63 protein-coding genes (1 of these 63 cut by a window edge) are annotated in these 53,023 nt (G+C 64.1%); 30 read left to right on the top strand and 33 right to left on the bottom strand.

Annotated elements, in window-relative coordinates; genetic code table 11:
* Both EN955_RS10515 and EN955_RS10510 read left to right on the top strand, forming a co-directional pair.
* On the top strand, window positions 1-866 hold the 3' portion of the coding sequence (locus tag EN955_RS10515) for an ABC transporter ATP-binding protein (protein ID WP_024502216.1). The gene continues 61 nt to the left of window position 1, outside the view; only the last 866 of its 927 coding nucleotides appear in the window; its start codon lies beyond the left edge, outside the window; its stop codon occupies window positions 864-866.
* Window positions 863-1,624 carry an ABC transporter permease gene (locus EN955_RS10510; protein WP_013528680.1) on the top strand — a complete coding sequence of 254 codons (762 nt, stop codon included), beginning with the start codon at window positions 863-865 and terminating at the stop codon, window positions 1,622-1,624. Before EN955_RS10515 ends, EN955_RS10510 begins: the two co-directional genes overlap by 4 nt.
* A 65-nt stretch (window positions 1,625-1,689) precedes the next feature.
* Here EN955_RS10510 and EN955_RS10505 read toward each other — a convergent pair whose 3' ends face one another.
* Window positions 1,690-2,727, bottom strand: a complete 1,038-nt coding sequence (locus EN955_RS10505; protein ID WP_013528679.1) for a phosphatidylglycerol lysyltransferase domain-containing protein — start codon at window positions 2,725-2,727, stop codon at window positions 1,690-1,692.
* 343 nt (window positions 2,728-3,070) lie between these two features.
* On the opposite strand from EN955_RS10505, the gene EN955_RS10500 reads away from it, so the two are divergent.
* Entirely contained in the window at window positions 3,071-4,261 is a 1,191-nt protein-coding gene (locus EN955_RS10500; protein WP_024502215.1) for an NAD(P)/FAD-dependent oxidoreductase, read from the top strand.
* Here the strand turns inward: EN955_RS10500 and EN955_RS10495 are convergent.
* Complete coding sequence (locus EN955_RS10495) at window positions 4,253-4,477, bottom strand: hypothetical protein (RefSeq protein WP_024502214.1); 225 nt, start codon at window positions 4,475-4,477, stop codon at window positions 4,253-4,255. The genes EN955_RS10500 and EN955_RS10495 overlap by 9 nt on opposite strands.
* A gap of 145 nt (window positions 4,478-4,622) precedes the next feature.
* Window positions 4,623-6,626 carry a PhoX family phosphatase gene (locus EN955_RS10490; RefSeq protein WP_024502213.1) on the bottom strand — a complete coding sequence of 668 codons (2,004 nt, stop codon included), beginning with the start codon at window positions 6,624-6,626 and terminating at the stop codon, window positions 4,623-4,625.
* Window positions 6,627-7,187: 561 nt separating this feature from the next.
* Between EN955_RS10490 and EN955_RS10485 the strand changes: the two genes are divergently transcribed.
* The gene (locus EN955_RS10485) at window positions 7,188-7,691 is read left to right on the top strand and encodes a hypothetical protein (RefSeq protein WP_024502212.1); all 504 of its coding nucleotides are present in this window, start codon (window positions 7,188-7,190) and stop codon (window positions 7,689-7,691) included.
* A gap of 305 nt (window positions 7,692-7,996) precedes the next feature.
* Here EN955_RS10485 and EN955_RS10480 read toward each other — a convergent pair whose 3' ends face one another.
* Both EN955_RS10480 and EN955_RS10475 read right to left on the bottom strand, forming a co-directional pair.
* Complete coding sequence (locus EN955_RS10480) at window positions 7,997-8,656, bottom strand: response regulator transcription factor (RefSeq protein ID WP_013528674.1); 660 nt, start codon at window positions 8,654-8,656, stop codon at window positions 7,997-7,999.
* Window positions 8,653-10,047, bottom strand: coding sequence for a sensor histidine kinase (locus EN955_RS10475; RefSeq protein WP_024502211.1), 1,395 nt, complete (start codon window positions 10,045-10,047; stop codon window positions 8,653-8,655). The genes EN955_RS10480 and EN955_RS10475 overlap by 4 nt, the downstream gene beginning before the upstream one ends.
* Window positions 10,048-10,216: 169 nt before the next feature.
* Between EN955_RS10475 and EN955_RS10470 the strand changes: the two genes are divergently transcribed.
* From EN955_RS10470 to EN955_RS10450, 5 genes are all read left to right on the top strand, one after another.
* Entirely contained in the window at window positions 10,217-10,558 is a 342-nt protein-coding gene (locus tag EN955_RS10470) for a hypothetical protein (protein ID WP_013528672.1), read from the top strand.
* A gap of 14 nt (window positions 10,559-10,572) precedes the next feature.
* A complete protein-coding gene (locus EN955_RS10465; RefSeq protein WP_024502210.1) occupies window positions 10,573-11,286 on the top strand; it encodes a phosphatase PAP2 family protein in 714 nt (237 codons plus the stop codon).
* Between the two features lie 266 nt (window positions 11,287-11,552).
* Window positions 11,553-11,831, top strand: a complete 279-nt coding sequence (locus EN955_RS10460) for a helix-turn-helix transcriptional regulator (RefSeq protein WP_013528670.1) — start codon at window positions 11,553-11,555, stop codon at window positions 11,829-11,831.
* A 69-nt stretch (window positions 11,832-11,900) separates the two neighbouring features.
* Complete coding sequence (locus EN955_RS10455) at window positions 11,901-13,646, top strand: SulP family inorganic anion transporter (RefSeq protein ID WP_024502209.1); 1,746 nt, start codon at window positions 11,901-11,903, stop codon at window positions 13,644-13,646.
* 129 nt (window positions 13,647-13,775) lie between these two features.
* Window positions 13,776-14,174 carry a hypothetical protein gene (locus EN955_RS10450; protein WP_024502208.1) on the top strand — a complete coding sequence of 133 codons (399 nt, stop codon included), beginning with the start codon at window positions 13,776-13,778 and terminating at the stop codon, window positions 14,172-14,174.
* Window positions 14,175-14,346: 172 nt separating this feature from the next.
* Here EN955_RS10450 and EN955_RS10445 read toward each other — a convergent pair whose 3' ends face one another.
* On the bottom strand, window positions 14,347-15,207 hold the full coding sequence (locus tag EN955_RS10445) for an ATP/GTP-binding protein (protein ID WP_024502207.1): 861 nt from the start codon (window positions 15,205-15,207) through the stop codon (window positions 14,347-14,349).
* 113 nt (window positions 15,208-15,320) lie between these two features.
* Between EN955_RS10445 and EN955_RS10440 the strand changes: the two genes are divergently transcribed.
* Window positions 15,321-16,121 (top strand): helix-turn-helix transcriptional regulator, encoded by an 801-nt coding sequence (locus tag EN955_RS10440; RefSeq protein WP_024502206.1) that lies wholly within the window; start codon window positions 15,321-15,323, stop codon window positions 16,119-16,121.
* Window positions 16,122-16,142: 21 nt separating this feature from the next.
* Here EN955_RS10440 and EN955_RS10435 read toward each other — a convergent pair whose 3' ends face one another.
* The 4 genes from EN955_RS10435 to EN955_RS10420 are packed head-to-tail and all read right to left on the bottom strand — an operon-like array spanning window position 16,143 to window position 17,616.
* Window positions 16,143-16,604, bottom strand: a complete 462-nt coding sequence (locus EN955_RS10435; protein WP_081714218.1) for a hypothetical protein — start codon at window positions 16,602-16,604, stop codon at window positions 16,143-16,145.
* 1 nt (window position 16,605) lies between these two features.
* Window positions 16,606-17,124 (bottom strand): hypothetical protein, encoded by a 519-nt coding sequence (locus tag EN955_RS10430; protein ID WP_024502204.1) that lies wholly within the window; start codon window positions 17,122-17,124, stop codon window positions 16,606-16,608.
* Complete coding sequence (locus tag EN955_RS10425) at window positions 17,117-17,461, bottom strand: hypothetical protein (RefSeq protein WP_032898771.1); 345 nt, start codon at window positions 17,459-17,461, stop codon at window positions 17,117-17,119. The genes EN955_RS10430 and EN955_RS10425 overlap by 8 nt, the downstream gene beginning before the upstream one ends.
* Window positions 17,462-17,472: 11 nt before the next feature.
* A complete protein-coding gene (locus EN955_RS10420; RefSeq protein WP_023813481.1) occupies window positions 17,473-17,616 on the bottom strand; it encodes a hypothetical protein in 144 nt (47 codons plus the stop codon).
* A gap of 179 nt (window positions 17,617-17,795) precedes the next feature.
* Here EN955_RS10420 and EN955_RS10415 point away from each other — a divergent pair, with 179 nt between their 5' ends.
* On the top strand, window positions 17,796-18,767 hold the full coding sequence (locus tag EN955_RS10415; protein ID WP_013528662.1) for an AraC family transcriptional regulator: 972 nt from the start codon (window positions 17,796-17,798) through the stop codon (window positions 18,765-18,767).
* A gap of 65 nt (window positions 18,768-18,832) precedes the next feature.
* On the opposite strand, the gene EN955_RS10410 is transcribed toward EN955_RS10415, so the two are convergent.
* The 3 genes from EN955_RS10410 to EN955_RS10400 all read right to left on the bottom strand — a co-directional run bounded on the left by EN955_RS10410 (window position 18,833) and on the right by EN955_RS10400 (window position 21,133).
* Window positions 18,833-19,639 carry a hypothetical protein gene (locus tag EN955_RS10410; RefSeq protein ID WP_024502202.1) on the bottom strand — a complete coding sequence of 269 codons (807 nt, stop codon included), beginning with the start codon at window positions 19,637-19,639 and terminating at the stop codon, window positions 18,833-18,835.
* A 91-nt stretch (window positions 19,640-19,730) separates the two neighbouring features.
* Complete coding sequence (locus EN955_RS10405) at window positions 19,731-20,663, bottom strand: CHAD domain-containing protein (RefSeq protein WP_024502201.1); 933 nt, start codon at window positions 20,661-20,663, stop codon at window positions 19,731-19,733.
* On the bottom strand, window positions 20,660-21,133 hold the full coding sequence (locus EN955_RS10400; protein ID WP_013528659.1) for a CYTH domain-containing protein: 474 nt from the start codon (window positions 21,131-21,133) through the stop codon (window positions 20,660-20,662). Before EN955_RS10400 ends, EN955_RS10405 begins: the two co-directional genes overlap by 4 nt.
* 90 nt (window positions 21,134-21,223) lie before the next feature.
* On the opposite strand from EN955_RS10400, the gene EN955_RS10395 reads away from it, so the two are divergent.
* From EN955_RS10395 to EN955_RS10380, 4 genes are read left to right on the top strand one after another with little or no spacing between them, the layout of a single operon-like run.
* Window positions 21,224-21,922 (top strand): CerR family C-terminal domain-containing protein, encoded by a 699-nt coding sequence (locus EN955_RS10395; protein WP_013528658.1) that lies wholly within the window; start codon window positions 21,224-21,226, stop codon window positions 21,920-21,922.
* Window positions 21,919-22,872 (top strand): HlyD family efflux transporter periplasmic adaptor subunit, encoded by a 954-nt coding sequence (locus EN955_RS10390; RefSeq protein ID WP_013528657.1) that lies wholly within the window; start codon window positions 21,919-21,921, stop codon window positions 22,870-22,872. The genes EN955_RS10395 and EN955_RS10390 overlap by 4 nt, the downstream gene beginning before the upstream one ends.
* Window positions 22,869-23,789 carry an ABC transporter ATP-binding protein gene (locus tag EN955_RS10385; protein ID WP_013528656.1) on the top strand — a complete coding sequence of 307 codons (921 nt, stop codon included), beginning with the start codon at window positions 22,869-22,871 and terminating at the stop codon, window positions 23,787-23,789. Before EN955_RS10390 ends, EN955_RS10385 begins: the two co-directional genes overlap by 4 nt.
* Window positions 23,786-24,922 carry an ABC transporter permease gene (locus EN955_RS10380; protein ID WP_024502200.1) on the top strand — a complete coding sequence of 379 codons (1,137 nt, stop codon included), beginning with the start codon at window positions 23,786-23,788 and terminating at the stop codon, window positions 24,920-24,922. The genes EN955_RS10385 and EN955_RS10380 overlap by 4 nt, the downstream gene beginning before the upstream one ends.
* Before the next feature lie 105 nt (window positions 24,923-25,027).
* On the opposite strand, the gene EN955_RS10375 is transcribed toward EN955_RS10380, so the two are convergent.
* The 3 genes from EN955_RS10375 to EN955_RS10365 form a co-directional block, all read right to left on the bottom strand.
* Entirely contained in the window at window positions 25,028-25,627 is a 600-nt protein-coding gene (locus tag EN955_RS10375) for a DNA-3-methyladenine glycosylase (RefSeq protein ID WP_024502199.1), read from the bottom strand.
* A gap of 91 nt (window positions 25,628-25,718) precedes the next feature.
* Complete coding sequence (locus tag EN955_RS10370) at window positions 25,719-26,702, bottom strand: threonine/serine dehydratase (protein ID WP_024502198.1); 984 nt, start codon at window positions 26,700-26,702, stop codon at window positions 25,719-25,721.
* Window positions 26,703-26,997: 295 nt separating this feature from the next.
* Entirely contained in the window at window positions 26,998-27,321 is a 324-nt protein-coding gene (locus tag EN955_RS10365) for a hypothetical protein (protein ID WP_024502197.1), read from the bottom strand.
* 175 nt (window positions 27,322-27,496) lie between these two features.
* On the opposite strand from EN955_RS10365, the gene mbfA reads away from it, so the two are divergent.
* Window positions 27,497-28,480 (top strand): iron exporter MbfA, encoded by a 984-nt coding sequence (gene mbfA, locus EN955_RS10360; protein ID WP_013528652.1) that lies wholly within the window; start codon window positions 27,497-27,499, stop codon window positions 28,478-28,480.
* A 10-nt stretch (window positions 28,481-28,490) separates the two neighbouring features.
* Here the strand turns inward: mbfA and EN955_RS10355 are convergent, their stop codons facing one another.
* The 3 genes from EN955_RS10355 to EN955_RS10345 form a co-directional block, all read right to left on the bottom strand.
* On the bottom strand, window positions 28,491-28,835 hold the full coding sequence (locus EN955_RS10355) for an antibiotic biosynthesis monooxygenase (RefSeq protein WP_013528651.1): 345 nt from the start codon (window positions 28,833-28,835) through the stop codon (window positions 28,491-28,493).
* Window positions 28,832-29,164, bottom strand: coding sequence for an NIPSNAP family protein (locus EN955_RS10350; protein ID WP_013528650.1), 333 nt, complete (start codon window positions 29,162-29,164; stop codon window positions 28,832-28,834). Before EN955_RS10350 ends, EN955_RS10355 begins: the two co-directional genes overlap by 4 nt.
* 64 nt (window positions 29,165-29,228) lie before the next feature.
* The gene (locus EN955_RS10345) at window positions 29,229-29,444 is read right to left on the bottom strand and encodes a DUF1127 domain-containing protein (RefSeq protein WP_024502196.1); all 216 of its coding nucleotides are present in this window, start codon (window positions 29,442-29,444) and stop codon (window positions 29,229-29,231) included.
* A 68-nt stretch (window positions 29,445-29,512) separates the two neighbouring features.
* On the opposite strand from EN955_RS10345, the gene EN955_RS10340 reads away from it, so the two are divergent.
* Window positions 29,513-30,187, top strand: a complete 675-nt coding sequence (locus EN955_RS10340) for a winged helix-turn-helix domain-containing protein (RefSeq protein WP_013528648.1) — start codon at window positions 29,513-29,515, stop codon at window positions 30,185-30,187.
* 76 nt (window positions 30,188-30,263) lie between these two features.
* Here the strand turns inward: EN955_RS10340 and ligD are convergent, their stop codons facing one another.
* The 3 genes from ligD to EN955_RS10325 are packed head-to-tail and all read right to left on the bottom strand — an operon-like array spanning window position 30,264 to window position 33,887.
* The gene (gene ligD, locus EN955_RS10335; protein ID WP_024502195.1) at window positions 30,264-32,777 is read right to left on the bottom strand and encodes a DNA ligase D; all 2,514 of its coding nucleotides are present in this window, start codon (window positions 32,775-32,777) and stop codon (window positions 30,264-30,266) included.
* A gap of 12 nt (window positions 32,778-32,789) precedes the next feature.
* On the bottom strand, window positions 32,790-33,659 hold the full coding sequence (locus EN955_RS10330; protein ID WP_024502194.1) for a Ku protein: 870 nt from the start codon (window positions 33,657-33,659) through the stop codon (window positions 32,790-32,792).
* Window positions 33,660-33,671: 12 nt separating this feature from the next.
* Entirely contained in the window at window positions 33,672-33,887 is a 216-nt protein-coding gene (locus EN955_RS10325; RefSeq protein WP_127218916.1) for a hypothetical protein, read from the bottom strand.
* 149 nt (window positions 33,888-34,036) lie between these two features.
* Between EN955_RS10325 and EN955_RS10320 the strand changes: the two genes are divergently transcribed.
* Window positions 34,037-34,177: a hypothetical protein gene (locus EN955_RS10320; RefSeq protein ID WP_013528645.1), complete on the top strand. Its 141-nt coding sequence runs from the start codon at window positions 34,037-34,039 to the stop codon at window positions 34,175-34,177.
* Window positions 34,178-34,431: 254 nt separating this feature from the next.
* On the top strand, window positions 34,432-34,818 hold the full coding sequence (locus tag EN955_RS10315) for a DCC1-like thiol-disulfide oxidoreductase family protein (protein WP_255337212.1): 387 nt from the start codon (window positions 34,432-34,434) through the stop codon (window positions 34,816-34,818).
* A 15-nt stretch (window positions 34,819-34,833) separates the two neighbouring features.
* Here EN955_RS10315 and EN955_RS10310 read toward each other — a convergent pair whose 3' ends face one another.
* The 3 genes from EN955_RS10310 to EN955_RS10300 are packed head-to-tail and all read right to left on the bottom strand — an operon-like array spanning window position 34,834 to window position 38,309.
* Window positions 34,834-35,217, bottom strand: coding sequence for a DUF1850 domain-containing protein (locus EN955_RS10310; protein WP_024502191.1), 384 nt, complete (start codon window positions 35,215-35,217; stop codon window positions 34,834-34,836).
* The gene (locus EN955_RS10305; RefSeq protein ID WP_024502190.1) at window positions 35,214-37,334 is read right to left on the bottom strand and encodes a TRAP transporter permease; all 2,121 of its coding nucleotides are present in this window, start codon (window positions 37,332-37,334) and stop codon (window positions 35,214-35,216) included. The genes EN955_RS10310 and EN955_RS10305 overlap by 4 nt, the downstream gene beginning before the upstream one ends.
* Before the next feature lie 15 nt (window positions 37,335-37,349).
* Window positions 37,350-38,309 (bottom strand): TAXI family TRAP transporter solute-binding subunit, encoded by a 960-nt coding sequence (locus tag EN955_RS10300; protein WP_024502189.1) that lies wholly within the window; start codon window positions 38,307-38,309, stop codon window positions 37,350-37,352.
* 257 nt (window positions 38,310-38,566) lie between these two features.
* Here EN955_RS10300 and EN955_RS10295 point away from each other — a divergent pair, with 257 nt between their 5' ends.
* Both EN955_RS10295 and EN955_RS10290 read left to right on the top strand, forming a co-directional pair.
* Window positions 38,567-38,920, top strand: a complete 354-nt coding sequence (locus EN955_RS10295) for a YciI family protein (RefSeq protein ID WP_013528640.1) — start codon at window positions 38,567-38,569, stop codon at window positions 38,918-38,920.
* Entirely contained in the window at window positions 38,920-40,164 is a 1,245-nt protein-coding gene (locus tag EN955_RS10290; RefSeq protein ID WP_024502188.1) for an RNA polymerase sigma factor, read from the top strand. Before EN955_RS10295 ends, EN955_RS10290 begins: the two co-directional genes overlap by 1 nt.
* Before the next feature lie 3 nt (window positions 40,165-40,167).
* On the opposite strand, the gene EN955_RS10285 is transcribed toward EN955_RS10290, so the two are convergent.
* The 6 genes from EN955_RS10285 to hrcA form a co-directional block, all read right to left on the bottom strand.
* Window positions 40,168-40,794, bottom strand: coding sequence for a glutathione S-transferase family protein (locus EN955_RS10285; protein ID WP_024502187.1), 627 nt, complete (start codon window positions 40,792-40,794; stop codon window positions 40,168-40,170).
* A gap of 129 nt (window positions 40,795-40,923) precedes the next feature.
* Complete coding sequence (cysK, locus tag EN955_RS10280; protein ID WP_013528637.1) at window positions 40,924-41,904, bottom strand: cysteine synthase A; 981 nt, start codon at window positions 41,902-41,904, stop codon at window positions 40,924-40,926.
* Between the two features lie 196 nt (window positions 41,905-42,100).
* A complete protein-coding gene (locus EN955_RS10275; protein ID WP_013528636.1) occupies window positions 42,101-42,718 on the bottom strand; it encodes a LysE family translocator in 618 nt (205 codons plus the stop codon).
* Between the two features lie 271 nt (window positions 42,719-42,989).
* Window positions 42,990-44,342, bottom strand: a complete 1,353-nt coding sequence (locus EN955_RS10270; RefSeq protein ID WP_024502186.1) for a sorbosone dehydrogenase family protein — start codon at window positions 44,340-44,342, stop codon at window positions 42,990-42,992.
* Window positions 44,343-44,440: 98 nt separating this feature from the next.
* Complete coding sequence (locus tag EN955_RS10265; protein WP_013528634.1) at window positions 44,441-44,638, bottom strand: hypothetical protein; 198 nt, start codon at window positions 44,636-44,638, stop codon at window positions 44,441-44,443.
* 24 nt (window positions 44,639-44,662) lie between these two features.
* Entirely contained in the window at window positions 44,663-45,760 is a 1,098-nt protein-coding gene (gene hrcA / locus EN955_RS10260) for a heat-inducible transcriptional repressor HrcA (protein WP_013528633.1), read from the bottom strand.
* A gap of 157 nt (window positions 45,761-45,917) precedes the next feature.
* On the opposite strand from hrcA, the gene rph reads away from it, so the two are divergent.
* From rph to EN955_RS10225, 6 genes are all read left to right on the top strand, one after another.
* On the top strand, window positions 45,918-46,634 hold the full coding sequence (gene rph, locus EN955_RS10255) for a ribonuclease PH (protein ID WP_013528632.1): 717 nt from the start codon (window positions 45,918-45,920) through the stop codon (window positions 46,632-46,634).
* A gap of 183 nt (window positions 46,635-46,817) precedes the next feature.
* Window positions 46,818-47,228, top strand: coding sequence for a VOC family protein (locus EN955_RS10245; RefSeq protein ID WP_024502185.1), 411 nt, complete (start codon window positions 46,818-46,820; stop codon window positions 47,226-47,228).
* The gene (gene rdgB, locus EN955_RS10240; RefSeq protein ID WP_024502184.1) at window positions 47,228-47,875 is read left to right on the top strand and encodes an RdgB/HAM1 family non-canonical purine NTP pyrophosphatase; all 648 of its coding nucleotides are present in this window, start codon (window positions 47,228-47,230) and stop codon (window positions 47,873-47,875) included. The genes EN955_RS10245 and rdgB overlap by 1 nt, the downstream gene beginning before the upstream one ends.
* Complete coding sequence (gene hemW, locus EN955_RS10235; RefSeq protein WP_024502183.1) at window positions 47,872-49,035, top strand: radical SAM family heme chaperone HemW; 1,164 nt, start codon at window positions 47,872-47,874, stop codon at window positions 49,033-49,035. Before rdgB ends, hemW begins: the two co-directional genes overlap by 4 nt.
* A gap of 3 nt (window positions 49,036-49,038) precedes the next feature.
* Window positions 49,039-49,362, top strand: a complete 324-nt coding sequence (locus EN955_RS10230; protein ID WP_024502182.1) for a low molecular weight protein tyrosine phosphatase family protein — start codon at window positions 49,039-49,041, stop codon at window positions 49,360-49,362.
* Window positions 49,363-49,387: 25 nt separating this feature from the next.
* Entirely contained in the window at window positions 49,388-49,825 is a 438-nt protein-coding gene (locus tag EN955_RS10225; protein ID WP_013528627.1) for an EamA family transporter, read from the top strand.
* Between the two features lie 73 nt (window positions 49,826-49,898).
* On the opposite strand, the gene EN955_RS10220 is transcribed toward EN955_RS10225, so the two are convergent.
* A complete protein-coding gene (locus EN955_RS10220) occupies window positions 49,899-50,087 on the bottom strand; it encodes a hypothetical protein (protein ID WP_013528626.1) in 189 nt (62 codons plus the stop codon).
* Window positions 50,088-50,221: 134 nt separating this feature from the next.
* Here EN955_RS10220 and rsmI point away from each other — a divergent pair, with 134 nt between their 5' ends.
* Complete coding sequence (gene rsmI / locus EN955_RS10215; RefSeq protein WP_050580416.1) at window positions 50,222-51,151, top strand: 16S rRNA (cytidine(1402)-2'-O)-methyltransferase; 930 nt, start codon at window positions 50,222-50,224, stop codon at window positions 51,149-51,151.
* Entirely contained in the window at window positions 51,144-51,521 is a 378-nt protein-coding gene (locus tag EN955_RS10210) for a YraN family protein (RefSeq protein ID WP_024502180.1), read from the top strand. The genes rsmI and EN955_RS10210 overlap by 8 nt, the downstream gene beginning before the upstream one ends.
* Before the next feature lie 80 nt (window positions 51,522-51,601).
* Here the strand turns inward: EN955_RS10210 and EN955_RS10205 are convergent, their stop codons facing one another.
* Window positions 51,602-52,408: an undecaprenyl-diphosphate phosphatase gene (locus tag EN955_RS10205; RefSeq protein WP_013528623.1), complete on the bottom strand. Its 807-nt coding sequence runs from the start codon at window positions 52,406-52,408 to the stop codon at window positions 51,602-51,604.
* Between the two features lie 160 nt (window positions 52,409-52,568).
* On the opposite strand from EN955_RS10205, the gene EN955_RS10200 reads away from it, so the two are divergent.
* On the top strand, window positions 52,569-53,023 hold a 455-nt coding region (locus EN955_RS10200; protein ID WP_164769875.1), incomplete at its 3' end, for a glutathione S-transferase family protein.

Genomic DNA, 53,023 nt, shown 5'->3' with positions numbered 1-53,023 from the left:
TCAAGGAAGTCAATCTCGACATTCAGCGCGGCGAAATCTTCGCGCTGCTTGGGCCCAATGGCGCCGGCAAGACGACGCTGATCTCGATCGTCTGCGGCATCGTCAACCGCTCGTCGGGCACCGTCACCGTCGACGGCCACGACATCAACAAGGATTATCGCGCCGCGCGCGGTCTGATCGGGCTTGTGCCGCAGGAACTGACCATCGATGCCTTCGAGAGCGTCTGGGCGACGGTCAATTACAGCCGTGGCCTGTTCGGCAAGCCGGCCAACCACGGCTTTGTCGAGAAGGTGCTGCGCGATCTCTCACTGTGGGACAAGAAGGACGCCAAGGCGATCACCCTGTCGGGCGGCATGAAGCGCCGGCTGATGATCGCCAAGGCGCTGTCGCATGAGCCGCGCATCCTGTTCCTCGACGAGCCGACCGCCGGCGTCGACGTCGAGCTGCGCCAGGACATGTGGGCGATGGTGCGCCGGCTGCGCGAGGACGGCGTCACCATCATCCTCACCACGCACTATATCGAGGAAGCCGAAGCGATGGCCGACCGCGTCGGCGTCATCAACCGCGGCGAGATCATCCTGGTCGAGAACAAGGCCGAACTGATGCGCAAGCTCGGCCGCAAGCGGCTGGTGCTGGAACTGCGCAATCCGCTGACGGCCATTCCCGAGGCGCTCTCGCGCTATGCGCTGGAATTGTCGCCCGATGGCGGGCAGCTGACCTACACCTATGACAACCAGGCCGAGCGACCCGGCGTCGCCTCGTTGATGCGCGATCTCGAGGCCGGCGGCATCCAGTTCCGCGATATCGACACGCAAAACTCTTCGCTCGAGGAGATCTTCGTCAATCTGGTGAGGAGGGAGCCATGAACCTTCGCGCAGTATGGGCGATCTACCGGATGGAAATGGCACGTGCTTTCCGCACCGTGCTGCAGAGCATCGTCTCGCCGGTCATCTCGACGTCGCTGTATTTCGTCGTCTTCGGCTCGGCCATCGGCTCGCGCATCACCGAGATCGACGGCATCAGCTACGGCGCCTTCATCGTGCCGGGTCTGATCATGCTATCGCTGTTGACGCAGTCGATCTCCAACGCCTCCTTTGCCATCTATTTCCCGAAATTCGTCGGCTCGATCTACGAGCTTCTGTCGGCGCCGGTCTCCTATCTGGAGATCGTCATCGCCTATGTCGGCGGTGCCGCGACCAAGTCGATCATCCTCGGCCTGATCATCCTGGCCACCGCCTCGCTGTTCGTGCCGCTCACCATCCTGCATCCGTTCTGGATGCTCGCCTTCCTGGTGCTGACGGCGGTGACCTTCAGCCTGTTCGGCTTCATCATCGGCATCTGGGCGAAGAGTTTCGAGCAGCTGCAACTGGTTCCTCTGCTGATCATCACGCCGCTGACCTTCCTCGGTGGCAGCTTCTATTCGATCAACATGCTGCCCGAGGTCTGGCGCACGATCACGCTGTTCAACCCGGTCGTCTATCTGATCAGCGGTTTCCGCTGGAGCTTCTACGGCAAGTCCGACGTCTCGGTCGGCGTCAGCCTCGGCATGACGGTCGTCTTCCTGCTGATCTGTATAACGATCGTCGCCTGGATATTCAGGACAGGGTATCGGTTGAGGAATTGACGGCAGAACGCCGCCAGGTCTGTTGAGATTCAGGTCAGGCCGGCCTCACCTGAATATCGATACATCTAGATCGCCTTGACCAGCCGCAGCAACCCCAGCATCTCGACATACGTCCCCTTGCGGAAGGCGATGTAGACCGGCTCCTCGACACCGTGGAAGCGGCGCTTGAAGGCCGCCTGGCCCTGCAGGTTGAACCTGCGGCGATTGACCCAGGGCGAATCGTAGGCGCGCTGGAAGGCATTGCGCCAGAAATCGCTTTCGGCAAAGCCGCTTGGCCCGATATCGAGCATCGGCGACAGGCCGAGCGTGACCACCGAGATGCCCTCTTCGCGAAAACGATCGACGGCGAATTTGGTCAGGCCGACCTCGGCATGCGGCGAAGCGTCGATATGCTTGCGCTTGAAGGCCGTCGTGTAGCCGATGACCTTTCCGTTGCGGCACAGCGGGTCGAAGTCGAGCAGAGCGACCAGTCCGCCGTCGGGACCGTGCAGGACGAAACGGCGCATGTCGGTGCCGAGATGGTCGGCAAAGTGGCGGTTGAGAAAGCCCATCTCCCAGCGCTTGACGATGCGGTCGCCGCGCCAGTTTTCCGAAAGCCGGGCAATTTCATCCAGAAAAATCGTGCGCTTGTCCTCGTCGAACGAAAAGCCTTTCTTCAGCAGCCAGCGCTCGGAGTAGCGCACGGTCTCGTTGCGCTTCCCGGAAAAATCATGCTCGGGCAGGGTGAGGCGGGTGTCGATGCCGAGGCGATTGACCTTGTAGCCAAGGCCGGCCAGCACGCGTGCGGTTTCCTCGCCGACCTGCACGAACCACGGGCTGCCGGCGGTCTCGACGAAGCGCTTGATGTAATCGGCCCGACGCGCCGGAGCCGCCACCGGGTCGCCGAGCGCGAAATGGTGCTTCATCTTGGTACCGAAGGCGATGTAGCCGTCGGCGTCGCCGAAATAGGAGAGCTTGCCTTGCACGGCGGTGGAATAGGCGAGCGAGAAGTCGCCATAGCGGCGCACCAGTGCCAAGCGTTCGACATGGGTCAGCGCCTGCCGCTCGACCTCGGGCGCGGCGGCCTCAAGGATCTTGTCGAAATAGAACCGCAAGGAGGGCATGGTCGAGATTCCGCGTGCCGCCTACAGCGCCGGCCGTCCAGGACGCGCCAAGGTGCTGTAACACTTTGATTCTGCGCATGACTCGAAAATCGGAGTCGATTTCGGGCATGCGCGTGGGGATAACCGAGACCCGCCAGCCACCCCGAGCCTCGAATCAATCACATTGCCGCGACCTGATTACCGTTGATATCGCGCATATGCCATATAGAGCGCAACCGCGGCCCGGCGTACGGAGCTAATTCGCATCGCTCGAAATTTCGGCCGCGGTTTGCTGCAGGGATCCTGCGCGGGATCAAACGGTTACAGCGTCCTGCCAGCCTAGCGTCGAACGGGATTCGAGTGAATGACTGATACGACAATCAGATCGGTTGTGGATCTGCCGGCCAAGGTCGAGCCGGCAATCGTCGTCGGCGCCGGTGCTGCCGGGCTGGCCGTCGCGCACGCCTTGATGAACGCCGGCGTGCCGACGGCGATCCTGGAAAAGGAAAGCCGGTTGGCTGAGCCATGGCACCGGCGGCACAAGCAATTGCATCTCAACACCCACCGCGATCTTTCTTCGCTGCCTGGTCTCCCCTATCCCCCCGGCACCCCCGCCTTTCCGCACCGGACGGTCGTCATCCGCCACATGAATGATTTCAGGGAGGAAAACCGGCTGCCGGTGCAGTTTGGCGTCGCTGTCGAAGAGATTGCCTTCAAGGGCGATCACTGGGCGGTACGGACCGGCGCTGGCCTGCGGCTGGCCCGCAATGTCGTCGTCGCCACCGGCCGCGACAGGCAGCCGTTCATTCCCGAATGGAAAGGCATGAAGGATTTCGTCGGGCGCATCATCCATTCGGCGGATTTCGGTGACGCACAGGCCTATGCGGGCCAGAAAGTGCTGGTCGTCGGCGCTGGCAATTCGGGTTTCGATGCGCTCAATCATCTGGCCGGCATAGACACGGCCGCCATCTGGCTGTCGGCCCGCAGCGGTCCCGCCCTGCTGCCCAAGCGCATCGGCAAGATCGCCGTGCACCGGCTTTCGCCGTTCATGGCTCGCTTGCCGTTGCGGGTCGCCGACGCGGTGATGTCGGCGACGCAGCGCCTGGCTTTCGGCGACCTGACCAAATTCGGCCTGCCGCCCGCGCCTGCGGGCGGCGCCAGCCGCCTGACCTCGGATTACACCGCGATCGCCGCCGACGACGGCGCCGTCAGCGCCATAAAGGCCGGCAAGATCACCGTCGTACCCGGCATAAGGGAATTCACCCGTGACGGCGTGATCCTGGCCGATGGCAGCCTGATCTATCCTGACATCGTCATTGCCGCGACAGGCTACCGCACCGGGCTGGAGCCGATGGTCGGCAAGCTCGGCGTGCTCGACGCCAAGGGCGTTCCGCTCTTCAACGGCGGGCAAGCCGATCCGAAATTGCCCGGTCTGTGGTTCACCGGCATGCGGCCGAGCATTCGCGGCTGCTTCGCCAATGCCGGCATCCTGGCCAAGGCGATCGCCAAACGGATTGCGGGGTCGGCCTCGCACCAACCCGGCGCATCACGCTGATTTGGGTTCCAGCCGCCGGAAACCGACGGCCTCCATCAGCATGTCCTCTTCCTCCATGCCGGCATTGTGCAGGGCGAGCAGGTTAAGCGCGATTTCCCGCGCGTCGGCGGAATCGGGATGTGCCTCGCGCCGCCGGCAGGCCTCGTCGAACACGCGCTGCAGCTTGGCGATATCGGCTGGCTTGAGCAAGCCACGGTCATAGACGGACTTCGACATGGCGATCTCCTGATAAAGACCTAGGGCGCCATGTTTAAATTGCCAATCTTTCCCGAGGCTTGACCGACTTCACCCCATGCCGCGACTTCAAAGGGCGGCAGCGGTGCAAATCTGCTCCGCTGCTGCGCCCCATGCTGGAGGGCAATCAGACCGCGATCTTGCCGCCGCCCTGTCTGGTGATGGCGACCACCGACGGCCGCACCGGCATGTCGGGCTTGAAGTCGGGCCAGCGCGTCGACAGATCCTCATAGTAGGACGGGCGGCCGAACGCTTCCCAGTCCTCGCCGCCATCGCCCGGATGCTGGACGGCGACGAAGGCGGTCTGGTCGTCGGGCGCAAACAGCGGACCGCACATTTCGGCGCCGATCGGCACGCGGAAGAACAGTTTCGAGGTCGCCCGCGCCGCCCCTTCCGTGTCCACCGCCCACAGACCATCCGTGCGGCCGGTGGCTTTCGGGCCTTGGCCGTCGGTCGCGACCCAGAGACGCCCGGCCGAATCGACCGCGCAATTGTCGGGCATGCCGAACCAGCCATTGGCCGTCGTTGCCGTCGAGAAGGTGGCGCCGACATCGGCAACCGCCGGATCACCGCATTTCAGCAGCACTTCCCACTTGCCCTTGGCGGCGGTGAAATCACCGCCGTCCTCGGCGATCTCGATGATGTGGCCGAAGGCGTTTTCGGCGCGCGGGTTGGCGGCGTCTACCTGGTCGGCCTTGCGCTTCGAATTGTTGGTCAGCATGACATAGACCTTGCCGTTGACGGCATTGGGCTGGATGTCTTCGGGCCGGTCCATCTTGGTGGCACCGAGCAGGTCGGCGGCGCGGCGCGTCTCGATCAGCACGTCGGCCTGGCCAGTGAAACCGTTTTCAGCCGTCAGCGGTCCCTGGCCGAAGACGATCGGCAGCCATTCGACCGTGCCATCTTCGGCGAACCTGGCGACATGCAGCGTGCCATCATCGAGCAGGTCCCGGTTGGCGGCATGATCGTTCGGATCGAACGCGGCCTTGGTCACGAACTTGTAGACATAGTCGAAGCGCTCGTCGTCACCGAGATAGAAGACGACGCGGCCGTCCCTGGCGACAATCGCTTCGGCGCCCTCATGCTTGAAGCGGCCCATGGCGGTGCGCTTCCTCGGCGTCGAGGTCGGGTCGTTGACATCGACCTCGACGATCCAGCCGAAGCGGTTGGCCTCATTGGGCTCCTTGGCGAGGTCGAAACGCTCGTAATGCGCCGCCCATTCATAGGCGCCTTCGGGAATGCCGAGACGCTTGTAGTTCGCGGCTTCCTTGTGGCCTTCCGGCAACTCGCCGGAGAAATAGCCATGGATGTTCTCCTCGGCCATCACATAGGTGCCCCAGGGCGTGACGCCGCCGGCGCAATTGTTGAACGTGCCGAACACCTTGGTGCCGGACGGATCGGCATTGGTCTTGACGCGGTCATGGCCGGCAACCGGACCGGACAGCGCCATTTCGGTGTTGGAGGTGATGCGGCGATTGAGCTTGCCGTCGCGCACCACCTGCCATTTGCCTGATGCCTTGCGGATCTCGACGATGGTGCCGCCGTGAGCTGCCATTTCGACATCGACCTGCTCCTTCGAGAGGGGTGCGACTTCGGCCGACTTCTTGCCGTCCTTCTCGACGATCTTCACGATGCCGGGGAACATCAGATGCGGATTGGTGTATTCGTGGTTGACCACCAGCAGGCCATGTTCGGCCGAGCCGTCGACCGGGATGTAGCCGACATAATCGTTGTTGTAGCCGAACTGTTTCGCCTGGGCCTCGGCCGACTGTTTCGTCGGGTCGAAGTCGGGCGAATCGGCAAACAGCGGATCGCCCCAGCGCAGCAGCACATCGGCATCGTAACCCGGCGCGACGTGGTGCTTGTCGTCGATGCCGGCCTCGAGTTCGTCGAACGTGAAGGCCGAGCCTTCAGCGGCCCGGGCCTCGTCGGCGCTGATCAGCGCCAGCGGGCTGACGGTGGCGGCGATGGCCGAGACAGCCAGCGAACCCTTGAGGAAGCCGCGGCGCGAGAACCGCGCGGCGATGATCTCGCCCATGGTGCGGTTGTCGGAAGCGTTGATGGCCGGGCCGTCGTTTTCCTCGAGCAGGCTGGTGCGGAATCGGGTGTCGGGGGAGCGAAGGTCAGTCATGGCTTGCCTCTGGCTGTTGGATTGGCTGGAGCGTGGGTACCTGTTTGACCCCCTTATAATCGCCGGATCACATTTTCGTGACATCGGGAGACCTTTCAGACGCGACAGGCATTGCGCGCAGCGCTGGCTAAGCATTCCCGCAGACCGGAACTGCTCCAGAATCGCCGGTTCGAGATGAAAGGAGACCTTAGGCGGCATCTTGGCCGCGCATCCTGCGACGGCGGACGACATCAGTCGTTTGCAAAAAACAGATCAACGGGCAACTGCACCCTCGACAAGTCACCTCCGCCGCCCCCGGCGGAGGTGACTTGATGTTCGGCGTCTGCGGTCGTCAGGCATCGGGAAAGCCAGTCTCCCGTTTAGCGATGGCGGTCACGGCGCCGTTCATGCGAAGCTAATGTAGCATATACTTGGGACTTTAGTCCAACCTTGCGCTTGCAATGGTCCTGGTTGACAACCGCAACGGTCGGAGGTCGCTTCCGGGCGCCGCGTCTTTCGGCAATGTTGGTTGCACTGCAACGTTGGGGTGGGGCGCGCCGGGCTCAGTCGTCGGAGATCAGAATGCACAGATCGGTCACGACCCGTTGTTGCCGGCTGGCGCTCAAATCGGCAGCGGCGCTGGTGTTGACGATTGCGCCCTATCAAATTGTCCTGGACGGCTCCGTTTCCGGCATCCACACCGTCAGCGCATACGCCAAGGGTGGCGGTAACAGTGGTGGCGGTGGTGGCGGAGGCAACAGTGGGGGCGGCAACGGCGGCAATTCCGGCGGAAGCAATAGCGGGAACAGCGGCAACGGCAATGGGAATAACGGCAACAGCGGCAATAACGGCAACAGTGGCAACAACGGCAAATCAGGATCCAGTCAGGGTAAGAGCGGGAGCCATGTCAATGCAAAGACCGGTGACAAGGTCGACGTGACCGGCAACAAGATCACAGTCAGGCATCCCGACGGCATAACGGAAAAGCTCGAGAACGGTCGTTTCAGCATGAAGGACGCTCTCGGTCGCACGATCATCGACCGCCAGGCCACGCCGGCCGATGCCAATCGTCTCAAGGCCTTGTGAAGCTGGCCAACAGGCAACGGTCAGCTTTGCACGTCACCTCCGCCGCCCCCCGGCGGAGGTGACCTCGTTTCCGGCCGGCGTCGTCCCGGTTTTCGGCACCGCAATGGCTGCGGTCCCGAGGCGCGACGCGCTTTTGCGCAATCCGGGACGGGAAACCGCTGCGCATTTCTTCGGACCTGCCCAGAGCAATTCTAGAAAAAGTGTGAAGCGGTTTTCCCGGGAAATGCGCGTAGCGCTTTTCCCTTGGGAATTGCGTCAAAACAGAGTTAGAGCAGCTCGCCGTTTCCGTGAAACGGTGAAATGCTTTAGGAGGGCCTGTCGCGGTCGCGCCACTCACGCATCATCAAGGCCGCTTCGGTGCGATTTCGCACATTGAGCTTCGACAGCACTCCGGTCATGTGATGCTTGACGGTTTTCTCCTGCAGCTCAAGCCGCAAGGCGACTTCCTTGTTGCTCAGCCCCTCCGCCACCAGCCGCAGGATTTCCGTTTGCCGATCGGTGAGCTGCCGCAGCCGTTCCGCCAAGCCGTCGGTCGGCTGCTGGGACTGGAGATCCGAAAGCAGCCGGGCCGATAGTGTCGGCGAGAGATAGCTTTCGCCGGCTGCGACATTGCGCAGGATGTCGGCGAGGCCGCGCGATCCGACGCCTTTGAGGACATAGCCATTCACCCCTGCGTTCAGCGCCTTGGTCACATCGGCATTGGCCTCCGAGACGGTCAGCATGACGATCTTCTGGGCGGGATGGTTGGCGAGGATGCTTGCGACCGCGCTCAGCCCGCCGCCCGGCATCGAGATGTCGAGCAGCAAGATGTCGGGCCGCATCGTCGCGGCGAGGCGTTCGGCATCCTGCGCCGTGGCGCCCTCGCCAACCATCTCGAAGCCTCCGATCTCCGACAGGCTGCGCGTCACACCTTCGCGAAAGAGGGGATGATCGTCGACAATGGCGATGCGAATGGTCCCAGTCATGCTTGCTCCTCGACCGACAGACGGATCACCAAACGCGTACCTTGCGGCCCGGTCAAGGTTTCGAACTGTCCGCCAATGCTTTCGACCCGTTCCCTGAGGCCGGCGAGCCCGAGGCCCTCGACCCGTGCCGTCGGATCGAAACCCGGCCCGCGGTCCGACACTTCGACAAAAAGCCTGCCACCTTTCATCCCGGCACTCACCGCCTGATCCTTGCCTAGCCCGTGGTGATAGGCATTGTTCAGCCCTTCCTGGACGAAACGATAGATGCTGATCTTCTCGGAGGCGCCGGGTTCAGGCAACTGTCCGGCCAGCGTCAGCGTCACCGACGTTCCCGTCCTCTGTTCGTGTTCCTTGACGGCCAGCCGCAGAATGTCGGTTGCGGCAGCCGTCTCGATCTGCGGCAGGACAAGGCCGGTGCAGATGCCGCGTATTTCGCGCATCGCATCCTCCAGCGTCTTGCGAATCATCGTGACCTCGGTCGAGCGGCTTGCGCCTGAATGGCCATCGCTGGAAAATATCGGGCTGTCCATGCGCAGCGCCGCCAGGGCCACGAGTTGGGCCGGGCCGTCATGCAGGTCGGCGCCGATGCGGCGCAGATATCTTTCGTTGAGCGCGGTGGCGCGGCGCGAGGCCTGTTGCACGCGCAGTCGCAAGGCACTGTTTTGCGCCACCAGACCCTGCAGTTCCGACACCTGGCGGCGCAGCGCCCCACGCTGGTCGTCGATGGTGCGGCTGCCGCGCAGGACGATGCCCGACAGGAGCAGGAATGCCGCCAGGGTCGCGCCGGCCACGATCAGCCAGCTCGACCACAGAGCGGAAGCCAGGGTGGCCTGGAAATCGTCGGCGATCTCATAGAACTCGGTAACCGCCACCACCTCGCCCGACCAGGGCTCGCGCACGGGATTGTAGATCTCCAGCAATGGCAAGCCGGTCGCCTTCTCCTCGCTCTCATCCTCATCGAAAGTATTGAATTCAGCGACGACATTGCCTTGGAAAGCGGAACGCAGATTGTCGCTCGGAGCGAAGCGGCGGCCGATCAGGGCCGTCTCCTTGGCATAGAGGACCGTCCCGTCGCGGCGCCAGAGCATGAACGATTCGAGGCGCTTGCCGAGCGCGCCCTGGCCAAGCGTCTCGTCCAGCGCCTGCTTGACGGAATCGCTGAGCTCCTGCTCCTTGCGCAAGTCGGGAAGCAGCGGCGCAATCACGCTGTCGACATAGAGCGCCGTCGTGGCGGCCGAATTGCGGATGACGCCCTCTCTGATCTGCGCCGTCACCCAGGCGCCCACCACCAGCATGACGGCCAGCAGGCCAAAACCGCCGGCAACGACGAATTGCAAGGCAAGAGAGAGTTCGCTCCAGCGTCGCGTCAAGTTCTGCAGAATACGAATCATGAACCCCTGACCGCCCTTCAATCGATTGGCTGGACGATGTCGGTACATTGAGCCTCCGTCTTGCCATTGCCAAGAGCTTCGTTTGGTCGAGCGCTTGACGTCCCGGCGCGCTTCGGAAACAACGTCCGCGACACATGCGGCGGGAGCCGCTTCGAGAGGGGACGGAACGTTGAGTTTTTCGGGACTGCTGCAGCTCGGCTTTTCAACGGTCATTTTCCTGCTGGCGGCGACAGCCGCCAAGCAATGGGGCCTGGCGCCGAGCCTTGGCAAGATCGCGCTGACGCTGGCGCTCTATTCACTGGGCAATCTGATCATGCTGCGGCTGATCCGCGAATTCGGCATGTCGGTGTCGTTCAGCCTGTCTGCCGTCATCCAGCTGGTCTCGGTGAACGTCGTGGCGCTGGTCTTCTTCGGCGAGCGCGTCAACGCGCTGCAGGCGACCGGCATCATGCTGGCGATCGCCGCAGTGGCGCTGATCACGCTCGGACCCTATCTGCAAGGCCGGCTGTAACGGGCGGATTGCCGATGAAGAATGCCGCGAACGCTTTGCTCAACCGGGTCGAATTCCCGGTGCTGCTGGCCGGCCTGGTCATCGCGGCCGGCCTTTGGGGATTCGAGGAGCTGATGGAGCTGGCGCGCGCCACCACGCCGCACGCCTTCGACACCGAAATCCTGCTCGCCTTCCGCCAGGCGGGGCGGCCTGACAGCCCGATCGGCCCGCTGTGGCTGCAAGGGGCGATGCGCGACATCACAAGCCTTGGCAGCGGCAGCGTGCTGGTGCTGATCGTGACGGCGGTAATCGTCTATCTCCTGCTTATCCGCAGGCCGGCGACCGCCCTTTTCATCTTCGTGGCGGTGGCCGGCGGTCAGGTGCTGTCGAGCCTGCTGAAAGCCGGAATCGACCGGCCGCGCCCCGAACTCGTCTCGCATCTCGTCAACGAAACGACGCTGTCTTTTCCCAGCGGCCACGCCATGCTGTCGGCGGTGACCTATCTGACGCTCGGCGCGCTGGCGGCACGCTTCCTGCCCGGTCGAACGACGAAGATCTATGTGCTGTCGCTGGCGGTGCTGACGACGCTGCTGGTCGGCATCAGCCGCGTCTATCTCGGCGTCCACTGGCCGTCGGATGTGCTGGCCGGCTGGTGCGCCGGCTTCGTCTGGGCGATGCTGTGCTGGCTCGCTGCCCGGACGTGGCAGCGATGGCGTGGGCAGCACCCGGACGGCGAGACTGGAGACTAGATCAGCCGGTTGATCAGCCCGTGCCCGCAGCCGGCCAACAGGAAAACCGCCGACAGCAAGGCTGCCGATGTCATGAAAGTCTTGAAGATATTCAACCGCGTTACTCCCTGCCAGATGGAAACCTTAGCGCGCAATCCCGGGAAAGTATCTAAAAATGGTCAGTCAGGCGCCGCCCCTTACGTCTCAAACATTCATCCTAATGCTTGAAACATCAGAATAATGATATTACACCTTACTCCTGCAGACTCAGACGGGGATTCCGGCCGATGATCACTGCCGCGCAGATGCGCGCCGCAAGGGCGCTGGCCGGCATCGATCAGAAGACGCTCGCCGAGCGCGCCGGCGTTTCGCTTCCGACTATCCAGCGCATGGAGGCGAGCGATGGCGTGGTCAGGGGCGTGGTCGACACGCTGATGAAGGTCATCCAGGCCCTCGACGAGGCCGGGGTGGAGCTGATCGGCGAGAATCAGGCCAGCGAGCGCGGCGGCCGGGGCGTGCGCCTCAAGCCTGCCGTGCCGCCTGATCCCAAGGCTGAGCCGGCATAAAGTCGCGACGGCGACCGCCGACAGCCCTGCCGACGATCCCGCCGCCTTTCAGGGTGCGAAAGGCAGTCCATGGATCAGACGCAGCGGGCAGTGCATGAACCGGCCTACAGATCGGCCCAAAGGTCGGCCCACCAGTCGGCAAAGCCGACATTTTCCGAATTGTTCATGCCAAAGCTCGTGACGGTCTGGCGCGAGGGCTACACGTTCGCCGACTTCAAGGCGGACGCCATTGCCGGGCTGACGGTGGCCATTGTCGCGCTGCCCTTGTCGATGGCCATCGCGATCGCCTCGGGAGTCACGCCCGAGCGCGGCCTCTACACCTCGATTGTCGGCGGCTTCATCATTTCGGCGCTCGGCGGCAGCCGCTTCCAGATCGGCGGCCCGGCCGGCGCCTTCATCGTGCTGGTGGCCGCGACGGTTGCCCGGGTCGGTATCGACGGGCTGCTGCTGGCAACGATGATGGCAGGGGTCTTCCTGCTCGCCATAGGCTATCTCCGTCTCGGCACCTACATCAAGTTCATTCCCTATCCGGTGACGGTCGGCTTCACCGCCGGCATCGCCGTCATCATCTTTTCCGGACAGATCGTCGAACTGTTCGGGCTGAAGCTTGCCGGCAAGGAGCCCGGACCGCTGGTGCCGAAGCTGATCGCGGTCGGCGAGGCGGCCGGCACCATCAACCCGGCGGCGACCTTCGTGGCGGTGTTGACCGTCGCCACCATCGCCGGCCTGAAGCGCTGGCGACCGACATGGCCCGCAATGCTCATCGCCATCGGGCTGGCATCGCTGGTCGTGGCGCTTCTCGCGCTGCCGGCGGAGACGATCGGCACCCGCTTTGGCGGTATACCGCGCAGCCTGCAAATGCCCGCTTTGCCGCCGATCAGCCTGGACAGGATGATTGACGTGCTGCCGGATGCGATTGCCTTCGCCTTGCTGGGCGCCATCGAATCGCTGCTTTCGGCGGTGGTCGCCGACGGGATGACGGGCCGCCGGCATCGTTCCAACTGCGAACTGGTGGCGCAAGGCTTCGCCAACATCGCATCCGCCCTGTTCGGCGGCATTTGCGCCACCGGCACCATCGCCCGCACGGCGACCAATGTGCGGGCCGGCGCCCACGGACCGGTTTCGGGCATCGTCCACGCCGCCATCCTGCTCGCCTTGATGCTGGTGGCGGCGCCGCTCGCCAGCTATATCCCGCTCGCCGCCCTGGCCGGCGTGCTGGCGGTCGTGTGCTGGAATATGTTCGAGAAACAGGCCTTCGCCACCTTGCTGCGTGCCTCGCGCGGCGATGCGCTGGTGCTGATGGCGACCTTTCTGCTCGTCATCTTCCGCGATCTCACCGAAGGCATCGTGGTCGGCTTCGTGCTGGGGTCGATCCTGTTCATCGACCGCATGGCCAAGTCGATTGCGGTCGAGGCCGATCAGCCGCTGGTGCAGGGGGATGTCGCCGACAGCACCAACGCCTACGATGCCAGCGAGGCGACCGACGCCGACACCGTCGTCTATCGCATTTCGGGCGCCTTCTTCTTCGGCGCCGCATCGACCGTCGGCACCGTGCTCGACCGCATAGCCGACCAGCGCAGGAACTTCATCCTCGACTGCTCGGCCGTACCGTTCTTCGATTCGACGGCGGCCAACGTCATCGAAGGCGCCGCCCACAAGGCGAAACGCGCCGGTGTCCGCTTCATCATATCAGGCGCCGCGCCGCAGATCCGACGCATGCTGATCACCCACGGCGTCAAGCGCCCGCTGGTGACCTACGCCGCCTCGATCAAGGATGCGCGGGCGCAGCTGAAAGGGAAGCTGGAGGCGGGATAGGGGCCGGGATTTGCCGGCCGGTGGCCATTGTCAGGACAAGGTGTCCACCTGTTGAATGCCAACTTCTTGACGTTGAGCTGACTCACGCACGGCGCGACGTGAACACCGCTTTGCGCCGCTCCTCGCGGTTTGTCCGATACCATCGCCCGCGTCTTCGAAATTGATGCGATGACGAAATGGCGTCGGAAAGAATACGAGATACTCTCGCAATCTTCACACCTGTCCTATATAGCCGCTGCACTGACGATCTTGTCCGGAAAGCTCGGTCAAGAAGAGGTGTTCGCACCCGCCATTTTCGAACTAGCCTCAGTGCACTCGCCTCACACGATCTTCTACGCTGCGGCTACTACATGGTATTTTTCGCGGCTTAGCAACTCGGTCCTGCTAGGGAAAAAGGCGGGTGAATGTGCAATCGTCCTCGACAAGGAGAACGACCGGCATCAGCGAATGGTAGCAGCACGCGACACCCTATCTGACGTGATGCTGAAACATTGGTCGACCCAAACCGGTGGTCACGTCGAGGTTTAGTTTCGGTGAAGAACATCCTTTGGGTCGTCGCATGACAGACGACCGCAACGGGCCAGACGTCGTTAGTTAGCCGCACTGCGAGTTCGAGTTGGTGATCATCGCCGACGAACGAACTTTCCCCTCACGGCTGCGAACGTCTCGCAGCTCTGCCCTGAGGCGCCGATCATGGCTCTCAATCGAGCTTCAGCGCCACAACCTCGCCTTCGTTCATCAACGGCACATAAAGGATCGACTTGCCATCGGTGCCGATGTCGGCGCTGCCCGGCTTGAACTGCGCCACCACCTCCGGCGCGCCGCCCGCATGATAGCGGTAGAGCGTGCCGGTCATGTAGGCGGTGGTATAGATGGTGCCGCCGATGGCTAAGACGCCGTCGAGATCGGCGAATTTCTGGGCACCCGGCAAGGGCGAAACCACCTTGCTGGCGATGTCGACCGACAGCAGGCCGCCAAGCTCCGTCGTGCTGAAGTCGGGCTTGATGCCCTTGCCCCAGGAGGCGACGATCAATCGGCCGCCATCGGCGAAGATGCCGTTGGGCGAAGCCAATGCCCCGTCCTTGACGAACGGCTCCGGCCGGTCGCCATCGATGCGGTAGATGGCGTCGGCCAGCATGTCGGTGACATAGACCTTGCCGGATTGGTCCGATGTCATGTCGTTGAGGAAGACCGCGTTCGGCACCGAGATGCTGGCGACCAGCTTGCCGCTGGCGAGGTCGACGACGCGGACTTTCGTGATGTCGGCAACATAGAGCTTGCCGCCCGAGATCGCCATACCCTTGGGTGCGTCCATGCCGTCGGTCCAGTGCTGGGTGACCGTCTTGCCGTCCAGCGACAGCACGGAGAGATAACCGTTGCCGTCGGCCTCGCCGGGATTGCCTGATATGTTGGAAACGATGATGCGATTGTCAGCGGCGTCGAACAGGGCCGATTCCGGCTGTTCGAGCCCGGTGGCGCGCCAGAGTTCGCCGGCCTCCGCGGCGGGCACCGCAGCAATGCCGATGACGGCGATAAAGGTTGAGGTGATGAGGGTGTTCATGACTGCTCTCCTGAGATGACGAGGCAGAGCTATGGCTTTCGATACTTTTCGGAAAGGCCTGACGCCGCTAGTATCGAATATCGATACGAAACTAGCGACAAGAGGTGCATCCAATGAACGGTCTGATCTTCCAGGCGCTGAAGCGGACGTTGAAGGCGAAGGGCGTCACCTATCGCGCGCTGGCCGAACGCATGGGCGTTTCCGAACCGACGGTGAAGCGTATCTTCCATGAGCGCAATTGCAAGCTCGACCGGCTGATGGAGATTTGCGCTGCCGCCGGTGTCGAACTGGAAAACGTGCTCGGCTCGATGAACCGGGGGCCTGGGCCGGTCAACCACATCGCGCCGGAGGTCGAGCGCAAGCTCGCCGGCCGGCCGGCGCTGCTGTTCATCTTCGTCATGCTGTCAGAAAAGTTCACGCCCGAAGGCATCATGCGCTCGCAAGGCCTGAGCGAGGCTTCGATGTTCCTCTATCTGCGCGATCTCGAGGAACTCGGCCTGATCGCGCTCGGACGGGGTCTTTCGGCGAGACTGCTGGTCGAGACGCCGATCCAGTGGAACTTCGAAGGGCCGCTCAGGCCGCTGTTCGAGATGACCAACAAGAATTTCATCGGCTGGGCCATCACCCATATCGACAAGGAAGCGACCTTCGTCAGCTTCTCCAGGCGGATGCGGCCGGAGACGGCTGAAATGGTGCGGCGCGAGGCGGAGGATCTCGCCGACCGCGCCAAGCTGCTCGCCCATCACGACCAGCACACGACGCCGGAGGATGGCCTGATCGGCTACAAATGGACATTTGCCTTTGGCGCGACGCCATTTCCGGCAATCATGCCGATCGGGCCGCACGCGCGAGATGCCGGGGCGAGGCCTGATACGCCCGCCGCCGCGAAAGGACGGCGGCCGCCGCCGGCCTGACCAGGCACCGCGTCAATCGTCTCAGCACGATTGCATCTGGTGGCTGAGCTTGCCGCGCACGACCCTGGCAGTGCCGACCGCCACCATTTTTGCCGCTGTCTTGCCCCCCGGACCCGCCATGCGACCGGCGACGCCGACCGCGCCATTGACGGCGCCCATCGTCTTCATCTGCCTGACCGTCTCGTTCATACGCGCCCGGCAGTCCTGCATTTTCCTGGTCGCCTCGACTGCAGCCAGGGCCTCGCCAAGGCCTGCCGGCGAGTCCGGGCCGGCCGCCAACTCCGCCAATTGCGCATGCTGGTCTGGCGTGATCGGCGGGCTGGCGGCCGTCTGGCTGCAGCCGGAGGCCAGCAGGCAGATCAGCATCGCGATCGGGCTGCCTCGCCCGACACGTGCCGTGGCTGGAAAAATGCCACGATATTCGGCCTCGAGGCTCCCGCTAGGAGTTGCTTTTCCCGCCACCCGTTTCCTGTTGTCCAACATCCTATTGCCCCACCGCCGGGCCGAGGATGAGGCTGCGGATTTTTGGCGTCAGCGGCCTGACGACGTCGGCGAAGGGATCGCCCTCAGTCCGCAAAATCATCAAGCCTTCGACCTCTTCGTCGATGGCGTCGATGGTCTCCGTCTTCTGTGCCTCGGTCAGCTCCCTCATGCCGGATATGGCATTTCTGAGCTTGGCGAAAATGGCATCGAGTTCCGCGACCGGCATCGTCGCCAGGAACCCGCGCATGGTCTCGCCAAGCGCGACCTTCCAGCTGTCGGCGGTGAAACCGGCTGTGCCGATCAAGCCCTTGTCCGCGGCATCGCGCTCGTACCAGTCGGCGGCGATCTCCTCGTCATAGGCGAACTGACCGAATTCGGGCTGCAAGGCCTCGATCAGGCCGACGACCGCCGACGCATCCCGCGCTGTCAGGGCCAAGGCCTGCGGGCTGTCGAAGATCATGCCGGCAAGTGCGAGCGCGCCGGCCAGCCGGCGCATGGCTGCGAAACGCCGCTCAGCCATAACAGTCCTGCGCAATGCCGGCCCGGGCACTGCTCGTTGCCTGGGACTGCAGAACCGAGCCGCCGATCGAGGCGGCCTGGCCGGCAATGACCCCACCATTGCCAGCCAGACCGCCAAGACCCCCCGCCATCGACAGCACACCGCCGAGCAGAGCCGCATTGGTCTGCGCCTTCGCCGCCTTCTTGGCCGCATCGGCGCAGGCCGTTTCCGTCGTCGGTTCGTTCCGGGCCTTCTTGCTGCCGGCCGCGCTCGCGATCGATGCCGGCCTGTCGTCGACCTGGCCCGTTTGGCAGCCCGCCAGGGCAATGGTCAGGGCCAGGAAAATGCTCTTTTTCATGGTGCTGCTCATCATCGGGCAGCGCGCGGCGGCAGCTTGGCCTCGCGATGATCGGTCACTGCGTTGCCCAAGGCGATCGACAGCAGATAGACACGCGGATTGAACCCTGCCGCAGCCAGTGCCGACAGCGTCTTGAACAGTTGCAAATGAAACATCGTGCCCCCCTTTGGATTGCCGCCAATGCGGTTCCGGTTCCGGAATCGCGCCGCAAACTAGGGGCATAAAAGGGGGGCAGCTTGGACAGAACGGCACTGAAAGCGGCCAAAACGGCCCGGGATTGACGTTTTGCAGGCTCCGGCGCATATGACCGCGCTCTTGGGCATGGGGGGTGTCGATGACTGCGACGATGGGGACGTCAGCTTCATTCAGGCTGGCGACGGAGATGTTTCCGGAGCGGGATCGCGTCGAGATCACGCGTGAGGTTTACGGCCGCACGGTTCTGAGGGTGGACCTCGATCCGCTGGCGCCGGCGCAGATCGACATGCGGGTGCGCGCGTTGCCAGGCCTCGGCATCGCCACCGGCAGCTCATCGGAATTCCGGGTGCATCGTACGTCGTCGCTGATCGACAATGACGACTTCGTTCTCCTGGCGGCCCTCGACGGGGGCAGTGTGATGAAGCATCGCGGCCGCGAGGAGGCGGTCGGCAACGGCCAGGCGCTGATGATGAGCGGTGAAGAGGTTGGCCTCAACCTGATCGGCGCCGGCGGGTTTCGCTTCGTCAATCTGAGTTTTTCGCGCAAGCAGCTTTCGCCTCTGATCGGCGATCCGGCCGCGGTTCTTATGCGGCCCTTGCCGACCCAAAGCGGGGCGATGCGGCTGTTGCTCGACTATATCAGCTCGATCCAGGAGGTCGGAGACGAGTTGACTGCGGAGGCCTGCCACCTTGCGGCGGCGCATGTCTTCGACCTTGCCGCACTCGCCATGGGCGCGACCAGGGATGCGGCCCAGATCGCACGCGGCCGCGGCGTCAGCGTTGCCCGCTTGCGCGCCATCAAGGCCGATATCGTCGCGCATGGTGGCCACGTCGACCTGTCGGCGCAGGACGTCGCCGCCCGCCACGGACTGTCGGCCCGCTACGTCCGCAAGCTGTTCGAGAGCGATGGCACATCCTTGATTGATTTCATGATGACCCAACGGCTGGCGCGCGCGCATCGCATGCTCGGCGATCCGCGCCATGCCGGACGCAGCATCACCGCGATCGCCTACGAGGCCGGCTTCAACGACCTTTCCTATTTCAACCGGGCGTTCCGTCGCCGTTATGACGCCACACCCTCGGACGTGCGGGCCGCGGCTTGCAAGCACTGACGCCCGGCCGCCGGCCAGCGCTCCTGTGCCGGGCCATGCACGCGGCTGGACTCATTTGATCGCGTTTACTCGGCGGCCTTGGCCCCGGAATCGGCAAGCTTGTCGTCCCAGGTCACCGCCCGGTAGTCGAAACCATATTCCAGCGTCGGCTTGACGATGCGGAAATAGGGCGACAGGTCGAAATCGCGCGGCGTGTAGAGCGAATGGTGGCGGATGTGCAGGATTTCCTTGCGCGAATAGTTCGACTGCGCCGAGGCGCGGCCGGGCGCACGGGTGATCTCGGGCAGGATCGGATAGCGGATCTGGCCATAGGCCTCGGCAATCAGCGTCGAGCAGATCGCCCGTGTCGGATCGCCGGAACCGAAGGCCAGCATGCGGCGGCGCCAGCGCACCGGCACTGGCGGTGTCGGGAAGAAAAAACGCAGCATGTCGAAAATGTTCTTGAGGTCGTATTTCAGGCCGAGCTTGCCGATCATGAAGGCGACGACCTTGTCGCGATCCTCCGGCGCCAGCCCACTCGCCCGGCAGATACGGGTGTTGTAGGTGCGGTAGCGCGACAATGGAACGGCGACGCAGCCTTCGCCGATCGTGACCTCGATCAGGCGCGGCCGCTCCGAGCCGTCCGCCGGCGCGGGCAAGGCATCGCCGATATAGAAGGCCGCATGCGACCAGGTCGACTGGGTCAGGTACTTGATCGCCGCCGAGATCTTCTGGTTGCCCTCGATCAGCAGGATGTCGCCGGGCTCAAGCGTGCGACGCAGCGTTTCGGCATCGGATGGGGTGTAGGGCTCGTAGCCGGACGATTCTTCCTGCAGCCGGCCGGCAAGCCAGCGGCCAAGTCGATCCAGAAGCGTGTCGCCGGGCTCGGTCATACTCCATGGCGATTAGCATGGGCGGGTAATGAGGGCTAGCGCACGCCTTTCTTCCCCCCGTCAGGACCGAGAGGAAAAGCGCCAAGTCATCCTACGATGCCGCGGCCTCTTCCGGCGGCGCAGCCAGATCGTCGCGCGCCTTGCGGGCCAGTTTGCGTGTCGAGCGTTTGGGACTGTCGCCGAACAGCTCGGCCGCCGAGGCAAGGCAGCTCTTCTTCAGCTGCTTCTCCGACCGCTTCAAAAGCTTGGCCAGAAGTTTCGTGTCCTCGGGCGGCCCGAGCAGCTGGTCGTCGGCCTCGAGCAGAGCGTGCATCACCAGCACATCGTGCAGGTCGCCCAGCCGCTCGCCCAGTTCGTCGACCGCCTTGCGCCGCGCCTTGATCGGTGTCGGCCACAGCCTGCCGAGCAGCGACAGATGCATGCCGTGGGTCTTGGCCGCCTTGCGCAGATCGTGGAAATCATCGGCCGCTCCCCGCGATCCGGCCTTGTCGAGCGCCTTCCTGGCGCGGCGCAGCGTGACGCGGGCGCCTTCGGCAAGCACGTCGGCCGCCTGTTCCGGCTGCTCGGGCAAGGCCAGCGTGCCGATGCGGTGCAGGCCCTCCTCGCAGGCGGCGGTCGCCGCGCCGATCGCCGCTTCGAGCCCTGTACCTTCGTGCAATTCATGCTGGCGCGCGATCAGCCTGTCGCGAACCGCGCCCAGCCCATCGTCGGCGCTCTCCTTGGGAAAGCTTGCCGCCAGGCGGTCGATGGTCTCGATCAGCGCTGTCGCCTCGCGCGGGCCGGCAAGCAGGGCCGCCACGTTGCGGTAGCACTGGTTTTCTGTCTCACAGAATGTTTCGTCACCGGAACGAACAAGCCGCAACAAGGCGCGAGCGCTCTTCAGCCGCTTGCGGCATTTGTGCAGTGCCTGTTCCGGCCGGCTCCGTGCGGCGTCAAGATGATGCAGCGCCTTGCCGATCTCCTCGGCAAGGATTCTCCTGACCTCGCCGGTCAGCGGCAGGCGCGGATCGATGCGAAAGCTCATGCGGCGATCTCCGGAATCCCACCAAGGGCGAGCGACGCGTTGTAGAATTTCTGCTCGCCGGTGACTTCACGGCCGAGCCAGTCGGGCAGCATTTCGTCCGGCACGTCCTCCGGCGTCTCAAGTTCGGCGACCACAAGTCCCGCAAGCGGTCCGCCAAAGACATCGACTTCGTAGAGATAGCCACGGTGCCTAACATGGTGACGTGTCTTCTCGATGACACGTCCGATGGCGAAGTCCAGCATCTCCACCGCCTCCGACAGCGGGATCGGGTATTCGAATTCGTCGCGCTCGCGCGCTTTGCTGCCGAATTTGAGCGTCAGCTTGGCGGAAGTGCCGTCGCTGATGCGGATGCGCACTGTGCGCCCGGGGCCGGCAGCGAGATAGAACTGGAGAATGCGGATATTGGCCTCGGCCAACTCCCGCCATGCGGTGCTGGTGACCAGGAATTTTCGTTCGACTTCCTTGCCCATGGCCGCGCACTAAAGCGTTTGCCGCCGTCGATGGCAAGACAATGACGAACAGAAGTTGACTTTAATCAATCGATTGATTAAAGTGCGCTCATGATCAAACTACCTGAGCCCAAAGTTCTTCGTCGCGAGCCCGCCGAGATGACGCGCGCGGCGCTTGTCCAGGCGGCACTGAAGCTGTTCGGACGGCAGGGCTTCGACGGCACCTCGACGCGCGAGATCGCCGCCGAGGCGCAAGCCAATATCGGCTCGATCGCTTATCATTTCGGCGGCAAGGAGGGTCTTCGCACGGCCGCCGCCGACTTTATCGTCGAGACCATCCAGACGGTCGCCGGACCGGCACTCGGCAATGCACAGGCGCCCGCGCCGGTCGGTCCGGAGGCAGCGCAGGCGCAGCTCTTCGCGGCGCTGGAGCGAATGGTCGGCTTTGTCGTGGCCAGTCCGCAGGCCGGTGAGATCGTGCAGTTCATCCTGCGCGAACTTTCCCATCCAACGGCAGCCCTCGATCGTATCTATGACGGTGTCTTCGAGCCGAGCCATCGCCGGCTGTGCCAGCTGTGGGAACAGGCAACTGGCGAGCCCGCCGAAAGCGAGGCCACAAGGCTCACCGTGTTCACGCTGATCGGCCAGGTCATCTATTTCCGCATCGGCCGTGAGGCGGTGATGCGCCGCATGGGCTGGCCCGATATCGGCGCCGCGGAGGCCGCCAAGGTGGTGGCGGTCACATCGGGCAATCTCAAGGCCATATTCGCCGCCAGAAAAGGGGCAAAGACAAAGGGGCAAAGACCATGAGCTTTCTGTGTTCGCTGCCGCTCGCCGCGCAGCTCTTCTCGGCCTGTGCCCCGGCAGCACCGCTGGCCGTCGGCTATGTCGAAGGCGACTACGTGCTGCTGGCGCCGATCGAGGTGGCGCAGGTAGAGACCGTCACGGTGAAGCGCGGCGACCGTGTCATGCCCGGCACCACCGTTGTGACGCTGGAAAGCGCCGATGCAAAGATCGCTGTGGCGCAGGCGCAGGCAAGCCTTGCACAGGCGCAGGCACAACTCGCCGACCTGCAGATCGGCAAGCGGCCGGAAGAGATCGCCGTGCTGAAGGCCGAGGTCGATATGGCCAGCGCCCAGGCCGCCGACGCCAAGCGCAAATACGACCGCGCCGCCGATCTGTTCAAGCGCGGCGCCGGCACGCAAGCGGATTTCGACACCGCGTCGGCCACGCTCGAAACGGCCAATGCGCAGGTCGGCCAGGCCAAATCCAATCTCGCCGTCGGCGGCCTGCCGGCGCGCCCCGAGACGATCAAGGCCGCCGACAATCAGGTCAAGCAGGCGCAGGCCGCGTTGGAGCAGGCGCAGTGGCGGCTGTCGAAGCGCGTCCTGGCAGCCCCTTCGCCGGGCCGCGTCAACGACGTCATCCGCAATCCGGGCGATACATCAGGTCCGACCGCGCCTGTGATTTCGATCCTGCCCGACGGCGCGGTGAAGCTCAGCGTCTATATCCCGGAGAGCGCCTTCTCCTCGGTCAAGGTCGGCACCTTGCTCGGCGTCCATTGCGACGGCTGCGGCCCGGATGTGAAGGCGCGCGTCAGCTACGTCTCGCCAGATCCCGAGTTCACCCCGCCGGTGATCTATTCGCTCGAGAACCGGCAGAAGCTGGTCTACCTGGTCGAGGCGCGGCCGGAGGGCGATGCCGGCCCGCTGCAGCCCGGCCAGATCGTCGATGTCGATCTGGCGGACAGCGCAAGATGAACGCCATCGACGTCCACGGCCTGGTCAAGCGCTTTGGCGACAAGACCGTCGTCGACCATGTGACGATGTCGGTTGCCGAGGGCGAGATCGTCGGCTTTCTCGGCCCCAACGGTTCGGGCAAGACGACCACCATCCGCATCATGTGCGGCCTGCTGACGCCGGACGAGGGCGAAGGCACGGTGCTCGGTTTCAACATCCGCACCGACAGCCTGCGCATCAAGCGCGAAGTCGGCTACATGACGCAGAAATTCTCGTTCTACGAGGATCTGACGATCGGCGAGAATCTCGAATTCGTCGCGCGGCTCTACCGGCTGAAGCCGGTCGAGGAGCATGTCGCGAGCACGTTGGAGGACCTCGGCCTGACGTCGCGCCGCAACCAGCTGGCCGGCACCTTGTCGGGCGGCTGGAAGCAGCGGCTGGCGCTGGCCGCCTGCATCATGCACAAGCCGAAATTGCTGCTGCTCGACGAGCCTACGGCCGGTGTCGACCCGAAGGCGCGGCGCGAGTTCTGGGACGAGATCCATCGCCTCGCCAGCGGCGGGCTGACCGTGCTGGTCTCCACCCACTATATGGACGAAGCCGAGCGCTGCCACCGCATCAGCTACATCTCCTATGGCAAGATGCTGGCCACCGGCACTGTCGCCGAAGTGGTGAAAAATGCCGGGCTGACCACCTTCGTCCTGCAAGGTCCGCGCCTCGATCAGGTCGCCGAAGCGCTTCAGGGCCGCCCCGGCGTCGATCAGGTGGCGCCGTTCGGCGCGACGCTGCATGTCGTCGGCTCCGACAAGAAGAAGCTCGAAGCCGCGCTTGCCGATGTCGAGAGAGAGCACAAGGGCGTGAAAGTTTCGCCCGGCGAAACCAGCCTCGAGGACGTCTTCATCCAGTTCATGTCCGGCTCGAAGGACAACATGGCATGAACAGCGTCTTTTCCTTCGCCCGGCTTGGCGCCTTGCTGATCAAGGAATTCATCCAGATGCGGCGCGACCGCATCACCTTCGCCATGATGCTCGGCGTGCCGCTGATACAATTGGTGCTTTTCGGCTACGCCATCAACAACGACCCGAAAAGCCTGCCGGCAGCACTCGTGGCGACGAGCAACGATCCCTATACGCGCGCCATTGTCGCGGCGCTGCAGACCACCGGTTACTATCGTTTCGACCATGTCGCGCAAAGTGCCGCCGAGGCCGAGTTCCTGATATCGCGCGGCGACGTTGCCTTCGTCGTCACCATCCCGGCCGATTTCGCCAGGAGGGTGGAGAGCGGCAACAGCCCGCAGATACTCATCGAGGCCGACGCCACCGACCCGGCGGTGGCCAGCGGCGCCATCTCGACGCTCGGCACAGTCGGCAGCCAGGCGCTGCTGAGGGCGCAAGGCACGCAGGAAGCCGCCGCCGAGGCCGCCAAGGGTCAGCTCGATGTCGTCGTACACCGGCGCTACAATCCCGAAGGCATCTCGCAATACAACATCGTGCCCGGCCTGCTGGGCGTCATCCTGCAGATGACCATGGTGATGATGACCTCGATCGCGCTGACACGCGAGACCGAGCGCGGAACGATGGAGAACCTGCTGGCGATGCCGTCCAGCCCGCTCGAGATCATGATGGGCAAGGTGCTGCCCTATCTGGCGGTCGGCGGCGTGCAGGTGGTGGTGGTGCTGGCGGCGGCGAAACTTCTGTTCGCCATCCCCTTCACCGGATCGATGTCGCTGCTCCTGACCGCCGTGCTGATCTTCGTGCTGGCGCTGGTGCTGCTCGGCTACACGATTTCGACCATCGCCCGCACGCAGATGCAGGCGCTCCAACTCACCTTCTTCTTCTTCCTGCCGTCGATCATGCTGTCCGGCTTCATGTTCCCGTATCGCGGCATGCCGGACTGGGCACAAATCTTCGGCGAGATCTTCCCGCTGACGCATTTCCTACGCATCACCCGCGCGGTGATGCTGAAGGGGGCCGAACTGCCGGCCGTGGCAACGGAGATCGGCTGGCTGGTGGTGTTCGTGGCTTTGTTTGCCGGCGTAGCATTGGTGCGATTCCGGCGGACGCTGGATTAGACGCCGCACGACCTCCAGTCTTGCTACCAGCCTTCGCTCCTTGCTCCGCCCGTGGATGACGAAGGGAGAAATGCTTTCGCCAATCTCCATGGTTTATAACTGCCACTAACCGTTGAGCGATTTCGGGCCGCTGACGAAGGCGCTCCCCTTGACGTAAAACCGCAGCGGGCGATCGGCATCCTTTGTAATGCCGATCCGGATGCCTTGGGCGATGTCGCCGGCTTGATGCTCGTCGGTTGCCAGCCATAGCGGGCCTTTGCGGCAGAGATCGAGCCCGTCGAGCGAACGATCGATCCGCAACGCCTGGGCCAGCCTTCCCGGTCCTCGCGCAAGGTCGCGCAAGCGCTCGATGCCGCGATTGAGCCGCATGAGCGCAATGCCTTCGAGCGGCTCGAGCGCCCTGATGAGCACGCCGGTTCCGACCCCTGGCATCTCGCTCGAGACGTTGAGCATGTAGGAGATGCCGTAGGCGAGATAGACATAAGCGTGCCCAGCCTCGAGAAACAACGAACGGTTGCGCGGCGTCTGGCCCCGGTAGCCGTGCCCGGCGGCATCGCCGGTCACATAGGCCTCGGTCTCGACGATGCGGCCGCTGGCGATGCCTTCGGGCAGTTCGCGCACCACGATCTTGCCGATGAGAGTGCGGGCAAGGGATGCCGTATCGTCGGGCAGCTCAGAACGCGTGAGCGGGCGGTAGATGACCATGTTCAGCCCGGCGACGACTTGGAGGCGGGCGAGGAGTGATCCAAGGCGAAACCTGCCTCAGATCCATGTCGGACCCTTTGGACATCCCGTCTCAAGCCGCCGCCATGATCCCGGCATAAGTGCCGAAATCGACATTGCCGCCGGACAGCACCACGGCAACGCATTTGCCGGACAGTTCGATCTCGCCCGACGACAGCGCCGCCAACGCCACGCAGCCGCCGGGCTCGACCACCAGCTTGAGATAGGCCATGGCGTCGCGCATCGCCTGTGCCGTCGCCTTGTCGGAAACGGCGATGCCGCCTGCCAGGTTCCTGCGGTTGATCTCGAAGGTGATCAGGCCGGGCTCCGCGGTCAGGATCGCGTCGCAAATCGACGCGTGGCCGGGTTCGTTTGACACCCTGGCGCCGGCGGCCAGCGAACGGCGGGTGTCGTCGAAATGCTCTGGCTCCACCGCCCAGACCGCAGTGTTGGGCGAGGCGTCCTTGACGGCAACCGAAATGCCGCTGGCCAGGCCGCCGCCGCCGCAGGGAATGACGACCGCGTCGAGGTCGACGCCAAGCGCTTTTGCCTGGCGCATCAATTCGAGGCCGATCGTGCCTTGGCCCGCAATGATGGCCGGGTCGTCGAAGGGTGGCACCAGCACCATGCCTCTTTCCACGTAAGGGCGAACCACGCTCATGCGGTCGTCGCGAAAGCGGTCGAACGGCACCACCTCCGCCCCCATCTTGAGGACGTTAGCGATCTTCATCGCCGGCGCGTCTGAAGGCATGGCGATGACCGCCTTGACGCCGAACATCGCGGCCGAAGCGGCGACACCCTGCGCATGATTGCCCGACGAGAAGGCGACGACGCCCTGGCTGCGTTCTTCGTCGCTCAGCGACGACAGCTTGTTGTAGGCACCACGGAACTTGAACGAGCCGGTACGCTGCAGCGTCTCCGGCTTGAACAGGATGCGGCCGCCGAAGCGCTTGTTCAGCTCCTGCGATTCGATCAACGGGGTTTCGACGATCAGGCCGGCGAGACACGCGGCGGCGGCGTGGATGTCGGCGATGCCGGGAGGGGTGGTGGCGGTCATGTGAGGTCCAGTGGACAGGGGTCTTTCCATGATGCCCGCAAAGGGAGGCGGCGCACCATGGGAAAAATGTGACCGTTACAAGGTTTAGCGAGGCGGTCGCCAACGCCTCGGCTGCACGCCCCCCTCTGGCCTGCGGACATCTCCCCACGGGTGGGGAGATCGGCTGGGTATCCGCTTTCGCCAATTTCCAACGTTGAAGAAGGGGCACACCTAATGAAGCTGACAATCTCCCCCTCGTGGGGGAGATGTCCGGTAGGACAGAGGGGGGCGCCGTCCCGCCGCCGTCTCACGAGTTTCACCCCAACAGCGTCCTCTGCCTCTTGCTCCCGCCCAGCTTGCGCCAGTTGTTGAAGCGGTGGCTGGCGGCGGCAAAGGATATCTTCATCTGCTGGGCGACCGAATAGCGCGACTTGCCCTCGTCGAACATGCGGTAGCAGCACTCGACGCCTTCCTCGGTCAGTTTGCCGTCCGGCGCCTTGTTGTGCGGATTGGCGGGGTCGAATTTCTCGACCTGCTGCTCGACCAGGCCTTTCAGGCGCTGCAGATCGGCCTCGATGCTGGCGATGAGATCGAGAACGGGCTTTGGGTCATAGGGATGCGGAGGCTGTTTTGCCGTCATCTGCGGGTTCCTTGTTCTGGCTGGGTTGAATTATATAGGTGAACATTCACTGATAATGAAGGGGTCGGCCCGGCATGCGAGCTTCAACAATTCTTGACCGCGACCCAAGCGCGCAATTGACCGGAGGCACCTTGAGCCCTAGTTTAGAACTATTCTAAACTAGGGTGAATTCCTCATGCTTTCCCGTGTTTTCGGCTTCGGCCGCCGCCCCTTCGAATCGCTTTCCGAACAGGAGATCCTGGCGCTGGCCATTTCGTCCGAGGAGGATGACGGTCGCATCTATCGGGCCTATGCCGACGGCCTGACGGAAAACTTCCCGCAATCGGCAAAAGTGTTCGAGGAGATGGCCGAGGAAGAGGATGGCCATCGCGATTCGCTGATCGAGCTTTTCCGCAAGCGTTTCGGCGAGCGCATTCCGCTGATCCGGCGCGAACATGTGAAGGGCTATTACGAGCGCAAGCCCGACTGGCTGGTCCGGCCGCTCGGCATCGAGCACGTGCGCAGCCAGGCCGAGGCGATGGAGCGGCAAGCCTACCTTTTCTATGTCGAGGCTGCCAAGCGCACGGCGGATGCCTCGACGCGAAAACTGCTCGACGATCTGGCGGTGGCCGAACTGGGCCATGAGACACTGGCGCAGCGGCTGGAGCAGAAACATGTGCCGGGCGAAGTGAAGGACGAAGAGACCGCCGCCGAGCAGCGCCAGTTCATCCTCACCTATGTGCAACCAGGGCTGGCCGGGCTGATGGACGGATCGGTGTCCACACTGGCGCCGATCTTTGCTGCCGCCTTTGCCACGCATGACACCTGGCAGACGCTGCTGGTCGGGCTTGCCGCCTCGATCGGCGCCGGCATTTCGATGGGCTTCACCGAAGTCGCTTCAGACGACGGCAAGCTGTCGGGCCGCGGCTCGCCGCTCAAGCGCGGTCTGACCGTCGGCATCATGACGACGCTGGGCGGTCTCGGGCATGCACTCCCCTATCTCATTCCGCATTTCTGGACGGCGACCGGGGTTGCCGCGGTGGTGGTGTTCTTCGAATTGTGGGCGATCGCTTTTGTCCAGAACCGCTACATGCAGACGCCCTTCCTGCGCGCCGCCTTCCAGGTGGTGCTGGGCGGCGCCCTGGTGTTCGCGGCCGGCGTGCTGATCGGGAATGCGTGAGTAGCCTCACTCACCCATTCACCGCCCGACTGTCGGCCGGCGCCTCGTCCCTTTCCGTCAGCCCATAGTCCCTCACGACATGGGCGATGCGCAATCGGTAGCCGGCAAAGATGCCGCCGCGACCGGCCTTCTGCGCCTGCCGGTGTTCCTCGGTGTTGCGCCAGTCCTTCACGGCTTCCTCATCTCGCCAGAACGACAGCGACAGGATGCGGTTCGGATCGGCCAGGCTCTGAAAACGCTCGATGGAGAGAAAGCCGTCAATGCCGTCGAGCAGCGGACGCAGGTCCGCGGCGATGCTCAGATAGGCATCGCGCCGGCCCTCCGCCGGTTCGACCTCGAAGATGACGGCAATCACGGCAGCACCAGTTTCGCGTGCGGGCCTGAGGCCAGTTTCAGGAACATGCGATCCTCCTTCAGGATGAATCTCTCGCGTTTGGCGAACTCGTAGTTTGCCTTGCCGGCGGGATCGGCGGCAAGCCGGGCGCGATAGGCTTCGTAGGCGGCCAGGCTTTCGATGTTATAGGCCGCATAGGCGGTCGTCGCCGAGCCCTCATGCGGCGCGTAATAGCCGATCAGATCGGCGCCGCAGCGCGGAATGGCCTGGCCCCAGTTGCGCGCATACTCCTCGAAGGCCGCCTTGCCGAACGGGTCGATCTCGTAGCGGATGAAGCAGGTGATGGTCATTGTGGTCTCCTCGGGGCTGCGTCGATAGTTTGAACGGCATCGAAACGTCGTGCCGACTGGTCTGCTAGGGCTGCCAGAAGGACTTCGCGCATTCGCGGCGCACGTCTTGCGGCGTCAGGCCAAGGTCGCGCAGCTGATGGTTATCGATCTCGGCAAGGTCGAGACGCTGCAGATGGCGGTCATACCAGCGGGCCAGCAGCCGCGAACGCAACCAGCTGACGAACGGGAAGAACCGACGGCTGTGGAGCGGGGCTGAGGGGAAAGCGGTTCGTGCGGCCATCGTCGTCTCCTTGATCTCACCGGAGAATAGTGATTATCTGACAAGAACGCTTCGATGAGGAACGAACTATGCGCGAAGGACCCGACATCGCCCGCATCGCCAGCCTGGTCGGCGACCCGGCACGCGCAAACATGCTAAATGCCCTGATGGGCGGCACGGCGCTGACGGCAAGCGAGCTGGCGCTCGAGGCCGGCGTCTCGCTGCCGACCGCCAGCTCGCACCTGGGCAAACTGATGGAAGGTGGGCTGCTCACGGTGGCGAGCCAGGGCCGGCATCGCTATTACGGCCTCGCCGGACCGCAGGTGGCGGGCATGATCGAAGCCATCACAGGCGTCGCGGAAGCCGTCGGTCCAAAGCGTGTGCGGCCGGGTCCGCGCGATGCAGCGATGCGCGTGGCGCGCGTCTGCTACGATCACCTCGCCGGCGAGCAGGCAGTGGCGATGCTCGACCGGCTCGTCGCCAAGAACGTACTGGTCCGCGACGAACAAGAGATCAGGCTCGGGCCATCGGCGGCTTCGCATTTCGCCGCGATCGGCATCGACGTCTACACCAAGCCGCGCCGGCCGGTATGCCGCGCCTGCCTCGACTGGAGCGTGCGCCGTTCGCACCTCGCCGGCACGCTGGGCGCCGCCATCCTCGACAAGATCCTTGCCGAGAAATGGGCGCGCCGCGAGAAGGACAGCCGCGCGGTGATTTTCTCGCTGCCGGGCAAGCAGGCTTTCGAGAAGGTGTTTCTGAGCTGAGGAGCCGACGCTGATTTCGTCACGCTGGCAGGCCAGAGGGGGCGCGAAGGATCGCTGCGCTGGCAAATTGCGCGAACTACCCCCGCTTCAACGCCTTCCCCTGCTTGAAAAATTCCCTCCACGGATCGGCTTTCGCCAGCTGCTTCAGCGTCGTCTTGTCGCCGATCGGGAAAGCGTTCGGCGGCAAGCCGGCCTCGATCTCTGGCCAGGTCACCGGCATCGACACGGTGGCGCCCTTCTTGGCGCGCGAGGAATAGGGCGCGACCGTCGTCGAGCCCCTGCCGTTGCGCAGATAGTCGACGAAGATCTTTCCCGTGCGCGCTTTTTTCGACAGCGTCGCCGTGTAGCGATCGGGGGCACCCTGCTCCAACGCGCGGGCAAAGTCATGGGCGAAGCCCTTCACCGCGTCCCATTCGGCAGACGGCTTCAGCGGCACCAGCACGTGATAGCCCTTGCCGCCCGAGGTCTTGACGAAATTCGGCAGCGACAGCTCGTCGAGCTTGCCTCTGATATCGAGCGCCGCCTCGCGCACCGCCTTCACGTCGACGCCTTCATCCGGGTCGAGATCGAAGATGATCTGGTCGGGCTTTTCGATCTCATCGATCGTGCACCCCCAGATGTGGATCTCGACCACGCCATACTGGACCAGTGCGGCAACACCATCGAAATCCCGGATGAACAGGATCTCCTCGCCGTCGGTCGGGTCCTTCATGCGCGCGATCTTGTCGCTCATGCCAGCCGAGGCATGCTTCTGGAAGAAACGCTGGCCGCCGACACCGTCCGGCGCCCGCACCAGGCTGAGCGGCCGGTTGACCACGAACTGTTCCATGCGCGGCCAAACCTGTGCGTAATGGTCGAGCAGGCCCTGCTTGGATATGTTTTCGTCCGGCCACAGCAGCTTGTCGGGATGCGAGAGTTTGACCGTGGTCGTCATCGACCCGGCGGCTTTGCCGCCTGATGCCGGCTTGGCCGTGCTCTTGCCTGTCGATGGCTTGCCTGTCGCCGCTTTGGGCTTTTCCTGCACGACTTCCTCCGCCGGCTTGTCCTCGCGCAACCCCTGGAACGAGGCGTGGCGTATTATACGGTCCGAGGTCCAGCTGCGAAACTCCACTTCGCCGACAAGTTCAGGCTTGACCCAGACCAGGCCCTTGCCCTTCGGCACGGCGGTGGAGAAGGGCGATGATTTTGCCGTCAACGCATCGAGTTTTGCCTTCAGCTCATTGGCGCCCTTGCCCGAAAAACCAGTGCCGACGCGGCCGGCATAATGCAGCTTGCCGCCCTCGTGGAAGCCGACCAGGATCGAGCGCAGGCCGCGCCCGGTCTTGTCCGACGGCAGGTAGCCGCCAATGACGAACTCCTGCCGCGCCGTGCATTTCGACTTCACCCAGGTTGGGCCGCGGCCGCTGCGATACGGTGCATCGGCACGCTTGGAGACGACGCCTTCCAGGCCCATCCGGCAGGCATGCTCCAGCATGATCTTGCCGGGTTCGGCGAAATGGTCGCTGAAGCGGACCGCCGCATTGTCGGAGTGTTCGCCGAGCAGTTCCTGCAAGGCCTGCTTGCGCTCGACCAGCGGCTCGCGCCGCAAATCCCTTCCATCGAGGCGCATCAGGTCGAACACGTAATAGATGAAACGATTGGTCCGCTTCGCCGACAGGTCTTGCTGCAGCAGCGCGAAGGACGAAACACCACTGTCGGCCAACACCACCACCTCGCCATCGAGGATGGCGTCGCTGCACTTCAGCCCGGCCAACTCCGCGACGATCTCGCCGCCGAATTTCTTCGTCCAGTCGAGGCCGGTGCGGGTCAGCAGCCGCACATCGGTGCCGGCGATCTGCGCCTGCATGCGATAGCCGTCGAACTTCACCTCATGCAGCCAGTCCTTGCCCGGCGGCGCATCACGCTCGAGCGTGGCCAGCTGCGGCTCGATAAAGTCGAGGCGTTTGCCGGCTTTTGTCTTGACGGCGGCCGGCTTGTTGGAATGCCAGACTTTCGGCTTCTCGCCCTTCGCGGTCTTGCCCTCGCCGACCTCCTCGATCGTCAGGCCGGACTTCACCGATTCAGGCGCTTCCTTGAGGATGTCCTCGCCGGGACGCGCTGCGGCATCGTCCGACTTGATCAGCAGCCAGTTGTCGCGCTTTTCACCCGCTCGCGGCTTCAGCCGCACCAGATGCCATGCCCCATGCAGCTTGTGTCCCCTGAGCTCGAAGCTGATATGGCCCTTTTTCATCGCCTTGGCCGGGTCGCTCTCGGGAATCCAGGTGCCCTCATCCCAAACGATAACCGAACCGCCGCCATATTCGCCCTTGGGAATGGTGCCTTCGAACGGCGCATAGTCGATCGGGTGATCCTCGACATGGACAGCCAGTCGCTTCTCATGCGGGTCGAGGCTCGGGCCGCGCGTCACCGCCCAACTCCACAGCACGCCGTCATGCTCGAGCCGCAAGTCGTAATGCAGCCGCGTCGCGGCATGCTTGTGGATGACGAAGATGCCGCCGGCCTCGCCCTTCTTGGTCCGGGCGACCTTGCCGGCCGGTTCGGCGGTTTTCTTGAAATCGCGCTTGGAGTGATATTGTTCGAGGCTGGCCATCCGTTGGGTTCCTCACGCCGATTTGCGTTTGGGCGCGCTGGCTTTCGACTTGGCGCGTTTGGCCGCTGGCCTGGCCTTCGCCGACGAAGATGTTTTCGATGACCCGGTGTTCGACAGGCTCTTCTTCAGCGCGTCGAACAGATTGACGACATTGGAAGGTTTGGGCGCCGCCTTGGCCTTCGGCGCCTTGTGGCCGGCCTTCTTGGCGCGGATCAGCTCCAGCAGCGCGTCCTCGTATTTGTCGTCGAATTTCGAGGGATCGAACTTCGTCTTCTTCTTGTCGATGATCAACTCGGCCAGATCGGTCATCTCCTGATCGGTCTTCACGGGCTCGATGTCGCCGAAGACGGTGTCCGGTTGCCGCACCGTGTTGTCGTAGCGCAGCGTCGTCAGCACCATGCCCTTGCCGAGCGGTTCGATCACCACCGGCCGTTCGCGTCGGTAGAGCACGATACGCGCCAGCCCGGCCATCTTCTTGCCCGCCATCGCATCGCGAATGACGGCGAACGCCTCTTCCGACACCTTGTCGGTCGGCGCCACATAGTAGGGCGTGTCGAGATAGATCTGCTGGATCGAAGCTTTGTCGACGAAGCCGTCGAGCGCCATCGTGTGCGAGGATTCGATCTGCACCGCCTCGATCTCGTCTTCCTCGATATGGATGAAATTGCCATCGTCGAGTTCATAACCCTTGATCTCGTCCTCCTCCTCCAACGGCTTGCCGGTTTCGGCATCGACATAGAGGCGCTTCACCGTGTTGCCGGTCTTGCGGTTGAGAATGCGAAACGAGACCCGCTCCGTATGGGTGACGACATTGGTCAGTTCGACGGCACAGGTGACCAGCGAAAGCTTCAGATAGCCTCTCCAGGCCGGACGCGGCGCCATGATATCTTCCCTTCAGAACCAGATGAAGGTGAGAACGGACAGATCGCGCTCCAGTTCCGCGCTCCCGCGCCGATCTGGATGCCAAGGGGCCGCCTGGTTGGTTCTGGCCGCCAGCACGGAAATTTCGCGGGCTCGGCAAAAGTTGAAACAGAACCGCGCGCAGGCGACATTCAAACGAAACATATGTGATGCAAAAGTCACATTGGCCGGAATGCCAACCAACTGCACGGAAAGACCCCGAATCAGCCGCATTCCAGCCACGAAGCAAGGCATTTTCGACCAGATATTAACATCACGTTCACCGACTATTCACGCCTCGACGCTATGATGACCGCAATTCGGAAGGGACATCCGAAAATCGGGACAGGGACAAGGTAATGAACTTCCTCGCGCACCTCATCGGCTATGCCGCCGCCATCCGCGAATTCGTCGCGCCGACCTACCGGCCCGAACGCTATTACATGCGCGGCCCCGGCCCGGCCTGCGCCCGTCGCGGCAACTCGCTGGGCGCGCACTGATCATGGCTTTCGAAAATCGCCACAACAGCCGGATCTGCAGGCCGGCCGCCTCTACCCGCGCCACCACCTATCGCGCCGAGCGTCCCGCTCTCGCCGACAGGCGCCGTGCGACATCGTCACGGCTTTGATACCATCGCTGGCCGGCTTAGTGTCATAGGACACGAGCAGCCGAGGCCAGCGTGACGGACCATCCTCAACCAGTTCGACCCCAGTCAACTCGTCCCTTCGAAGCAGTTCTCGACTCACGCCATCCATTGATCGTTTTCGATGGCGTCTGCGTGCTCTGCTCCGGTTTCGTGCGCATGGTGGTCAGGCTCGACCGCCAAGGCCGTTTCCGCTTCGCCACCGCGCAGTCGCCCTTCGGTGAAGCGCTGTTCCGGAAGCATGGACTGCGCACCGACTCTTACGAAACCAATCTCGTCCTGATCGACGGCGTCGCCTTCACGCGGCTGGACAGTTTTGTCGCCGTCATGGCGGAACTCGGCTGGCCTTGGCGGGCGGCCAAGGCACTGTTGCTGTTGCCGCGCCCGCTGCGTGGTTGGCTCTATGATCGCATCGCCAGGAACCGCTACGCCCTGTTCGGCAGGAAGGATGCTTGCGACATTCCTTCTCCGGAGCTGCGCAAGCGGTTCCTTGGCTGAGGGTGTGGCTATGCGCTACCGCGGCTGGCTCGTGCCATCCGGCCGGCACGGCTCGAGCACGATCGGTCCGCCTGCCGTCCTCCCCAATTCCCGGCAGCCCTGAACCGTGCACAGTGTCCAGCCGTCGCTGGTTGCACCTGAAGCGGCGAGCACGACGCGCCGCTGCGGGCCGACATCAGGCGCATAGCTCCACCAACCCTCCTTCAGCACCGCGCCTTCCGGTGGCTCCATGCCGGCGCCCGAGCCCTCGATCCGGGCTTCGACCACCTGCAGGCTGGAGGACGTGACCTTCCAGTCTTCTTGCCAGCGCGTCCGTTCCACCGAATGCGTCCAGGACAGCGTGAAGGCGGCGACGGAGAGCGTTACCGTCTTGCCCGCGGCCAGGATGCACAGGCTCATGTTCTGACTGAAGCCTGCCGCGCGCGAAAACAGTGCCAGCCGATCCAGGCCAGCGCCAGCACCCAGCCGGCCTCGTCGGTGAGCGGCACCGCGGCGACCAGCAGCACGCCGGCCGCGAAGGCGACGAGCCGCTCCCACCACGCCATGCGGGTGACCAGAAAACCGACGGCGGCGGCACCCCACAGCACGATGCCCATGCACGCTTTTGCGACGATGTAGGCGACCTCGACGGGATAGCCGAACTGGGCGGCGATCGGACCTGCGTCCTGCAGCATCAGCGCCGGCGTGTAGACAGCCATGAACGGCACGACGAAGCCGGCAATGGCCAGCTTGGTCGCCTGGATGCCGATTTTCAGGCCGCTTTCCCTGGCCATCGGTGCGGCGGCGAACGCCGCCAGCGCCACCGGGGGCGTCAAATCGGCCATGATGCCGAAATAGAACACGAACATGTGGCTGACCAGCAGCGGCACGCCAAGCTCGAGCAGCGCCGGCCCGGCCAGCGACGAGGTGATGATGTAGTTGGGAATGGTCGGAATGCCCATGCCCAGCACCAGGCAGGTGACCATGGTCAGCACCAGCGACAGGAACAGATTGTCCTCGCCGATCGAGATGATCCAGCCGATGAAGGTCGAAGCGATGCCGGTCAGCGTCAGCGTGCCGATGACGATGCCGACAATGGCGCAGGCAATGCCGACCGGCAGCGCGTTCTTGGCGCCTTCGGCGAGCGAGTCGACACAGATTTGCAACGTCTCGCGGCCGCCCTTGAACGTGAAGCAGGCGACGACCAGTGCGGCGATCACCAGGCCGAGGAGGTTGACGCCGAACTTCATGAACGAAGCGGCGGCAAGCCCGAGCGCGATCCAGAACACGATGCGGAAGGCCAGCGGCCCGATCGCTGCCGCCAACGGCGTGCCGAGGATGAGCACGATGGTCAGCGCCAGGCCCATCGTGCCGGCGAAGATCGGCGTATAGCCGGCAAACAGCAGGTAGATGAGCGCGGCCAGCGGCAGCACCAGCGGCCAGTGTTGCCGCACCGCGTCCCACGGATTGGGCAGCTCGGCCTTGGCCATGCCGTGCAGGCCCGCCTTGCCGGCTTCCAGATGCACCTGCCAGAAGCAGGCGCCGAAATAGAGCAGCGCCGGGATGATCGCCGCCTTGACCACTTCGGCATAAGGCACGTTCAGCGTCTCGGCCATGATGAAGGCGACCGCACCCATTACCGGCGGCATGATCTGGCCGCCCATCGAGGAGGTCGCCTCGACGGCGCCGGCAAAAGCCGAGCGGAAGCCGAAGCGCTTCATCAGCGGGATGGTGAACTGGCCGCTGGCCACCACATTGGCGACGCCCGAGCCGGAAATGGTGCCCATCAGCGCCGAGGACAGCACGCAGACCTGCGCCGGGCCGCCGCGCCACGAGCCGACCAGGCCAAGCGCGAAATCGTTGAACAGCGCGATCATGCCGGCGCGTTCTAGAAAGGCGGCAAAGACGACGAAGATGAAGATGTAGGCGGCCGAGACATAGATCGGCGTGCCGTAGATGCCTTCGGTGCCGTAGGCGAAGGTGTCGACGATCTGGGCGAAATCATAGCCGCGATGGATGAGCGGCGGCGGCAAATGGTTGCCGAAAAAGCAGTAGGCGAGAAAGATGAAAGCGATGACCGCCAGCGGCAGGCCCATCAGCCGCCGCGCTGCCTCGAAGACCAGCACCACCAGCACCGCGCCGACGACGAGGTCCGGCGTGGTCAGGAAGCCGGAGCGGCGGATCAGATCGGTGTAGAACAGCCAATTGTAGAGGCCGGTGCCGAAGCCGAGCGCCCCGAGCGTCCAGAACGCGGCTTTCGCCGGCATGCTCTTGGCGCGTAGATTGGCGATCAGGCCAAAGCCGAGCAGCAGCAGGAAGCCGACATGCATGGCCCTCACCACCTGGCTCGGAATGCTGCCATAGGCGGCGACATAGATCTGGAACACGGAAAAGGCGACGGCGATGAGAAAGGCGGCCTTGCCCGCAAGGCCGTCGCCGAAGCCCGGCGGCAGCCCTTCGACCTGTTCTTCGACGGCAGGCAGATGGAAGGTGGCGGATTTGCCGTCGGTTGATGTTCCAGACGTTGCTTCGGTCATCCGACGGACCCGCCCCTACTTCAACAAGCCCTTCTCCTTGTAGTACCGCTCGGCACCGGGGTGCAGCGGCACCGGCATGCCGTCGAGCGCCTTGGCCGGGTCGATCGCCTTGGCGGCGGCATGTGCCGCAGCCAGTTGGTCGAGATGGTCGAACATCAGCTTGGTCATCTGGTAGGCGGTCTCGTCGGAGACATCGGCGCGGGTGATGAGGAAATTGCCGACGGCGGCGGTGGCGACATCCTCGCTTTGGCCTTCATAAGTGCCCTTGGGAATGACCACCGACAGATAGGGCGCGCCGATCTTGGCGACGTCCTCGGCCGGCACCGCCACGACATTGATCGGCACGGAGGTGGCGAGGTCGCGGATCGAGGCGACGCCGAGCCCGGCCGATTGCAGCGTGGCGTCGAGCTGCCGGTTCTTGATCAGCTCGACCGATTCGGCGAAGGGCAGATACTCGACCCGGCCGAGATCCTCATACTTCAACCCGGCGGCGGCGAAGATGGCGCGGGCGTTGAGCTCGGTGCCGGAGGCCGGCGCGCCGACCGACAGGCTTTTGCCCTTGAGGTCGGCCAGCGTCTTGATGCCGGACTCCCGGCTGGCGACGATCTGGATGTAGTTGGGATAGATGGCTGCGATGCCGCGCAACTTATCGAGCTTGCCGGGGAAACCGGCCTCGGCATTGCCTTCGGCGGCCAGCTTGACGGAATCGCCCAGCGCAAACGCGATCTCGCCCTTTCCCTGCTGCAACAGATTGAGGTTTTCGACCGAAGCCTTTGTTGCCTGCACCTGGGTGCGGGCGCCTTCGATGCCCTTGCCGTAGATTTCCGACAGTGCCACGCCGAGCGGATAATAGACGCCAGATGTGCCGCCGGTGAGCACGTTGATGAATTCCTGCGCCTTGGCGGAAACAGCGCCTAGGCCAAGCGACAGCGCCACGGCGCCGGCCGCAACAAGTTTCGTCCTGAAATGGAACATCTGATTTCCTCCCTGAAATAGCAGCCGCATCACCTCCCTGACGCGAACAGAAGCGAGTTTAGACAGCGAGATGGAAATGCCAACCCGCAATCCCATGCGTTAGACGAATGGTTGAGTGCGGGATGCACAGATGGCCGCTTGCGTGAAATGTCTTCGGAGCCGAAAGATTTTTCCAATGCCTGTCGAAATCGGCCAGGGCCGCGCGACATACGTCCGGCTCGCAAACGAAGCAGCCTTCGAAACAACGGGAGAAGACCATGCGATACATGCTTTTGATCTACGTCAATGAAGCCGCGATGGCGGCCGCGCCGACCGATAAGACCTACGAGATCAGCGCTGCCTATGGCGCGTATACCGATGCGTTGAAGAAGTCCGGCGCCTGGCTGGCCGGCGACCGGCTGAAGCCGACCCAGGCCGCCACTTCGGTGCGGATGGTCAATGGCAAGACCAACGTGCTCGATGGCCCCTATGCCGACACCAAGGAGCAGCTTGCGGGCTTCTACATGATCGAGGCCGAGGATGCCGATGCCGCTATCGCCTGGGCGGCGCGCTGCCCCGCGGCCAGCGCCGGCACGGTCGAGCTGCGGCCGATCTGGGAACAGACCATGTGATGGAAAGTGGCCTGGAGATCGCGCGGGCGGCAGCGGAAACCGCCGCCCGGCAAAGCTACGGCAAGCTTGTCGCCTGGCTCGCGGCCCGCACGCGCGACGTGGCCGCAGCCGAGGACGCGCTGGCCGATGCCTTTGCCGCCGCCCTCGAACGCTGGCCAAGAACCGGCGTACCCAAGAAACCGGAAGCCTGGCTGCTGGCGGTGGCAAGGCGGCGCCGCGTCGATGCGGTGCGGCGCCGGCTGACCAGCGAGGCCGGCCGCGAGCATCTCAAGCTGATTGCCGAGGAAGCGGAGGCGCGCATGACCGACGAAGACCTGCCCGACGAGCGGCTGCGGCTGATGTTCGCCTGCGCCCATCCGGCGATCGAATCGAGCGTGCGTTCGCCGCTCATCCTGCAGACGGTGCTGGGGTTCGACGCCGCGACGATCGCTTCCGCCTTCCTGGTCTCGCCGGCAACGATGGGCCAGCGCCTGGTGCGAGCCAAGTCCCGCATCCGTGAAACCGGTATTCCGTTCCGCGTGCCGGAGCAGGCCGAACTCGGCGAACGGCTGGATGCGGTGCTGGAAGCGATCTACGCCGCCTTCGCCGAAGGCTGGTCCGACCCGGCGGGCACCGAGACGCGAGGGCGCAATCTGGCGACCGAAGGCATTTGGCTCGGCCGGCTGGTGGCTTCGCTGTTGCCGGAGGAGCCGGAGGCGCTGGGCCTCCTGTCGCTGATGCTGTTTGCTGAGTCGCGCCGCGCCGCACGGCGCAGCGCCGCCGGCGACTTCGTGCCGCTGGCGGAACAGGATTGCCTTCTATGGGACCGCGCCCTGATCGATGAGGCGGAGGCGCTGCTTTCCCACGCCGCGGCCAAGGGCATCATCGGCCGCTACCAGCTTGAGGCGGCCGTGCAGTCCGCGCATGCGGCACGACGGCTGACCGGCCGCACCGACTGGGCGGCGATCCGCGAGTTCTACGACGCGTTGCTTTCGATCGCAGGATCGCCGGTGGTGGCGATAAACCGCGCGGTGGCGATCGCCGAGGCCGAGGGCGCAGTGGCGGGATTGGCGGCCCTCTACGTGCTGGGCGACGACAAACGGCTTGATGACTATCAGCCCTATTGGGCCGCACGCGCCGGTCTCCTGGCCAGGCTTGGTCAGGTACCGCAAGCCTGCGAAGCCTATGACCGGGCGATCGGCCTCGAGCGCGACCCGGCGGTGCGCCGCTTCCTGCAGGAAAAGCGGGCAGTGCTCAGAAATTGAGCTTCAGCCCGGCCACATCTCGTGCGAGGTGTTGAGCGTCTTCATCAGCGGATGGTCGCGCAGCCGCGCCCACAGGCGTTCAATGTTCGGCCATGCCGTCCGCGCGCTGTCGATGTCGGGATGCCAGGCCACCAGCATGACCAGATAGATGTCGGCCAGCGACATCCGGTCGCCGACCAGCCAGTCACGGCCTTCGAGCGCGGCATCCAGAACGGCAAAGCCACGGTCCATCTCGGCCACGGCTGCCTGCTTGACCGCCTTGGTGCCTTCGGGATCGGCAGTGTAGCGGTATGCGTAGTAGAAGCGCAGCACCGCCGGATAGAGCACCGACGACATGAAGGCCATCCAGCGCAGGAAATCGGCGCGGGCAGGCGCGTCTGCTGCCGGCGCCAAATTGGCATCGGGATGACGCTCGGCAAGCAGGATGCAGATCGCCGCCGATTCCGTCATCGAGCTTCCGTCCGGCAAGGTCAGCACCGGCACCTGGTTCAACGGACTGATGTCGAGGAAGGCGGGGTCGGGCCGGTCGGTCTTCGGCACGTCGATCTGCTCGAACTGTGCATTCGCCAACGCCAGCGCTGCCTCGACGACGAAGCCGCCGCTGCCAGGACGGGTATAAAGCTTGTACATGAAATTCTCCCCCGGCCGCGCAAAGCAGGCCGGGGCGATATGAACCGGAAGCGGTGTCGCGCTCAAGCCGCCGGTGGCGGCCACGCGCGTTTTTTCAGCGGGCCAGCTTGGACGCGAAGGAGCGTCGGACTACGATCCCAGCCCCTCGAACAGGATTGTCGACAGATAACGCTCGGCGAAGGACGGGATGACCACCACAAGATTTTTGCCCTTGTTCTCCGGCCGCGAGCCGACGACGATGGCCGCCTGCAGGGCGGCGCCCGAAGAGATGCCGACCGGCACGCCTTCGAGGCGGGCGACGAGGCGGGCATTGGCCACCGAATCCTCGTTCGACACCTTGACGATCTCGTCATAGATCGTCGTGTCGAGGATCTTGGGCGCAAAACCGGCGCCGATGCCCTGGATCTTGTGCGGGCCGGGCTGGCCGCCCGACAGAACCGGCGAGGAGTCGGGCTCGACGGCGACGACATGCACGGAGGGCTTGCGCTTCTTCAGCACCTGGCCGACGCCGGTGATGGTGCCGCCGGTGCCGATGCCGGCGACGAAGATATCGACCTCGCCATGCGTATCGTTCCAGATTTCCTCGGCCGTCGTCGTGCGGTGGATTTCCGGATTGGCCGGGTTCTCGAACTGCTGCGGGATGATCGCATTGGGGATCGTCGCTGCCAGTTCGTCGGCCTTGGCGATGGCGCCTTTCATGCCTTTCGGACCCTCGGTCAGCACCAGCTCGGCGCCGAGCAGCGCCAGCATTTTCCGGCGCTCGACCGACATTGTTTCGGGCATCGTCAGGATCAGCTTGTAGCCCTTGGCCGCGGCGGCGAAGGCAAGCGCGATGCCGGTGTTGCCCGACGTCGGTTCGATCAGCGTTGTCTTGCCGGGAGAAATCTTGCCTGATGCCTCAAGCGCCTCGATCATCGCCACGCCGATGCGGTCCTTGACCGAGGCGATCGGATTGAAGAATTCGAGCTTGGCGATGAGATTGGCGACGATGCCCTTTTCCCTGGCGAACTTGTCGAGCCGCACCAGGGGCGTGTCGCCGATCGTATCGGTGATGGAATTGTAGACGCGGCCGCGGCCGGGCACGCGGGCTGATGTGGCGGACTTGTTCATTTGTTTCGCTCCCAGAACTTCAGGCGAGTAAGGATTTCAGGCAGTGGAATTGCAGCCGGCAAGATAGGGCCTTCGGTCGCGCAAGATAGACTGTCGGCTGAAAATATCCGAGTGGGACCTGTGTCTAAAACCGTGCCGTCCCGGAAAAGCATTTCTCGCAAAGGCCCGTTTGCGAAATGCTTTGGCGGAAAGCTCTCTATTGCCGAGCGGCAATCGCTGCAGCAGCACCGACCATGAAGCCGGCCGCCGTGCGGTTCAGCGCCTTGAGCGCGCGGGGCGATTTCAGAAACCAGCGCGCCTTGGCCGCCAGCGCCAGATACGGTACCAGCACCACCAACAGCACGACAACGGTCAGCGCGACGAGGATGCCGTAATCCGCCAGCGTGATGGTTTTCAGGTCGACGATGGTCGGCGTGATCGCGAGATAGAAGATCATCGTCTTCGGATTGCCGAGGGTAACGGTCAGGCCGGCGGCAAAGCTCGACAGCAAGCCGCCCTTGCCTTTTCCGGCCTCGACGGTCTCGGGCGTGATGCCGCTGTTCCAGAAGCGCCAGCCGAGAAAGGCGAGATAGGCGACGCCGAGCCATTTGATGGCCAGGAAAACCATGCCGAAGGATTGTGCGACGAAGGCGAGGCCAAGCACCACGGCGGTCAGATAGGTGATGTCGCCAACCATCAGGCCAAACGACATCGCCAGCGACGAGCGGAAGCCTGAGCCGAGCGCACGGGCGACCAGCGCGGTGATGCCGGGACCAGGAATCGCGGCGGCGATGCCGAGGGCCGCACTATAGGCGAGGAATCCGGTAAGGGTCATGGCACTGGTCTCGGATCAGAGCGTTTTATTGTATGGGACAGGCCAAGATTGAATTCCCTGGGGCCGGATTCTATTGCACCAGATATCGAGGGCTCGCCTTACGAAGCCCCCTCATCCGGCCGCTTCGCGGCCACCTTCTCCCCGAGGGGAGAAGAGACGGGCGCCAGCGTCTGCTGACTCCTCCCCTCGGGGAGAGGTCGGATTGTTCCCGAATTGCTCTTCGCAATTCGGTTGGCAATCCGGGTGAGGGGGCCTGCGTTACCTGAGCAGATCAGGACGGACCGTCGCCATGGGTGACACGCCAGATGGTGCCGTTGCCGTCCTCGCTGACGATCAGCGCACCGTCGCTCGCAATCGCCACGCCGACCGGCCGGCCCCAGACCTCACCGTTGGAAACCACGAAGCCGGTGATGAAATCCTCATACGCGCCGGTCGGCCTGCCGTCCTTGAACAGCAACCGCACCACCTTGTAGCCGGTCCTGTTGCCGCGGTTCCATGAACCATGCAGAGCGACGAACGCATCGCCCTTGTATTCAGCTGGAAAGCTCTTCCCCTCGTAGAAGGCGATGGTGAGCGGCGCCGAATGCGCCTGCATCAGCACATCGGGAACGGTCGTTTTGCCGGCAAGATCGGGGCGCTCACCCTTGTGGCGCGGATCCTCATTGTTGCCGATATAGTACCAGGGCCAGCCATAGAAAGCACCCTCCTTGACCACGGTCGCGTATTCGGGCGGCACATTGTCGCCAAGCGCATCGCGTTCGTTGACGACGCACCACAGCGCGCCGGTCGCCGGCTGCACGGTCATACCCGAGCAGTTGCGCAAGCCGGCGGCAAAGATGCGGCCGTTCTTGCCATCGGGATCGAAGGCCAGCACGTCGGCGCGGCCGTCTTCAGAACCCCAGGCTGCACCCAGCGGCTGCGATTTCGCCCAGGCATCGAGTCCGCCTTTCGGCTCCCGGCCCATGTCCTCGGCGACATTCGATCCCGAGCCGACCGAAAGGTAAAGCGTCTTGCCGTCCGGCGAGAAGGCGATATCGCGGGTCCAGTGATGACTGGCGGGGATGTTGCCGACGATGGTTTCCGGGTCGCCGGAGGCCTTCAGGTCGCCATTGCGGTAGGCAAAGCGCACGATGCTGTCGCTGTTGGCGACATAGACCCATTGCGGGTCAGCGCCCGGCGGATAGAAGGCAATGCCATAGGGCCGGTTGAGATTGCCGGCAAAGATGCCGTCCTGCGCCGGCTTCGCACTGCCTTCGGCGAGGCGATAGATGCGGACCTGGTTGGCTTTGCTGTCGGCGACGAACAGGTCGCCATTCGGTGCGACGCGCACGACGCGTGGATTGTCGATGCCCGATGCAACCAGCTCGGCCGAGAACCCCGGCGGCAGTTGCAGCTTCGCGTCTGCCGGCATGTCCGCGATGCCGGCGCTGTTCGAGGTCGACCGGGTGGCATTGGGCTTGGGCAGATCATCCGGTCTGATCAGCCGGCGGGTGCCCGGCTTGTCCGCTCGCCAGTCGCCGAAGGCAGCCGCGCCCTTCAGCACCGGCTCGTCCGCCTGCTGGGCGAATGAAGCGGTCGAGACAAACAGTGCGGCGGAAAGTGCCGGGCCGGCAAAACGCATCATTCGGTCCTCCAATGTTCGGGCGTGAAAACAGGAACGACCGGTTTCGTCGATCGTTCCACGGCACACGATGAGGTGAAGGAAGCTTGCGGTTTTCCGGTTCAGGTCCCGGCGGCGTAGAAATCGTCGTCGAGGCGTTTTTCCAACTCGACGAGGTCAGCCGGCAGCGGCAAGCCCATGGCGCGCATTTCCCGTAGCTTTTCGCGCAGCTGCTCCTGGATCTCGTGCTGGTCTTCCGGCTGGTTGACCATCTCCTCCAGCAGCAGGCTGATCCGGGCCTTGAATTCTTCGAGCGCCATCGTCGTCTCCTCGGTTGGATCAGCTCAGCGCAGCATGCGTGAAATCAACTGCGCCGTATAGTCGACCATTGGGACGATGCGCGCGTAATTCAGCCGGGTCGGGCCGATGACGCCGAGCGCGCCGACGACGCGGGCATCCTTGTCGCGATAGGGGGCGACGACCAGCGACGAGCCCGACAGCGAAAACAGCTTGTTTTCCGAGCCGATGAAGATGCGCACACCCGAGCCCTGCTCGGCGAGGTCAAGCAGCTGGATAAGCCCGTCCTGCGTCTCCATGTCCTCGAACAGATGGCGCAGCAGCTCGATGTCGGCCTGGGCGGTGACGTTTTCAAGCAGATTGGCACGCCCGCGCACGATGAGCCGTGCCGGCAGGCCGCTGTCGGCGCCGGCCCACACCGCCAGCCCCTTCTCCACCAGGTCCTGCGACAGCGTGTCGAGCGCGGCCCTGGTTTCTTCCTTGATGCGAGCGATCTCGATCCGCGCCTCGGCAAGCGTGCGACCGCGTATATGGGCGTTGAGGAAATTCGAGGCCTCGTGCAGTTGCGAGACGGTGATGCCGGCGGGCAGGTCGACGACGCGGTTTTCGACGTCGCCATTCTGCGACACCAGCACCGCCAGCGCCTTCGTCGGCTCAAGCTGGATGAATTCGATGTGCTTCAGCGCCACCTCGTTCTTGGCGGCCAGCACCAGGCCGGCGCCGCGCGACATGCCCGACAGCATCTGGCTGGCCTCGGTCAGCATGTGCTCCAGCGTCGCACCGGAGCCGGACGCCCGCACCTGTGCCTCGATGGCGCGGCGCTCCTCGTCGGAAAGGTCGCCAAGCTCCATGAAGGCATCGACGAAGAAACGCAGGCCGGCCTGCGTCGGCAGCCGGCCGGCCGAAATGTGCGGCGCGTAGATCAGGCCGAGATGCTCGAGGTCGCTCATCACGTTGCGGATAGTCGCCGGCGACAGTGAGGACGGCAGGATACGCGACAGGCTGCGCGATCCCACCGGTTCACCGTCCCTGAGATAGGAATCGACGATGCGCCGGAAGATGTCGCGGGAACGCATGTCGAGCGCCTGGAATACTGGCGACTGAAGCGCGGGCGACTGCGAAGCGGGATCGACTGCCTTGGTCATACGGCCAAAAACCTCCGGCCCAAGGATATAGACTTACACTGCACCCGCGCAACCCGGTGTCTGTGTCCGATCGTCAGGCCATTTTCCTTTGCGCCACGCGTCCCATGCGGTTACAAGCCGGCCAAGATTCCGAAAAATGACAAGAAAGCAGCCCTGAATGCGCCCTTCCAAACGCCAATTCGACGAAATGCGTGCCATCTCCTTCGAGCGTGGCGTCTCCAAGCATGCCGAAGGCTCATGCCTGGTGAAGTTCGGCGACACGCATGTCCTGTGCACGGCCAGCCTCGAGGAAAAAGTGCCGGGTTGGATGCGCAACTCCGGCAAGGGCTGGGTGACGGCGGAATACGGCATGCTGCCGCGCTCGACCGGCGAGCGCATGCGCCGTGAGGCTTCGGCCGGCAAGCAGGGCGGCCGCACGCTGGAAATCCAGCGGCTGATCGGCCGCTCCTTGCGCGCCGTGGTCGATTTGCAGGCGTTGGGCGAACAGCAGATCACCGTCGACTGCGACGTCATCCAGGCCGATGGCGGCACCCGCACCGCATCGATCACCGGCGGCTGGGTGGCGCTGTATGACTGCCTGCGCTGGATGGAAGCGCGCCAGATGGCCAGCGTCGCCAAGGTGCTGAAGGACCATGTCGCGGCGATCTCCTGCGGCATCCATGACGGCCAGCCGGTCATCGACCTCGACTATATCGAGGATTCAGCGGCCGGCACCGACGCCAATTTCGTCATGACAGGCAAGGGTGGCATCGTCGAGATCCAGGGCACCGCCGAGGGCGAGCCTTTCTCCGAGGAGCAGTTCGCGGACCTGATGGGCCTGGCCAAGAAAGGCATCCAGCGCCTGGTGAGTTTGCAGCAGATGGCAGTGGCTTAGTTTTTAGATGTCGAGCCTGAGCGCCCCCCTCTGGCCTGCCGGCCATCTCCCCCTCAAGTGGGGAGATCGGATGTCATCTAGGGCTTCGCCAATCTCCGGCGTTGTAGGGCGCGCGACAATGCAGAAGCTGCCAATCTCCCCACCTGAGGGGGAGATGGCCGGCAGGCCAGAGGGGGGCGCCTCGTGACACCCTCCGCGATCCTGGAATCGGCCCTCTACGTCACAGACCTGCCCGCCGCCGAAACCTTCTACACCGACATCCTCGGCCTCAATCTCCTCGGCAAGGTCGACGGCCGCCACCTGTTCTTCCGCTGCGGCCCCGGCGTGCTGCTCGTCTTCAACGCCGAGGCAACCAAGATCCCGCCGGCGCCTGACGCGAGGCTGCCGGTGCCACCGCACGGCGCGGTCGGCCAAGGTCATCTCTGCTTTACGGCGACCGCCGATGAAATCGCCGGCTGGAAAGCCCATCTGGAGGCAAAGAAGATCGCCATCGAGAGCGAATTCGAGTGGCCGCAGGGCGGCCGTTCGATCTATATACGCGACCCCTCGGGCAATTCGATCGAATTTGCCGAGCCAAGAATCTGGGGCCTTTGATGCATTCTCTCGATGGCAAGAAGATCGTCGTCGCCAGCCATAATGAGGGCAAGCTGCGCGAATTCGCCGACCTGATGGGACCGTTCGGCTTCGAAGCGAAGTCGGCCAGGGAGTATGGCCTGCCGGAGCCGGACGAGACCGGCACCACCTTCGAGGAGAACGCCTACATCAAGGCGCTCGCCGCCGCCAAGGCGACCGGCCTGCCGGCGCTGTCGGACGATTCCGGCCTGTGCGTCGACGCGCTTGACGGCGCGCCCGGCGTCTACACCGCCAACTGGGCCGAAACCCCGGACGGTTCGCGTGACTTCGGCATGGCCATGCAACGCACCGAAGTGGCGCTGCAGGAGGTCGGCGCCGCCTTGCCGGAGCAGCGCAAGGGACGCTTTGTCGCCGTCATCTGCCTGGCGTTTCCCGACGGCGAGGCCGAATATTATCGCGGCGAGGCCGAGGGCACGCTGGTCTGGCCACCGCGCGGCGAGCTCGGCTTCGGCTACGATCCTGTGTTCCTGCCCGATGGCTTCGAAAAAACCTTCGGCGAAATGAGCGCCGAGGAAAAGCATGGCTGGAAGCCCGGCCAGGCCACGGCGCTGTCGCACCGCGCCCGCGCCTTCCAGAAATTCGCCCAAGCTCGATTGGGCTCGGCATGAGCATGCTGCTCGACCGGACGCCCGGCTTCGGCGTCTATGTCCACTGGCCGTTCTGCGCGGCCAAATGCCCCTATTGCGACTTCAACAGCCATGTTCGCCACCAGCCGGTCGACCAGGAGCGCTTTGCCGCCGCCTTCGAGGCCGAACTGGCGACGATGCGCGAGCGCACCGGGCCGCGCGAGGTGACCAGCGTTTTTCTCGGCGGCGGCACGCCCTCGCTGATGAAGCCGGAAACCGTGGCCAGGGTTCTGGACGCCGTGGCGAAGAACTGGACTGTGCCTGCCGGCATCGAGGTGACGCTGGAGGCCAATCCGTCCTCGGTCGAGGCCGAGCGCTTTCGCGGCTATCGGGCAGCCGGGGTCAATCGCGTGTCGCTCGGCGTGCAGGCGCTGAACGACAAGGATTTGCGCTTCCTCGGCCGTTTGCACAATGTCGAACAGGCCCTGCACGCCATCGGCTTCGCGCGAGAAATATTCCCAAGGCTGTCCTTCGACCTGATCTACGCCCGCCCCGGCCAGACGCCGGAGGCTTGGGCATCGGAGCTGGAACAGGCGATCGGCCATGCCGCCGACCATCTGTCGCTCTACCAGTTGACCATCGAGGAAGGCACGCCCTTCCACGCGCTGCATGCGGCAAAGAAATTCGTCATCCCCGACAACGACCATGCCGCCGACCTCTATGCGCTGACGCAGGAGATCACCACGGCGCACGGCCTGCCGGCCTACGAGATTTCCAACCACGCCAGGCCGGGCGCCGAGAGCCGGCACAACCTGACCTACTGGCGCTATGGCGAATATGTCGGCGTCGGGCCGGGCGCGCATGGCCGCTTCGTCGAGAACGGCCGGCGCACGGTGACAATCGCCGAGCGGATGCCGGAAACCTGGGCCAATCTGGTCGAGGCCAAGGGCCATGGCGTCACCGGCGGCGAGATCCTGACGCGTTCGGAAGAGGCCGACGAATTCCTGCTGATGGGCCTGCGGCTGGCCGAAGGCATCGACCTCGCCCGCTACGAGGCGTTCTCCGGGCGCGGCCTGTCGAGCGAGCGGTTGTCGATGCTGCAGGGCGAAGGGCTGGTGGCGCCGATCGGCAATGCGCGCCTGCGTGCCACGGCCGCCGGCATGATCGTGCTCGACGCGGTGGTCGCCGATCTGGCGCGCTAACCCTTGAAGAACGTCCTTTTCGTCTGCAGCCAGAACCGCTTGCGCAGCCCGACCGCCGAACAGGTGTTTTCAACGCGCCGCGATATCGAGGTGGCCTCGGCCGGAACCAACCACGATGCCGACACGCCGCTGACGCATGAGCTGGTCGCTTGGGCCGACATCATCTTCGTCATGGAAAAGGCGCACCGCACCAAGCTGCAGAAGAAATTCAAGGCCAGCCTGAAGAAGGCGCGTGTGATCTGCCTCGACATACCTGACAATTATGAATTCATGGATCTGGAGTTGATTGGCCTTCTGAAGGCGCGCGTTTCGCGGTATCTCGGTTGAGACGTCATCCGCGAAGGCCACCTTGATGAACCTGACCGTATCCTCCTGGCAATTCTGGGCATTGCTCTCGGCTGCATTCGCTGCCCTGACGGCGATCTTCGCCAAGGTCGGCATCGAGAACATCAATTCCGATTTCGCCACCTTCATCCGCACGATCATCATCCTGATCGTGCTCGGTGCCATCCTGCTCGCCAGCGGCCAGTTCCAGTCGCCGGCTACGATCTCGGGAAAGACCTGGGCTTTCCTCGCCCTGTCCGGTCTGGCGACCGGCGCTTCATGGCTCTGCTATTTTCGCGCCCTGAAGATCGGCAATGCGGCGCAGGTGGCGCCGATCGACAAGCTAAGCGTCGTGCTTGTGGCGGTGTTTGGCGCGGCCTTTCTCGGCGAGCGGTTGTCCGGAGCGAACTGGCTTGGCGTCGCCCTTATCGCGGCGGGTGCTGTGCTGGTCGCCTATCGAGGGTAGTTGCGCGCCATGGCGTGCGTTCTTCGTTTCAAGACGGGTGATGAAGATATCGAAGCGATTGGGCATCGTCCGGTCAGTGCTCCGTCGTGCTGTCGGGTTTGTTGTCGGAAAGGCTGACGTTCGTCGGCAAGGTGCTGGCGACGCGCTCTTCGGTCAGGCTGTGCTCGGTCTTGGCAGACGGGCGCTTGTCCCTGGGGGTGGCAACGCGGTTGCGGCCGGCATAGTAGGGTTCGAAAGCGTCTTGTATCTTGAGGCTGTCCATCCTGTCCTCCTCCGGAATCAGGGGGCTAATCTGCCAACGCCGGTTTGGTTCCCCACTGTGGCAAAGGAAAGGCGAATTCCCTACATCGGCATCAGCTTTTGCAAGCCCGCGTCAGCCGTGCCAAACAGGGCTGAATGGAGAAGTCGTCAGTGACCGCAGAGACGGGCAGGCGCAGCTATGTGGTCGGGCAGACCGAGATCGCGGCCCGGCCGCTGGAGCCGGCGCTCTATCTGGTGGCGACGCCGATCGGCAATCTCGCCGACATCACGCTGCGCGCGCTGGAGACGCTGGCCGCCGCCGACATCGTCGCTTGCGAAGACACGCGGGTGTCGCGCGTGCTGCTCGACCGTTATGGCATCCGCCGCCGCACCACAGCCTATCATGAGCATAATGCCGGCGAGGCCGGGCCGAAGCTGATCGCGGCGCTGCAGGCCGGACAGAGCGTGGCGCTGATCTCCGATGCCGGCACGCCGCTGGTGTCCGATCCCGGCTACCGGCTGGTCGGCGAGGCGCTCGACCACGGCATTCGCGTCGTGCCTATCCCCGGCCCATCGGCGCCGCTCGCGGCGTTGACCGCATCCGGCCTGCCCTCCGATGCCTTCATGTTCGCCGGATTTTTACCGGTGAAGACCGGGCAGCGGCTGACGCGGCTGGAGGCACTGAAAGCCGTGCCGGCGACATTGATTTTCTTCGAATCGCCGCGCCGGCTGGCCGAATCCCTCGGTGCCATGGTCGAAGCGCTGGGCGGCGAGCGCAAGGCCGCGATCGGCAGGGAATTGACCAAGACCTTCGAGGAGATGCGAACCGGCACGCTGCAGGCGCTGGCCGACCACTATGCCGCGGCCGATACGCCGAAGGGCGAGATCGTCGTCTGCGTCGCTCCGGCCGAGGCCAGGGTCGACGAACCCGCCGACATCGACCGTCTGCTTCTGTCGCTTGCCGCCGAAATGCCGGCCTCCAAGGCGGCGGCGGAAGCCGCGAAGATGACCGGCGGCCAGAAACAGGCGCTCTATCGGCGATTGCTGGAGCTCAAGGATGCTTCGGGAGAAAGCGGCGGTGGCTGAACGCCCGAGCGCCAGCCGCCAGAAAGCCTATCGGCGCGGCCATCGCGGCGAATGGCTGGCGTCGGTAGCGCTGATGCTGAAAGGCTATCGCATTCTCGCCCGCCGCCACCGCACGCGCTTCGGCGAGATCGACCTGATCGCGCGGCGCGGCGATCTGGTGCTGTTCGTCGAGGTCAAGGCGCGCCGGTCGCTGATGGAAGCCATGGAGGCGATCGGCCACGAATCGGAACGTCGAATAGAAGGCGCGGCCGACATCTGGCTGTCGCGCCAAGCGGACTACGGCAGGCTGTCGATGCGCTTCGACATGGTCGCCGTGCTGCCCTGGCGCTGGCCGGTGCATGTCGAGAACGCGTTTTATGGGAAGAGTTAGAGGGGGCAGCCCTCCTTCATTCGTCATCCACGGGCGGAGCCCGTGGGACGAAGCGTGAGGGCCGCTACGCGGAACACTCCTCACCCCCAGATCATCAACGCCACCAACCCGACACCGCCCACCACCAGCCGCCACCAGCCGAATAGCGAGTAACCTTTGCGCGAGACGTAATCGAGCAGGAAGCGCACGACGATGAGCGCCGTGACAAAGGCGGCGACGAAGCCGACGGCGATGATCGGCAGGTCGGCGCTGCTCAGCACGTTGCGGTTCTTGAACAGGTCGAAGGCGAAGGCGCCGACCATGGTCGGGATTGCAAGGAAGAAGGAAAATTCAGCGGCCGCGCGCTTGTCGACGCCCAAAAGCAGGGCGCCGACGATGGTCGAGCCCGAACGCGATGTGCCGGGAATGAGCGACAGGCACTGGAAAAGCCCGATCTGCAGGTAAAGCCGGGTCGGGAAGCGCTCGACGTCGCGATAAACAGGCTTGAGGTTCATGCGGTCGACCACCAGCAGCACGACGCCGCCGATGATCAGCATGATGCAGATCAGCCTTGGCGATTCGAACAGCACCGTCTTGATGAAATCATGCGCCAGCGCGCCGATGAATGCCGCCGGCAGGAAGGCGATGAGGATGCCGATGACGAAATGCCTGGTCAGTCGGTCGTGCGGCAGTTCGAGCAGCATTTTCCAGAGACGGCGGAAATAAACGCTGAGGATCGCCAGGATGGCGCCGAGCTGGATCAGGATCTCGAAGGCCTTGCCGGTCGAGTGGAAGCCGAGGAAATGGCCAGCGAGCAGGATATGGCCGGTCGAGGACACCGGGATGAACTCGGTCAGCCCCTCCAGCAGGCCGAGCAGCAGGGCTTCGACGATGGTCTGGCTTTCCATGGCTACCTCGGCATTGGCGTGACGGCTGACAGAAGGGCTTGCTTGTCATGGCGTTGAAGTCCCCCTATAGGTCGCAACACCCTGACGGCCCGCTAACCGGGCGGCCAAGACTTACCGGTGCGCCCTGCGATTCGCCAGTGCGCTTTATCATCGCGGAACCATGCTGACGCTTTTCCACCATCCCATGTTCGCCACCTGTCGCTTCGTCCGCCTCGCTTTCGGCGAGTATGGCGAGGAGCTGGCCCTGATCGAGGAAAAGCCGTGGACCCGGCGCAAGGAGTTCCTGGCGCTGAACCCGGCCGGCACGCTGCCGATCCTGCTGGCCGAAGGCGACGTGCCGATCGTCGGCGCGACGGTCATATCGGAATATCTCGATGAAACGCGCGGCGTGCTGAAGCGCGACAAGCGGCTGTTCGCCGAGGACCCGATGCAGCGCGCCGAAATCCGCCGGCTCATCGACTGGTATCTCAACAAGGCTGAAAGCGAAGTCACCCGTCATCTGGTGCGTGAGCGCGTGCTGAAGCCGGTCATGCCGGAAACGGCGGGCGGCGGCTCGCCCGACTCGGGCGCGATCCGTGCGGCGCGCGCCAACATCCGCCAGCACATGAAATACAC

The organism is Mesorhizobium sp. M7A.F.Ca.CA.001.04.2.1 (genome assembly GCF_003998485.1).
In the GTDB taxonomy this organism is placed as follows: Bacteria; Pseudomonadota; Alphaproteobacteria; order Rhizobiales; family Rhizobiaceae; genus Mesorhizobium; species Mesorhizobium ciceri.
Note: the sequence above shows the minus strand (reverse complement) of the source record. Positions and strands in the feature narration are given on the sequence as shown.

What these genes read in the sequence shown, in the direction of transcription:
- EN955_RS10435 (WP_081714218.1), bottom strand. Translation starts at nt 16,604, where the DNA reads ATGTTGGACAACAGGAAACGGGTGGCGGGAAAAGCAACTCCTAGCGGG.
- EN955_RS10320 (WP_013528645.1), top strand. Translation starts at nt 34,037, where the DNA reads ATGAACTTCCTCGCGCACCTCATCGGCTATGCCGCCGCCATCCGCGAA.
- EN955_RS10295 (WP_013528640.1), top strand. Translation starts at nt 38,567, where the DNA reads ATGCGATACATGCTTTTGATCTACGTCAATGAAGCCGCGATGGCGGCC.
- EN955_RS10270 (WP_024502186.1), bottom strand. Translation starts at nt 44,342, where the DNA reads ATGATGCGTTTTGCCGGCCCGGCACTTTCCGCCGCACTGTTTGTCTCG.
- EN955_RS10500 (WP_024502215.1), top strand. Translation starts at nt 3,071, where the DNA reads ATGACTGATACGACAATCAGATCGGTTGTGGATCTGCCGGCCAAGGTC.
- hemW (WP_024502183.1), top strand. Translation starts at nt 47,872, where the DNA reads ATGAGCATGCTGCTCGACCGGACGCCCGGCTTCGGCGTCTATGTCCAC.
- EN955_RS10420 (WP_023813481.1), bottom strand. Translation starts at nt 17,616, where the DNA reads ATGTTTCATTTGCAACTGTTCAAGACGCTGTCGGCACTGGCTGCGGCA.
- EN955_RS10465 (WP_024502210.1), top strand. Translation starts at nt 10,573, where the DNA reads ATGAAGAATGCCGCGAACGCTTTGCTCAACCGGGTCGAATTCCCGGTG.
- EN955_RS10285 (WP_024502187.1), bottom strand. Translation starts at nt 40,794, where the DNA reads ATGTACAAGCTTTATACCCGTCCTGGCAGCGGCGGCTTCGTCGTCGAG.
- EN955_RS10475 (WP_024502211.1), bottom strand. Translation starts at nt 10,047, where the DNA reads ATGATTCGTATTCTGCAGAACTTGACGCGACGCTGGAGCGAACTCTCT.
- cysK (WP_013528637.1), bottom strand. Translation starts at nt 41,904, where the DNA reads ATGAACAAGTCCGCCACATCAGCCCGCGTGCCCGGCCGCGGCCGCGTC.
- EN955_RS10345 (WP_024502196.1), bottom strand. Translation starts at nt 29,444, where the DNA reads ATGGCCGCACGAACCGCTTTCCCCTCAGCCCCGCTCCACAGCCGTCGG.
- rsmI (WP_050580416.1), top strand. Translation starts at nt 50,222, where the DNA reads ATGGAGAAGTCGTCAGTGACCGCAGAGACGGGCAGGCGCAGCTATGTG.
- EN955_RS10480 (WP_013528674.1), bottom strand. Translation starts at nt 8,656, where the DNA reads ATGACTGGGACCATTCGCATCGCCATTGTCGACGATCATCCCCTCTTT.
- EN955_RS10460 (WP_013528670.1), top strand. Translation starts at nt 11,553, where the DNA reads ATGATCACTGCCGCGCAGATGCGCGCCGCAAGGGCGCTGGCCGGCATC.
- EN955_RS10405 (WP_024502201.1), bottom strand. Translation starts at nt 20,663, where the DNA reads ATGAGCTTTCGCATCGATCCGCGCCTGCCGCTGACCGGCGAGGTCAGG.
- EN955_RS10385 (WP_013528656.1), top strand. Translation starts at nt 22,869, where the DNA reads ATGAACGCCATCGACGTCCACGGCCTGGTCAAGCGCTTTGGCGACAAG.
- rph (WP_013528632.1), top strand. Translation starts at nt 45,918, where the DNA reads ATGCGCCCTTCCAAACGCCAATTCGACGAAATGCGTGCCATCTCCTTC.
- EN955_RS10275 (WP_013528636.1), bottom strand. Translation starts at nt 42,718, where the DNA reads ATGACCCTTACCGGATTCCTCGCCTATAGTGCGGCCCTCGGCATCGCC.
- EN955_RS10490 (WP_024502213.1), bottom strand. Translation starts at nt 6,626, where the DNA reads ATGACTGACCTTCGCTCCCCCGACACCCGATTCCGCACCAGCCTGCTC.
- EN955_RS10220 (WP_013528626.1), bottom strand. Translation starts at nt 50,087, where the DNA reads ATGGACAGCCTCAAGATACAAGACGCTTTCGAACCCTACTATGCCGGC.
- EN955_RS10430 (WP_024502204.1), bottom strand. Translation starts at nt 17,124, where the DNA reads ATGGCTGAGCGGCGTTTCGCAGCCATGCGCCGGCTGGCCGGCGCGCTC.
- EN955_RS10300 (WP_024502189.1), bottom strand. Translation starts at nt 38,309, where the DNA reads ATGTTCCATTTCAGGACGAAACTTGTTGCGGCCGGCGCCGTGGCGCTG.
- ligD (WP_024502195.1), bottom strand. Translation starts at nt 32,777, where the DNA reads ATGGCCAGCCTCGAACAATATCACTCCAAGCGCGATTTCAAGAAAACC.
- EN955_RS10395 (WP_013528658.1), top strand. Translation starts at nt 21,224, where the DNA reads ATGATCAAACTACCTGAGCCCAAAGTTCTTCGTCGCGAGCCCGCCGAG.
- EN955_RS10495 (WP_024502214.1), bottom strand. Translation starts at nt 4,477, where the DNA reads ATGTCGAAGTCCGTCTATGACCGTGGCTTGCTCAAGCCAGCCGATATC.
- EN955_RS10265 (WP_013528634.1), bottom strand. Translation starts at nt 44,638, where the DNA reads ATGGCGCTCGAAGAATTCAAGGCCCGGATCAGCCTGCTGCTGGAGGAG.
- EN955_RS10425 (WP_032898771.1), bottom strand. Translation starts at nt 17,461, where the DNA reads ATGAAAAAGAGCATTTTCCTGGCCCTGACCATTGCCCTGGCGGGCTGC.
- EN955_RS10310 (WP_024502191.1), bottom strand. Translation starts at nt 35,217, where the DNA reads ATGAGCCTGTGCATCCTGGCCGCGGGCAAGACGGTAACGCTCTCCGTC.
- EN955_RS10455 (WP_024502209.1), top strand. Translation starts at nt 11,901, where the DNA reads ATGGATCAGACGCAGCGGGCAGTGCATGAACCGGCCTACAGATCGGCC.
- EN955_RS10340 (WP_013528648.1), top strand. Translation starts at nt 29,513, where the DNA reads ATGCGCGAAGGACCCGACATCGCCCGCATCGCCAGCCTGGTCGGCGAC.
- EN955_RS10380 (WP_024502200.1), top strand. Translation starts at nt 23,786, where the DNA reads ATGAACAGCGTCTTTTCCTTCGCCCGGCTTGGCGCCTTGCTGATCAAG.
- EN955_RS10485 (WP_024502212.1), top strand. Translation starts at nt 7,188, where the DNA reads ATGCACAGATCGGTCACGACCCGTTGTTGCCGGCTGGCGCTCAAATCG.
- EN955_RS10205 (WP_013528623.1), bottom strand. Translation starts at nt 52,408, where the DNA reads ATGGAAAGCCAGACCATCGTCGAAGCCCTGCTGCTCGGCCTGCTGGAG.
- EN955_RS10445 (WP_024502207.1), bottom strand. Translation starts at nt 15,207, where the DNA reads ATGAACACCCTCATCACCTCAACCTTTATCGCCGTCATCGGCATTGCT.
- EN955_RS10290 (WP_024502188.1), top strand. Translation starts at nt 38,920, where the DNA reads ATGGAAAGTGGCCTGGAGATCGCGCGGGCGGCAGCGGAAACCGCCGCC.
- EN955_RS10305 (WP_024502190.1), bottom strand. Translation starts at nt 37,334, where the DNA reads ATGACCGAAGCAACGTCTGGAACATCAACCGACGGCAAATCCGCCACC.
- EN955_RS10365 (WP_024502197.1), bottom strand. Translation starts at nt 27,321, where the DNA reads ATGACGGCAAAACAGCCTCCGCATCCCTATGACCCAAAGCCCGTTCTC.
- EN955_RS10390 (WP_013528657.1), top strand. Translation starts at nt 21,919, where the DNA reads ATGAGCTTTCTGTGTTCGCTGCCGCTCGCCGCGCAGCTCTTCTCGGCC.
- EN955_RS10510 (WP_013528680.1), top strand. Translation starts at nt 863, where the DNA reads ATGAACCTTCGCGCAGTATGGGCGATCTACCGGATGGAAATGGCACGT.
- EN955_RS10370 (WP_024502198.1), bottom strand. Translation starts at nt 26,702, where the DNA reads ATGACCGCCACCACCCCTCCCGGCATCGCCGACATCCACGCCGCCGCC.
- EN955_RS10440 (WP_024502206.1), top strand. Translation starts at nt 15,321, where the DNA reads ATGAACGGTCTGATCTTCCAGGCGCTGAAGCGGACGTTGAAGGCGAAG.
- EN955_RS10400 (WP_013528659.1), bottom strand. Translation starts at nt 21,133, where the DNA reads ATGGGCAAGGAAGTCGAACGAAAATTCCTGGTCACCAGCACCGCATGG.
- hrcA (WP_013528633.1), bottom strand. Translation starts at nt 45,760, where the DNA reads ATGACCAAGGCAGTCGATCCCGCTTCGCAGTCGCCCGCGCTTCAGTCG.
- EN955_RS10375 (WP_024502199.1), bottom strand. Translation starts at nt 25,627, where the DNA reads ATGGTCATCTACCGCCCGCTCACGCGTTCTGAGCTGCCCGACGATACG.
- EN955_RS10330 (WP_024502194.1), bottom strand. Translation starts at nt 33,659, where the DNA reads ATGGCGCCGCGTCCGGCCTGGAGAGGCTATCTGAAGCTTTCGCTGGTC.
- mbfA (WP_013528652.1), top strand. Translation starts at nt 27,497, where the DNA reads ATGCTTTCCCGTGTTTTCGGCTTCGGCCGCCGCCCCTTCGAATCGCTT.
- EN955_RS10415 (WP_013528662.1), top strand. Translation starts at nt 17,796, where the DNA reads ATGACTGCGACGATGGGGACGTCAGCTTCATTCAGGCTGGCGACGGAG.
- EN955_RS10410 (WP_024502202.1), bottom strand. Translation starts at nt 19,639, where the DNA reads ATGACCGAGCCCGGCGACACGCTTCTGGATCGACTTGGCCGCTGGCTT.
- EN955_RS10505 (WP_013528679.1), bottom strand. Translation starts at nt 2,727, where the DNA reads ATGCCCTCCTTGCGGTTCTATTTCGACAAGATCCTTGAGGCCGCCGCG.
- EN955_RS10350 (WP_013528650.1), bottom strand. Translation starts at nt 29,164, where the DNA reads ATGACCATCACCTGCTTCATCCGCTACGAGATCGACCCGTTCGGCAAG.
- EN955_RS10225 (WP_013528627.1), top strand. Translation starts at nt 49,388, where the DNA reads ATGAACCTGACCGTATCCTCCTGGCAATTCTGGGCATTGCTCTCGGCT.
- rdgB (WP_024502184.1), top strand. Translation starts at nt 47,228, where the DNA reads ATGCATTCTCTCGATGGCAAGAAGATCGTCGTCGCCAGCCATAATGAG.